This is a genomic window from Georgenia alba, assembly GCF_042665525.1.
In the GTDB taxonomy this organism is placed as follows: domain Bacteria; phylum Actinomycetota; class Actinomycetes; order Actinomycetales; family Actinomycetaceae; genus Allobogoriella; species Allobogoriella alba.
On sequence record NZ_JBHTCQ010000001.1, the window covers coordinates 730,555 to 785,726 of the forward strand.

Annotated in this window: 56 protein-coding genes (2 of these 56 only partly in view); 38 read left to right on the forward strand and 18 right to left on the reverse strand. The window is 71.4% G+C overall.

Going from position 1 to position 55,172, the window contains the following annotated elements:
- Positions 1-744 carry the final stretch of a S49 family peptidase gene (locus tag ACFQQL_RS03425; RefSeq protein ID WP_382391270.1) on the forward strand. The gene continues 849 nt to the left of window position 1, outside the view, so the window shows 744 of its 1,593 coding nt (coding positions 850-1,593); its start codon lies off the left edge, out of view; it ends in the stop codon at positions 742-744.
- A gap of 48 nt (positions 745-792) precedes the next feature.
- Here the strand turns inward: ACFQQL_RS03425 and ACFQQL_RS03430 are convergent, their stop codons facing one another.
- The 5 genes from ACFQQL_RS03430 to ACFQQL_RS03450 all read right to left on the reverse strand — a co-directional run bounded on the left by ACFQQL_RS03430 (position 793) and on the right by ACFQQL_RS03450 (position 4,304).
- On the reverse strand, positions 793-1,467 hold the full coding sequence (locus tag ACFQQL_RS03430; RefSeq protein WP_382393772.1) for a VIT1/CCC1 transporter family protein: 675 nt from the start codon (positions 1,465-1,467) through the stop codon (positions 793-795).
- 191 nt (positions 1,468-1,658) lie between these two features.
- A complete protein-coding gene (locus tag ACFQQL_RS03435) occupies positions 1,659-2,762 on the reverse strand; it encodes an App1 family protein (RefSeq protein WP_382391272.1) in 1,104 nt (367 codons plus the stop codon).
- 128 nt (positions 2,763-2,890) lie between these two features.
- The gene (locus ACFQQL_RS03440; protein WP_382391274.1) at positions 2,891-3,115 is read right to left on the reverse strand and encodes a DUF6458 family protein; all 225 of its coding nucleotides are present in this window, start codon (positions 3,113-3,115) and stop codon (positions 2,891-2,893) included.
- A 133-nt stretch (positions 3,116-3,248) separates the two neighbouring features.
- Entirely contained in the window at positions 3,249-3,470 is a 222-nt protein-coding gene (locus ACFQQL_RS03445; RefSeq protein ID WP_382391276.1) for a DUF6458 family protein, read from the reverse strand.
- A 108-nt stretch (positions 3,471-3,578) separates the two neighbouring features.
- Positions 3,579-4,304: a TetR/AcrR family transcriptional regulator gene (locus tag ACFQQL_RS03450; RefSeq protein WP_382391278.1), complete on the reverse strand. Its 726-nt coding sequence runs from the start codon at positions 4,302-4,304 to the stop codon at positions 3,579-3,581.
- Positions 4,305-4,435: 131 nt separating this feature from the next.
- On the opposite strand from ACFQQL_RS03450, the gene ACFQQL_RS03455 reads away from it, so the two are divergent.
- Positions 4,436-5,383: an NAD-dependent epimerase/dehydratase family protein gene (locus ACFQQL_RS03455; RefSeq protein WP_382391280.1), complete on the forward strand. Its 948-nt coding sequence runs from the start codon at positions 4,436-4,438 to the stop codon at positions 5,381-5,383.
- A gap of 15 nt (positions 5,384-5,398) precedes the next feature.
- Here the strand turns inward: ACFQQL_RS03455 and ACFQQL_RS03460 are convergent, their stop codons facing one another.
- The 3 genes from ACFQQL_RS03460 to ACFQQL_RS03470 are packed head-to-tail and all read right to left on the reverse strand — an operon-like array spanning position 5,399 to position 7,754.
- Positions 5,399-6,166: an amino acid ABC transporter ATP-binding protein gene (locus tag ACFQQL_RS03460; RefSeq protein ID WP_382391282.1), complete on the reverse strand. Its 768-nt coding sequence runs from the start codon at positions 6,164-6,166 to the stop codon at positions 5,399-5,401.
- The gene (locus tag ACFQQL_RS03465; protein WP_382391284.1) at positions 6,163-6,948 is read right to left on the reverse strand and encodes an amino acid ABC transporter permease; all 786 of its coding nucleotides are present in this window, start codon (positions 6,946-6,948) and stop codon (positions 6,163-6,165) included. The genes ACFQQL_RS03460 and ACFQQL_RS03465 overlap by 4 nt, the downstream gene beginning before the upstream one ends.
- Positions 6,949-6,959: 11 nt before the next feature.
- Positions 6,960-7,754 (reverse strand): transporter substrate-binding domain-containing protein, encoded by a 795-nt coding sequence (locus ACFQQL_RS03470; RefSeq protein ID WP_382391286.1) that lies wholly within the window; start codon positions 7,752-7,754, stop codon positions 6,960-6,962.
- A gap of 94 nt (positions 7,755-7,848) precedes the next feature.
- Here ACFQQL_RS03470 and ACFQQL_RS03475 point away from each other — a divergent pair, with 94 nt between their 5' ends.
- Together ACFQQL_RS03475 and ACFQQL_RS03480 are read left to right on the forward strand one after the other, a co-directional pair.
- On the forward strand, positions 7,849-8,571 hold the full coding sequence (locus tag ACFQQL_RS03475; protein ID WP_382391288.1) for a GntR family transcriptional regulator: 723 nt from the start codon (positions 7,849-7,851) through the stop codon (positions 8,569-8,571).
- A 98-nt stretch (positions 8,572-8,669) separates the two neighbouring features.
- Positions 8,670-9,440, forward strand: a complete 771-nt coding sequence (locus tag ACFQQL_RS03480; RefSeq protein WP_382391290.1) for an SDR family NAD(P)-dependent oxidoreductase — start codon at positions 8,670-8,672, stop codon at positions 9,438-9,440.
- 27 nt (positions 9,441-9,467) lie between these two features.
- Here ACFQQL_RS03480 and ACFQQL_RS03485 read toward each other — a convergent pair whose 3' ends face one another.
- Genes ACFQQL_RS03485 through ACFQQL_RS03505 form a run of 5 tightly spaced genes read right to left on the reverse strand, consistent with a single transcriptional unit; the run spans position 9,468 to position 15,164 of the window.
- Positions 9,468-10,907 (reverse strand): HNH endonuclease signature motif containing protein, encoded by a 1,440-nt coding sequence (locus ACFQQL_RS03485; protein WP_382391292.1) that lies wholly within the window; start codon positions 10,905-10,907, stop codon positions 9,468-9,470.
- A gap of 43 nt (positions 10,908-10,950) precedes the next feature.
- Complete coding sequence (locus ACFQQL_RS03490) at positions 10,951-12,216, reverse strand: MFS transporter (protein WP_382391294.1); 1,266 nt, start codon at positions 12,214-12,216, stop codon at positions 10,951-10,953.
- Complete coding sequence (locus tag ACFQQL_RS03495) at positions 12,213-12,977, reverse strand: triose-phosphate isomerase (RefSeq protein ID WP_382391296.1); 765 nt, start codon at positions 12,975-12,977, stop codon at positions 12,213-12,215. The genes ACFQQL_RS03490 and ACFQQL_RS03495 overlap by 4 nt, the downstream gene beginning before the upstream one ends.
- 1 nt (position 12,978) lies before the next feature.
- Positions 12,979-13,437 carry a ribose-5-phosphate isomerase gene (locus ACFQQL_RS03500; RefSeq protein ID WP_382391298.1) on the reverse strand — a complete coding sequence of 153 codons (459 nt, stop codon included), beginning with the start codon at positions 13,435-13,437 and terminating at the stop codon, positions 12,979-12,981.
- Positions 13,438-13,454: 17 nt separating this feature from the next.
- The gene (locus ACFQQL_RS03505) at positions 13,455-15,164 is read right to left on the reverse strand and encodes a dihydroxyacetone kinase family protein (RefSeq protein ID WP_382391300.1); all 1,710 of its coding nucleotides are present in this window, start codon (positions 15,162-15,164) and stop codon (positions 13,455-13,457) included.
- Between the two features lie 194 nt (positions 15,165-15,358).
- On the opposite strand from ACFQQL_RS03505, the gene ACFQQL_RS03510 reads away from it, so the two are divergent.
- The 4 genes from ACFQQL_RS03510 (at position 15,359) to ACFQQL_RS03525 (ending at position 19,610) form a co-directional block, all read left to right on the forward strand.
- The gene (locus ACFQQL_RS03510; protein ID WP_382391302.1) at positions 15,359-16,279 is read left to right on the forward strand and encodes a sugar phosphate isomerase/epimerase family protein; all 921 of its coding nucleotides are present in this window, start codon (positions 15,359-15,361) and stop codon (positions 16,277-16,279) included.
- A gap of 76 nt (positions 16,280-16,355) precedes the next feature.
- A complete protein-coding gene (locus tag ACFQQL_RS03515; protein ID WP_382391304.1) occupies positions 16,356-17,330 on the forward strand; it encodes a 3-hydroxyacyl-CoA dehydrogenase family protein in 975 nt (324 codons plus the stop codon).
- Positions 17,331-17,397: 67 nt separating this feature from the next.
- Positions 17,398-18,816, forward strand: a complete 1,419-nt coding sequence (locus ACFQQL_RS03520; RefSeq protein WP_382393774.1) for a GntP family permease — start codon at positions 17,398-17,400, stop codon at positions 18,814-18,816.
- Positions 18,817-18,827: 11 nt separating this feature from the next.
- Positions 18,828-19,610 carry an SDR family NAD(P)-dependent oxidoreductase gene (locus tag ACFQQL_RS03525; protein ID WP_382391306.1) on the forward strand — a complete coding sequence of 261 codons (783 nt, stop codon included), beginning with the start codon at positions 18,828-18,830 and terminating at the stop codon, positions 19,608-19,610.
- Between the two features lie 83 nt (positions 19,611-19,693).
- Here ACFQQL_RS03525 and ACFQQL_RS03530 read toward each other — a convergent pair whose 3' ends face one another.
- Positions 19,694-20,392, reverse strand: a complete 699-nt coding sequence (locus tag ACFQQL_RS03530) for a GntR family transcriptional regulator (RefSeq protein WP_382391308.1) — start codon at positions 20,390-20,392, stop codon at positions 19,694-19,696.
- Positions 20,393-20,539: 147 nt separating this feature from the next.
- On the opposite strand from ACFQQL_RS03530, the gene ACFQQL_RS03535 reads away from it, so the two are divergent.
- From ACFQQL_RS03535 to ACFQQL_RS03550, 4 genes are all read left to right on the forward strand, one after another.
- A complete protein-coding gene (locus ACFQQL_RS03535) occupies positions 20,540-22,264 on the forward strand; it encodes a GH39 family glycosyl hydrolase (protein ID WP_382391310.1) in 1,725 nt (574 codons plus the stop codon).
- Positions 22,265-22,332: 68 nt separating this feature from the next.
- Positions 22,333-23,310: a carbohydrate ABC transporter permease gene (locus ACFQQL_RS03540; protein ID WP_382391312.1), complete on the forward strand. Its 978-nt coding sequence runs from the start codon at positions 22,333-22,335 to the stop codon at positions 23,308-23,310.
- Positions 23,307-24,167 carry a carbohydrate ABC transporter permease gene (locus tag ACFQQL_RS03545; RefSeq protein ID WP_382391314.1) on the forward strand — a complete coding sequence of 287 codons (861 nt, stop codon included), beginning with the start codon at positions 23,307-23,309 and terminating at the stop codon, positions 24,165-24,167. Before ACFQQL_RS03540 ends, ACFQQL_RS03545 begins: the two co-directional genes overlap by 4 nt.
- Before the next feature lie 79 nt (positions 24,168-24,246).
- Positions 24,247-25,656 carry an ABC transporter substrate-binding protein gene (locus ACFQQL_RS03550; RefSeq protein ID WP_382391316.1) on the forward strand — a complete coding sequence of 470 codons (1,410 nt, stop codon included), beginning with the start codon at positions 24,247-24,249 and terminating at the stop codon, positions 25,654-25,656.
- Between the two features lie 84 nt (positions 25,657-25,740).
- Here ACFQQL_RS03550 and ACFQQL_RS03555 read toward each other — a convergent pair whose 3' ends face one another.
- Positions 25,741-26,724, reverse strand: a complete 984-nt coding sequence (locus ACFQQL_RS03555; protein ID WP_382391318.1) for a 2-hydroxyacid dehydrogenase — start codon at positions 26,722-26,724, stop codon at positions 25,741-25,743.
- A gap of 162 nt (positions 26,725-26,886) precedes the next feature.
- Between ACFQQL_RS03555 and ACFQQL_RS03560 the strand changes: the two genes are divergently transcribed.
- The 13 genes from ACFQQL_RS03560 to ACFQQL_RS03620 all read left to right on the forward strand — a co-directional run bounded on the left by ACFQQL_RS03560 (position 26,887) and on the right by ACFQQL_RS03620 (position 39,854).
- Complete coding sequence (locus ACFQQL_RS03560) at positions 26,887-27,927, forward strand: tripartite tricarboxylate transporter substrate binding protein (RefSeq protein ID WP_382391320.1); 1,041 nt, start codon at positions 26,887-26,889, stop codon at positions 27,925-27,927.
- On the forward strand, positions 27,924-28,490 hold the full coding sequence (locus ACFQQL_RS03565) for a tripartite tricarboxylate transporter TctB family protein (protein WP_382391322.1): 567 nt from the start codon (positions 27,924-27,926) through the stop codon (positions 28,488-28,490). Before ACFQQL_RS03560 ends, ACFQQL_RS03565 begins: the two co-directional genes overlap by 4 nt.
- A gap of 2 nt (positions 28,491-28,492) precedes the next feature.
- Complete coding sequence (locus ACFQQL_RS03570) at positions 28,493-30,007, forward strand: tripartite tricarboxylate transporter permease (protein WP_382391324.1); 1,515 nt, start codon at positions 28,493-28,495, stop codon at positions 30,005-30,007.
- A 63-nt stretch (positions 30,008-30,070) separates the two neighbouring features.
- Positions 30,071-30,496: a hypothetical protein gene (locus ACFQQL_RS03575; protein WP_382391326.1), complete on the forward strand. Its 426-nt coding sequence runs from the start codon at positions 30,071-30,073 to the stop codon at positions 30,494-30,496.
- Positions 30,497-30,619: 123 nt separating this feature from the next.
- The gene (locus tag ACFQQL_RS03580; protein ID WP_382391328.1) at positions 30,620-31,240 is read left to right on the forward strand and encodes a GntR family transcriptional regulator; all 621 of its coding nucleotides are present in this window, start codon (positions 30,620-30,622) and stop codon (positions 31,238-31,240) included.
- A gap of 170 nt (positions 31,241-31,410) precedes the next feature.
- Positions 31,411-32,691 (forward strand): iron-containing alcohol dehydrogenase, encoded by a 1,281-nt coding sequence (locus ACFQQL_RS03585; protein WP_382391330.1) that lies wholly within the window; start codon positions 31,411-31,413, stop codon positions 32,689-32,691.
- Positions 32,688-34,148 carry an NAD-dependent succinate-semialdehyde dehydrogenase gene (locus tag ACFQQL_RS03590; RefSeq protein ID WP_382391332.1) on the forward strand — a complete coding sequence of 487 codons (1,461 nt, stop codon included), beginning with the start codon at positions 32,688-32,690 and terminating at the stop codon, positions 34,146-34,148. Before ACFQQL_RS03585 ends, ACFQQL_RS03590 begins: the two co-directional genes overlap by 4 nt.
- 63 nt (positions 34,149-34,211) lie before the next feature.
- Positions 34,212-34,985 (forward strand): enoyl-CoA hydratase-related protein, encoded by a 774-nt coding sequence (locus ACFQQL_RS03595; RefSeq protein ID WP_382391334.1) that lies wholly within the window; start codon positions 34,212-34,214, stop codon positions 34,983-34,985.
- Between the two features lie 366 nt (positions 34,986-35,351).
- Complete coding sequence (locus ACFQQL_RS03600; protein WP_382391336.1) at positions 35,352-36,464, forward strand: 2-keto-3-deoxygluconate permease; 1,113 nt, start codon at positions 35,352-35,354, stop codon at positions 36,462-36,464.
- Between the two features lie 125 nt (positions 36,465-36,589).
- Entirely contained in the window at positions 36,590-37,291 is a 702-nt protein-coding gene (locus ACFQQL_RS03605) for an SDR family NAD(P)-dependent oxidoreductase (protein ID WP_382391338.1), read from the forward strand.
- On the forward strand, positions 37,291-37,995 hold the full coding sequence (locus ACFQQL_RS03610; protein ID WP_382391340.1) for an SDR family NAD(P)-dependent oxidoreductase: 705 nt from the start codon (positions 37,291-37,293) through the stop codon (positions 37,993-37,995). Before ACFQQL_RS03605 ends, ACFQQL_RS03610 begins: the two co-directional genes overlap by 1 nt.
- Positions 37,996-38,035: 40 nt before the next feature.
- On the forward strand, positions 38,036-39,007 hold the full coding sequence (locus ACFQQL_RS03615; RefSeq protein WP_382391341.1) for an amidohydrolase family protein: 972 nt from the start codon (positions 38,036-38,038) through the stop codon (positions 39,005-39,007).
- A gap of 7 nt (positions 39,008-39,014) precedes the next feature.
- Positions 39,015-39,854 (forward strand): amidohydrolase family protein, encoded by an 840-nt coding sequence (locus tag ACFQQL_RS03620; RefSeq protein WP_382391342.1) that lies wholly within the window; start codon positions 39,015-39,017, stop codon positions 39,852-39,854.
- A 10-nt stretch (positions 39,855-39,864) separates the two neighbouring features.
- On the opposite strand, the gene ACFQQL_RS03625 is transcribed toward ACFQQL_RS03620, so the two are convergent.
- Positions 39,865-40,539, reverse strand: a complete 675-nt coding sequence (locus ACFQQL_RS03625; protein WP_382391343.1) for a GntR family transcriptional regulator — start codon at positions 40,537-40,539, stop codon at positions 39,865-39,867.
- A 148-nt stretch (positions 40,540-40,687) separates the two neighbouring features.
- Between ACFQQL_RS03625 and ACFQQL_RS03630 the strand changes: the two genes are divergently transcribed.
- Genes ACFQQL_RS03630 through ACFQQL_RS03680 form a run of 11 tightly spaced genes read left to right on the forward strand, consistent with a single transcriptional unit; the run spans position 40,688 to position 51,494 of the window.
- The gene (locus ACFQQL_RS03630) at positions 40,688-41,653 is read left to right on the forward strand and encodes a tripartite tricarboxylate transporter substrate binding protein (RefSeq protein WP_382391345.1); all 966 of its coding nucleotides are present in this window, start codon (positions 40,688-40,690) and stop codon (positions 41,651-41,653) included.
- Positions 41,646-42,278 carry a tripartite tricarboxylate transporter TctB family protein gene (locus ACFQQL_RS03635; RefSeq protein WP_382391347.1) on the forward strand — a complete coding sequence of 211 codons (633 nt, stop codon included), beginning with the start codon at positions 41,646-41,648 and terminating at the stop codon, positions 42,276-42,278. The genes ACFQQL_RS03630 and ACFQQL_RS03635 overlap by 8 nt, the downstream gene beginning before the upstream one ends.
- Positions 42,278-43,810 (forward strand): tripartite tricarboxylate transporter permease, encoded by a 1,533-nt coding sequence (locus tag ACFQQL_RS03640; protein WP_382391349.1) that lies wholly within the window; start codon positions 42,278-42,280, stop codon positions 43,808-43,810. The genes ACFQQL_RS03635 and ACFQQL_RS03640 overlap by 1 nt, the downstream gene beginning before the upstream one ends.
- On the forward strand, positions 43,803-45,263 hold the full coding sequence (locus tag ACFQQL_RS03645) for a CaiB/BaiF CoA transferase family protein (protein WP_382391351.1): 1,461 nt from the start codon (positions 43,803-43,805) through the stop codon (positions 45,261-45,263). Before ACFQQL_RS03640 ends, ACFQQL_RS03645 begins: the two co-directional genes overlap by 8 nt.
- Positions 45,260-46,048, forward strand: a complete 789-nt coding sequence (locus ACFQQL_RS03650) for an enoyl-CoA hydratase (RefSeq protein ID WP_382391353.1) — start codon at positions 45,260-45,262, stop codon at positions 46,046-46,048. The genes ACFQQL_RS03645 and ACFQQL_RS03650 overlap by 4 nt, the downstream gene beginning before the upstream one ends.
- A 1-nt stretch (position 46,049) precedes the next feature.
- Entirely contained in the window at positions 46,050-46,559 is a 510-nt protein-coding gene (locus ACFQQL_RS03655; RefSeq protein WP_382391355.1) for a gamma carbonic anhydrase family protein, read from the forward strand.
- Positions 46,560-46,587: 28 nt separating this feature from the next.
- Positions 46,588-47,568, forward strand: coding sequence for a Bug family tripartite tricarboxylate transporter substrate binding protein (locus tag ACFQQL_RS03660; protein WP_382391357.1), 981 nt, complete (start codon positions 46,588-46,590; stop codon positions 47,566-47,568).
- Positions 47,565-48,077 (forward strand): tripartite tricarboxylate transporter TctB family protein, encoded by a 513-nt coding sequence (locus ACFQQL_RS03665; protein ID WP_382391359.1) that lies wholly within the window; start codon positions 47,565-47,567, stop codon positions 48,075-48,077. The genes ACFQQL_RS03660 and ACFQQL_RS03665 overlap by 4 nt, the downstream gene beginning before the upstream one ends.
- Complete coding sequence (locus ACFQQL_RS03670) at positions 48,074-49,651, forward strand: tripartite tricarboxylate transporter permease (RefSeq protein WP_382391361.1); 1,578 nt, start codon at positions 48,074-48,076, stop codon at positions 49,649-49,651. Before ACFQQL_RS03665 ends, ACFQQL_RS03670 begins: the two co-directional genes overlap by 4 nt.
- Positions 49,648-50,526 carry an NAD(P)-dependent oxidoreductase gene (locus ACFQQL_RS03675; protein WP_382391363.1) on the forward strand — a complete coding sequence of 293 codons (879 nt, stop codon included), beginning with the start codon at positions 49,648-49,650 and terminating at the stop codon, positions 50,524-50,526. Before ACFQQL_RS03670 ends, ACFQQL_RS03675 begins: the two co-directional genes overlap by 4 nt.
- A gap of 50 nt (positions 50,527-50,576) precedes the next feature.
- Positions 50,577-51,494, forward strand: a complete 918-nt coding sequence (locus tag ACFQQL_RS03680; RefSeq protein WP_382391365.1) for a 4-hydroxythreonine-4-phosphate dehydrogenase PdxA — start codon at positions 50,577-50,579, stop codon at positions 51,492-51,494.
- Positions 51,495-51,519: 25 nt separating this feature from the next.
- On the opposite strand, the gene ACFQQL_RS03685 is transcribed toward ACFQQL_RS03680, so the two are convergent.
- Both ACFQQL_RS03685 and eda read right to left on the reverse strand, forming a co-directional pair.
- Positions 51,520-52,467, reverse strand: a complete 948-nt coding sequence (locus ACFQQL_RS03685) for a sugar kinase (RefSeq protein WP_382391367.1) — start codon at positions 52,465-52,467, stop codon at positions 51,520-51,522.
- On the reverse strand, positions 52,464-53,135 hold the full coding sequence (gene eda / locus ACFQQL_RS03690; RefSeq protein WP_382391369.1) for a bifunctional 4-hydroxy-2-oxoglutarate aldolase/2-dehydro-3-deoxy-phosphogluconate aldolase: 672 nt from the start codon (positions 53,133-53,135) through the stop codon (positions 52,464-52,466). The genes ACFQQL_RS03685 and eda overlap by 4 nt, the downstream gene beginning before the upstream one ends.
- Before the next feature lie 218 nt (positions 53,136-53,353).
- On the opposite strand from eda, the gene ACFQQL_RS03695 reads away from it, so the two are divergent.
- Both ACFQQL_RS03695 and ACFQQL_RS03700 read left to right on the forward strand, forming a co-directional pair.
- A complete protein-coding gene (locus tag ACFQQL_RS03695) occupies positions 53,354-54,400 on the forward strand; it encodes an Ldh family oxidoreductase (RefSeq protein ID WP_382391371.1) in 1,047 nt (348 codons plus the stop codon).
- Between the two features lie 22 nt (positions 54,401-54,422).
- Positions 54,423-55,172: the 5' portion of an enolase C-terminal domain-like protein gene (locus tag ACFQQL_RS03700; protein ID WP_382391373.1), read on the forward strand. 585 nt of this gene lie beyond the right edge of the window; 750 of the gene's 1,335 nt are visible here — the first part of the coding sequence; it begins with the start codon at positions 54,423-54,425; its stop codon lies off the right edge, out of view.

Below are 55,172 nucleotides of genomic sequence, written 5' to 3' on the forward strand. Positions count from 1 at the left end.
GGGCCGACCGCCGGGTCGGACACGGTCGTGGCCGCACTGCGGAAGGCGGACCGCGACGAGCACGTCCGCGCGATCGTCCTGTACGTCGACTCCGGCGGCGGGTCCGCGCTCGCCTCGGACCTCATCGGGCGGGCCGTCGCCCGCTGCTCGACGCCGGTGGTCGCCGTCATGGGCGAGGTCGCCGGGTCGGGCGGCTACTACGTGCTCGCCCAGGCCGACCACGTGGTGGCCGACCCGTACACGATCACCGGCAGCATCGGGGTGGTCGTGGGCAAGCCGGTGCTGGCCGAGCTGGACGAGCGGCACGGGCTCAGGCCGGAGTCCGTGGGCCGCGAGCAGGCGCTCTTCGGCAGCCCGCACCGGCCGTTCTCCGAGGCGGACCGGACCTGGGCGGAACGGATGATGGAGGAGGTCTACGCGCGGTTCGTGGACCGGGTCGCCACCGGCCGGGGCCTGTCCGCCGAGCGCGTGGACGAGATCGGCCGCGGCCGGATCTGGAGCGGCGCCGCGGCGCACGAGATCGGCCTCGTCGACGAGCTGGGGGACCTGGAGGCCGGGCTGGTGGCCGCCCGCCGGCTGGGTGGCCTCGCCGAGGATGCGCCCGTCTCGGCCGTCTCCACCGGCTTCCAGCTTCCCGGCACCCCGACGTTCGGCAAGGACGCGGCCGGCACGCTCGGCGGCTACTGGCCCTTCGGCACCGAGACCGTCCTCACCTGGCTTGACCACCACCTCACCATCCGCTGACCCCACCCCGCGACCACTCAGTACAGAAGTGACGAGTCGCGGCAAGGGTCAGACGACGCCGGAGGTGCCGAGCAGGAAGCCGACCAGGTAGGTCACGGCCAGCGCCAGGGCACCTCCGGCCACGACCCGCAGGGCGGCGTGCCGGCGGCTGCCGCCTCCGATGCCCGCCGCGACCGCCCCGGTCAGGGCGAGCGCCAGCAGCGTGGCGGCGAAGGTGACGGGGACCCGCGCCTCCGGCGGGGGCAGCAGGATCGCGAGCAGCGGCAGCACGGCACCGACCACGAACGAGCCGAACGAGGCGAACGCGGCGTGCCACGGGCTCACGACGTCCTCGAGGTCGATGTTGTGCCGGGCCCGCACCACCGCGGCGAGCGGGTCGACCGCCGTCGCCTCGACGGCCACGGCGCGCGCGGTCCGCGGGGTGAGCCCCCGCGTCTCGTACAGCCGGGCGAGCGAGTCGACCTGCCCCTGCGGATCGGCCGCGAGGGCACGACGCTCCCGGGTCACCAGGTGCCGCTCGCTGTCCCGCTGGCTGCTGACCGAGACGTACTCGCCGAGGGCCATCGACACCGCACCGCCCAGCGCGGCGGCCAGGCCCGCCGTCGCGATCGGGCCCGTCTGGGTCGTCGCCCCGGCGACGCCGACGACGACCGCCGCCACCGACACGATTCCGTCGTTGGCGCCGAGGACACCCGCGCGCAGGGCGTTGAGCCGCTGCTCCAGGCCGACCGGTCCGCGGTCGCGTCGGCCCCTCCGCGGAGCCTCGCCAGAGGTCTCCGCGCGGCCGGACGCGAGGATGCCCACGTCGTCGAATGTAGGCCGCCCGGGGCCGTCCCACAACGAAGGAAAGGCATGCCTTTCCCGCGGAATCACGCGGTTCGTGGCTGCCTCGACCGCCGTGCGGCAGGGCTGTGTCAGCGCGAGACCATCCGTTCGCGGCGCTCCGCGATGACCTCCGGAAGCAGCGTCGCGAGCGCATGGCCGTCGCGGCCCTGGACGGTCGGGACGCCGTGCTCCGCGGTCGCGTTGCGCCTCGCGGGCGGCTGCTCGATGGCTTCCGGGGTGCCGTGCGCGAGCACCTGCTCCGCCGGCGAGAGCTGGCGGATCGCGATCGCGGAGATGTGCCGGGGGTGCTCGCGGGCGAGCTCGTCGTAGACCATCGGGTCGTGCTGGCCGTCGTCACCGACGAGGACCCAGCGGATCTCCGGGAAGGTGATGAGCAGGTTCCGCAGCTGCGTCCGCTTGTGCTCGACGCCGGAACGGAACAGTCCCGTCGGCGTCGGCCCCCAGTCGGTCATGAGCATCGGACCCTCCGGGTAGCCGTGGGTCCGCATGAAGCGCCGGAGAGTGGGCACGGTGTTCCACGCGCCGGTCGAGAGGTAGAAGACCGGGGCGTCCCCCTGCCCGTCGAGGAGCGTGCGGTACAGCTGTGCCATGCCGGGCACGGCCTTGCGCGCCGAGGTGTGCCGCACGAACGTGTTCCACGCCGCGATGAGCATGCGAGGCAGCATCGTCACCATGATCGTGTCGTCGATGTCCGAGACGATCCCGGTGCGCACGGTCGGGTCCACGACGAGGACCTTCGCGGTCACCGGCCGGGCCGCGACCGCCTCGATCTCGACCTCGTGCCATCCCGGCTCCAGCCCGTGGTCGCGAACCATGACGTCGATGTACCCGCCGCGGTCGGTGGTGGTCCGCAGGGTCTGGTCACCGGCCCGGACCGTGACCGGCAGGAAGCCGACCTGCGCGGTGAAGAACGACCGCCAGCCACGCTGGGCCTCGGCGGCGACGTCCAAGGGACTGATGGGTGGCTCCGGTGCGTCCTCGCCCACCTCGTGATCCTCGGTGTCGGCCTCCGGGTCGGCCATGATCACCCGCCCGAGGACGTGCAGGCTGCGGACCGAGCCGTAGCCGGTCAGCCCGATGATCCGGGGCCGCCAGCCACGGCGGCGCAGGTACACGACGCTCCGGCGGTTGATGGCGTCCTCGGCTGCGCTGACCGCGCGGGAGAGTCCCATGGGTCCACGCTATCGACACCACGCGGTCGCACGTCGTCGCAGTGCCGGGGCGTCACCGTCCGACGGCGACCCCGGCGGGTCACCGGACCCGCGCCGGCGTCCACCCGGCGGCGTCGACGGACCGTGGCTCAGTACCGGGTGTCGTGCCGCGGGTCGTCGCGCCGCTCCACGTACGTGTGCTTCGTGTTCGACCGCTGCTTGTTCACGATGAGCGCGATCACCAGCGCGACGGCCCCGGCGACCATGCAGATGTAGCCGATCGTCGTCAGATCGACGTACGGGACCTCCGCGGTGACGGCGAACGCGAGTATCGCGCCCACCACGATCAGGAAGATGCCGCCGCCGATCCCCATGCCGTTCACCCTCTTCCGCCCCCGCGACCGTCGCGGGCTGTCCCAGAGCCTGCCCACTCCGAGGGCGGCGCGGCAAGTCCGGCCCACCCGCGGGTGGCCCTGGACGCGGGGGCGTGGCGGTCCCGCCGTTGTCTCAGACGGCGTCACCAGGGTGGTCGCGACGTTCGACACGCTCGGTGTGCCGGGTGCGCGAACGCATCGCGTTGAGGATCAGCCCGATGATGAGCGCCAGCACCCCGGCGCCCATGCAGATGTAGCCGATCATGACCAGGTCGACACCCTCGACGCTGTCCGCCACGGCGAAGGCGAGGATCGCGCCGACCACGATGAGGAAGATCCCTGCGCCGATACCCATGTGTCCGGCTCCTCTCGTCGGAACGCCGGCCGGGAGCATGCCGGCCCGCGGGTCCCCGCCAGTGTGAACCCGCTCGGGCCTGTCCGCATGTCGAGGACGGCGCCGTGCTCAGGCCCCCGGGATGCCGACCGAGCGGGCGGTGGTCCGCGCGAGGTGCTCGATATGCGCCTCGCGCGCCTCGATGACCCGGTGGTAGTGCCCGAAGAGCTCGAAGCTGACGGCGCCGAACAGGGCGGTCCAGGCGTCGATGACGGCCAGCACCGTCTCCGGACGCAGCCTGCGCAGTGACGCGGTCTGCTCCGGGGCCATCGTCCGGACCACGTCGGCGATCCGGGCGTCGACGTCCGCCTGGAGATCCGGCGGGACCGGCACGGACCCGTGCTCGGTGAGGCCGGGACCCGCAGCGGCGTCGGTGGCGATCCCGGCCAGCAGGAGCGTCACCCCTGACGCCGGCACCACCGTGTCGTCGGGGGCGACGTAGCCCGGCACGGGCGTGCCGTAGATGAGGGCGTACTCGTGCCGATGCGCCAGCGCCCACGCGCGAACGGCGCGGAAGACGGCGCGCCAGCGGCCCAGATGGTCGTCGTGGCCCATCCCCGACTCGGCCTCGCGCGCGGCGGCACCGAGGCCCTCGTACGCCGAGATGATCAGCGCGGTCAGCAGCGCGTCCCGGTTCGGGAAGTAGCGGTAGACCGCGGACGGCGCCATACCGAGCTCGCGGGTCACGGCGCGCACGGACAGCCCGCCCGCGCCGTGGTCGGCCAGGTGCCGGCGGGCCACCTCGACGATCTCGGCGACGAGCTCGGCACGGACGCGTTCACGGATCCCAGGCATGCGGCCGAGTGTGCCACAGGACGGATCACTGATACGGAACGTGAACAGTGCTCTTGACGCAGGTCGACTCCAGATGGAACGCTGATCACGAAAAAGAACAGTGTTCACACATCTCGCATCCGGAGGTCGCCATGTCGCTGCACGTCATCGTCGGAGCCGGTCCCGTGGGGAGCACGCTCGCCCTGCAGCTCGCCGACGCCGGGCACGACGTCCGCATCCTGACCCGCTCCGGGCGCGGTCCCGACCATCCCCGCATCACGCGGGTACGTGTGGATGCTGCCGACCCGGCGAGCCTGACGGCGCAGACCCGCGGCGCGACCGTCCTCTACAACTGTGCGAACCCGCCCTCCTACACCAGCTGGGAGGAGCACTGGCCGCCGCTGGCAGCATCGATCCTCGAGGCCGCGGAAGCCACTGGCGCCGTCCTGGCGATCACCGGGAACCTGTACGGCTACGGCCCGGTGCCCGGGCCGATGACCCGTGATCTGCCGCTCGCCGCCACCGACCACAAGGGCCGGCTCCGCGCGCGCATGTGGGCGGACGCGGTCGCCCGCCACCGGGCCGGCGCCGTCCGGGTCGCCGAGGTCCGGGCGGCCGACTACGTCGGTGCGATCGAGCCGATGAACAGCATGGCGGTGCTGTATGCCACCCAGGCCGTGCGGGGCAGGCCGGTACTCACCTTCGGGCCGCCGGACGTGCCACACACCTTCACCTACGTCCCCGACGTCGCCCGCACCCTCGCCGCCGTGGCACTCGACGAGCGTTCCTGGGGTCAGGCCTGGCACGTGCCCTCCCCGCCGACCCGCACCGTGCGGGAGGTGATCGGCGACATCGCCGCGGCGGCCGGTGCCCGCCGGCCGTGGATGATCCGGATCCCGCGACCACTGCTCCGGCTGAGCTACCCGGTCGTGCCGCTGATGCGCGAGATCGGCGACCTGCTGTACCAGTGGGACCGGCCGTACGTCCTCGACGCGGCGGAGACGACCCGGACTTTCGGCGTCGAGGCGACACCGTGGGACGAGGTCGTGGCCGAGACGGCCGCGGCACTGACCGGGCGGTCGGCGGTCGTCACCGGTTGACCGGCGGGTGTCAGCTCACAGGACCTTGGAGAGGAACGCCTGCGTCCGCTCCTGCCGCGGGTTCGCCAGCACCTCGGCCGGCACGCCCTCCTCGACGATGACCCCGCCGTCCATGAAGATCAGCCGGTCGCCGACCTCGCGGGCGAAGCCCATCTCGTGCGTGACGACCATCATCGTCATGCCCTCACGGGCCAGGTCCTGCATGACCTGGAGGACCTCGCCCACCAGCTCCGGGTCGAGCGCGGACGTCGGCTCGTCGAAGAGCATCATGTCCGGGTTCATGCACAGGGACCGGGCGATGGCGACCCGCTGCTGCTGCCCGCCGGACAGGTGCGCCGGGTAGGCCGTCCCGCGGTCGCCGAGGCCGACGCGGTCGAGCATCTGCTGCGCGACCTGCTTCGCCTCCGCGCCCTTGCGTCTCAGGACCTTCTCCTGCGCGATCGTGAGGTTACGCAGCACGCTCATGTGGGGAAAGAGGTTGAACTGCTGGAACACCATGCCGATGCGGGCGCGGACCCGGTCGATGTCGACGTCCGGGTCGAGGACGTCGACACCCTCGATGAGGATCCGGCCGTCGGTGGGCTCCTCGAGCACGTTGACCGACCGCAGCAGCGTCGACTTGCCCGAGCCGGACGGCCCGACCACGCAGACCACCTCGCCCGGCCGGATGGTCAGGTCGATGCCGCGCAGCACCTCGTTGTCACCGAAGCTCTTACGGAGCTGGTGGATCTCGATGGCCGGCACGTCCGCCGTCGTCGCGGCCTGGGGGGTGGCGTCACTCATCGTGCCCTCGCCATCTTCCGCTCCAGCACCGCCACCAGTCGCGTGAGCGGGACCGTGACCAGCAGGTACAGCATCGCCGCCATGACCAGCGTGGTGCCGTTGGCGTTCGTCGTCGCGCTGTCCCGGGCGAACGTGGTCAACTCCTTGGTGAAGATCGTGGATCCGGCGATGTACACCAGGGAGGTGTCCTTCAGCAGCAGGACGAACTCATTGGTCATGGGCGGGATGGTGATCCGGAAGCCCTGCGGCAGCACCACCCAGAGCATCGTCTTGAACGGGGACATCCCGAGCGTGCGTGCCGCCTCGGTCTGGCCCTTCGGCACGGCCTCGATGCCGGCGCGGATCACCTCCGCCATGTACGCCGATGCGACCGCGATGAGGCCCAGCAGACCGGCGCCGACCGCGCCTCCGGGCAGTCGGACACCGAAGGCGATCGGCAGGATGAAGGCGAACGCGAAGATCGTCAGCAGCGCCGGCAAGCCGCGGAAGAGCTCGATGTACGCCGTCGCGAACCAGCGGTACGGGCCGATGGAGGACAGCTTCATCAGCGCCATGAGCACGCCGAGCACGAGGCCGCCGGCGAAGGCGATCACGGTGAACAGCAGGGTGTTCTTCAGCGCGACGGTGATGATGTCCGGGAACTGCTCCGCGGCGAGAGCGAGGTCGAAGAACTGCTGCTGCAGGCGCGCCCAGTCCGCCGAGACGGCGACGAGGACGACGGCGATCACGAAGATCGCGTACATCACCCAGCGGACGAGCCGTTTCCTGGTGGACCTGCGCATGAGAGGGCCGATCAGCCGTTCTCGGGGAAGTAGGAGTTGTAGATCTCGTCGTAGGTGCCGTTCTCGCGCAGCGCGGCGAGCTCGGCGTTGATCGCCTCGCGCAGCTGGGGGTTGAGGTCCTTGGCGAGCGCGAAGCCGTACTGCTCGTCGGTCTCGTACTGCTCGACGATCTCGTAGCCGTCGTCGTCCTGCTGATGCTGGTCGTTGACCGGCAGGTCCTGCAGGATCGCGTCGATCTGGCCGGCCTGCAGCGCGGGCCACAGCTCGCCGTCGGACGGCAGCGCGAGGAACTCGGTGCCCTCGGGGGCGTTCTCCTCGGCGTACGTCTGGCCGGTGGTGCCCTGCTGGACGCCCACCGTGTGGCCGGCGAGGTCGTCGATGCTCTCGATGTCGGAGTCGGCCGGCACCAGCAGTGACTGCAGCGAGTTGTAGTACGGGTCGGTGAAGTCGAGGTTCTGCTGCCGCTCCGGGGTGATGGTGATGGCCGACGCGCCGATGTCGCACTGGCCGGCGGCGAGCGCCGTCCCGGACTGGAGGGCGTCGAAGCCAGTGTCCTGGACCACGAGCTCGAGCTCGAGGTTCTCGGCGATCGCCTGGAGCAGGTCGATGTCGAAGCCGCTGTAGCCGCTCGGCGCCTCGGAGTCCTCGACCTCGAACGGCGGGTAGGGCACGTCGGAGCAGGCCGTCAGGGTGCCCGGCGCCACGAGCTCGTACTCCGAGCCACCACCTTCGGACTCGCCGCCGCAGGCGGCGAGCAGGGTTGCGGCACCGGCCAGGGCGACGGCGGTGCGGATCGGGCGGATCATCGTGTGCCTCCGGGCGAGCGGATCGGGCTGCGGGCCCCCATAGCATCACGCAACTGTTGCCCGGGTGTGAAACCCAGGGACGTAGGCTTGTCCTATGTCACAGAGCGCGGCCCTTCCTCGGACGATCCGGCCCGAGCGGAGGGTCCTGCGTGACGAGGTGTACGACGCGCTGCTCGAGATGCTCGTCGACGGCCACTTCGGGCCGGGGGAGACGCTCGGCATCGACCCGGTCTCGGCGCAGCTCGGCGTCTCGCCCACGCCGGTGCGCGAGGCCCTGGTGCAGCTGGAGTCCACCGGGCTCGTCACGCGAACGGCACTGCGCGGCTACCGGGTGGCACCGCCGATGTCCCGTGAGGTCATGGAGCAGCTCTTCGACGCGCGGCTGCTGCTGGAGGTGGGCGCGGCCCGCCACGCGGTCCCGAACCGGGAGCGTCTGGCGCCCGAGCTGCGGCGGGTGCTGGAGGTCCAGCGGGGCCACGCCGAGGCGCTCGCGCGCGTCACGGACCTGGACCAGGACGCCCCGGTACGGGACCTGAGCGCGTACCTCGCGGCCGACCGCGCCTTCCACGACGCCATCTTCCGGGCCACGGACAACACCTTCTTCGTCGAGATGGCCCGGCACATCTCCATCCACGGCCAGCGCCTGCGGCAGTTCGTCGAGCATCAGCACATCGACGCCGAGGTCGCGATCGCGGAGCACGCCCGGGTCCTCGAGGCCATGGAGTCCGGCGACACCGAGGCGGTCGCGTCCGCCATGCACGCCCACATCCTCGGCGTGCGGGAGCGGACCCTGAGCGACGCCCCCGCGACGACCTGAGGCGCCAATACCCGGACGGCTGCCGAACGGGGCCGGATCCTATAGGATCGATGCCCGCGGACGGCTCACGCCACCGCCCACCGACCCGAGGAGCACCGTTGACCTCCACCCGCCTGCCCGATGCCCGGACCGCCGTCGTCACCGGCGCGGGAGGGCGGCGCGGCATCGGCCGCGCCGTGGCCCGCGCGCTCGCCACCGACGGGTGGTCGCTCGCCCTCGTGGACCGCGACGAGGACGGTCTGCGTGAGGTCTGCGGGGAGCTCGTCGACCAGGGCACCAGGGCCGTCGCCGTGCCGGCCGACGTCGCCTCGCCGGAGTCGGTGCGTGACGTCTTCCGGGCCGTCGACGAGCAGCTGCCGCCCGTCGTCGGCCTGGTCAACCTGGCCGGGATCCCCTCGCCGGTACCGCTGCTGGACCTCAGCCCGGAGGACTGGGACCGGGTCATGGCGGTCAACGCGACCGGTTCGTTCCTCATGCTGCAGGCGGCGGCCACCCGGATGCGCGAGGTGGGCGTCGGTCGGATCGTCAACACCTCCTCGATCACCGCGTTCGACGGCGGAGGGACGTTCTCCAAGGGCGCCTACGCCGCCGCCAAGGCGGCGGTGCTGGGCCTGACCCGGGGCGCCGCCCGCGAGCTCGGGCCGTACGGCATCACGGTCAACGCCGTCGCTCCCGGGCCGATCGACACGGACATCATGGGCGGCACCCTGACCGAGGAGCGCAAGGCCGACATGGCAGCCGGCATTCCCGTCGCCCGGGTCGGCCAGCCGGAGGAGGTCGCCGCGCTGGTGGCCTTCCTGCTCTCCGAGCGCGCCGGGTTCATCTCGGGTGCCACCCACCAGATCGACGGCGGCAAGTACATGCACTGACCCCGGGTCCTGGCCGGAGCCTCCCGGCTAGCGGGCTGGCCCGGTGTCGTCGGCGTCGGCCCGAGGTTCCGGTCCGCCGCCGGTGCGTCCGCGCGGCGCTCCCTTCCTGCGTCGGGTCCCCAGCGGCGGGTCGGGACGCCGGGTATAGCGGTGCGCGGTCGGGGCGATCCAGGTCCTCCCCGGGTCTTCGCGGCGGACCGTCCATATGCCCCGGGTCTTGAGGTTGTGATGCCTTCGGCACAGCGGATGGAGGTTGACCTCGGTGGTCTGCACGCGCGCGTCGGCGTCGGTGGCGTCGTAGGCGTCGAGATGGTCCAGGTCGCAGAACACCGCCGGCTGACGGCAGCCGGGGAACGTGCACCGCACGTCCCGGGCGCGCACGGTACGGGAGAGGACCACGCCCGGACGGTAGGCCTTCGTGCCCAGCGCGACGAATTCGCCGTTCGCATCGGTGAACAGGCCACGCCAGGTCGCGTCCTGAGCGATCCGGCGCGCCAGATCGGCCGGGATCGGCCCGTACCCGTCCATCTCCGCGGGTTCGTCGTCCAGCCCGAGCAGCGTGTCGGCACCGATCGTCACGTGCACCTGGGCCCGTGCGGACCGACCGGCTCCACCGCTCGCGGCGGTCCGTCCGGCGTCGGTGCCGGCCTCGTGGGCGCCGGAGAACAACCCGACGAACACGTCGGCACGCCGCTGGTCGACCGTGCGCGTGTCCGTGTCGGTACGGGCCGCGTCCGCGAGCCGGTCGAGGCACGACTTCACGGTCCGCGCGTCGTCGGCGCGGAGGTATGCGGTGACCCGGGCCATGGCGTCCGCCAGTGGTTCGACCTCGACGTGCCGGGCGGCGTACTCGGCCTCTCGCCGCAGGGCCCCGGCCTCCGGACTGACCGTGAGCGCGTGACGGCGCACGTCGGCCTTCAGCTGCGGTGCCGTGCGCTCCTCGGCGTCGCCGTCGAGCAGGTCCCGAGTCAGCTCCCGATGCTCGGTCTCGCTCACCCCGGGTTGTCTCTCGGTCAGCACGGTTGCCCGGCGCACGTCGATCGGTCCGACGGCGAGGGCGTCGGCCACCTCCGGGTAGGACTCGCAGGCGGCCGCCAGGCCGACCTTGGTCTCGGCGGCCCGGCCGGTGATCGACAACCGCGCGCGCAGCTCGTCGACCACGGCGTCGAACGCGCGGCTGGAGGAGCCGCGACGCGCCAGGAGCTCGGAGAGGGCATGGTTCTGCCTCGCGACGGCGGCCGAGGCGACCCGTTCGAATCCGGCGATGACCTCGATGAGGGCCTGGTCCGAGACGTCGGCCACGTCGAGCGCGAAGAGCTCCCGAGCGAGCTCGATGCCTCCGGGTAGGGCCTCGAGCCGGCGAGCGGTGGCGTCCAGAAGCCCGTGATCGTCGGGCAGCTGGGCAGCACGGTGAGCCGCCTCGTCGCCGGCCTCGTCGCCGGGCCCGCCACACTCCGTCTCGAACATGCGTATGACACTAGGCGAGAGGTCCGACATCGGCTGCCCGCGCTCAGGCGGCTGTGGACGGCGTGGCAGCTCGCCGCCGCCCCGCCCGCAGCGCGACGGCGAGCCCCACCAGGCCCAGCGCCAGCAGGAAGCCCTGGGCGGCGAATGCCATCCGCAGGTCGGCGAGCCCGAAGTCGCCGGACGGCGCCAGGACGTCCAGCACCAGTCCCATGAGCAGCACCGCCAGCAGCGAACCGGAGTAGCCGCCGACGTTCACCATGCCCGTCGCCGTGCCGAGGTCCTGCGGCGGCAGCGCTGTGCGAGGGAAGTCGAAGCCGATGGAGCAGGTCGCCACGCCGGCGCCGACGGCGAGCATGAGCAGCGCCAGCTGCCACAGGGGCCGCGGCCCGGACGGGAGCAGCACGCTGCACCACGCCAGCGTCGAGCACGTGACGGTGGCCAGCACGATCACCACCCGGCGGTGCGGGAACCGGCCCGTCAGCACGCCCACGGTCGGCCCGACGACGAAGCCGACCACCACCGTGGCGCTGATCAGCGCGCCGGCCACGGTTGCCGGCAGGCCCTGTCCGACGGTCAGGAACGGCATGCCCCACAGGAAGAGGAAGGAGTTCGCGGGGAACAGGGTCAGCAGGTGGGCGAAGAAGCCCTGCCAGGACTCGGGCCGCCGCAGCACCGAGACCACCCCGCCGCGGCTGCCTGGCACCTCGGGCGTGCGGCCGCGCTCGGCCGGTCGGTCGCGCACGGCGGCGATCACCAGCACGGCCACCAGCACGCCCGAGCCGCCCAGCGTCGCGAAGGCCGGCGCCCAGCCCTCGGTACGCAGCAGCACGGCGAACGGCAGCGCGGACACGACCTGGCCGAGCTGGCCCAGCATCGCAGTCAGCTGCGTGAGCAGCGGCACCCGGCGCGAGGGGAACCAGGCGACGACGAGGCGGAGCACCGAGATGAGCGTCATCGCGTCGCCCAGGCCGATGAGCAGGCGGGCGCAGAGGGCGACCGGCACCGTCTCCGCGGCCGCGAGCAGCAGCTGCCCGACGGCGAGGACCAGCGCCCCGGACGCGATGAGCGTGCGGCTACCCAGCCGGTCCAGCAGCATGCCGGCCGGGATCTGCGCGGCCGCGTAGACGCCGAGCTGGACCACCGAGAACGTCGCCAGCACCGAGGCGCTGATCCCGAACCGGTCGACCGCCTCGAGCCCGGCGACGCCGAGGGAGGTGCGGCCGGTGACTGCCACGACGTAGGCGGCCAGCCCGACCGCCCACACCGCGAGCGCCCGCCACGTCTCGGTCGCGGCCCTCGGTGCCGTCACGCGGCGGCGATCTGCAGGAGCCGGACCAGGCCCTGGAACTCCCACGCGGCGCGGCCGACGAACAGGCCGTCCACCCCCGGGACCGCGAGGAGCTCGGCCGCGTTGTCGGTGTTGACCGAGCCGCCGTACAGCACGGCGCGCACGCGGCCGCCGTACTCCTCCTGCAGGGCGGCGAACGGGCCGGCGAGCTCTTCGGGGCTCGCGGGCCGGCCGTGCTCGCCGATGGCCCAGATCGGCTCGTACGCGAGCAGGACCTCACCCAGCGCGGCGTCGTCCAGGCCGTCCAGCGCCCCGCGCGCCTGGTCGAGGATGAACGTGGTCGAGCCGCCCGCCGCGCGCACCTCCTCCGGCTCCCCGACGCACAGCAGCGCCAGCAGCCCGTGACGCAGGGCGGCGCGGACCTTCAGCCCCGTGGACTGCACCGTCTCGGCGAAGTGCTCCCGGCGCTCGGAGTGGCCGATCTCGACCAGGCGCGCCCCGGCGTCGGCGACCTGCGGCACCGAGATCTCACCGGTCCACGCGCCGGCGTCCTCCCAGTGCGCGTTCTGCGCCCCGAGCACGACGGCGGAGCCGCCCGGAGTCTGGGCGAGGGTGTCCCGCACGGTCGTCAGCGCCGTGTGCGGCGGGATGACGAAAGGCTGGACGTCGCGAGTCAGCTCGGGACGCTCGGCGAGCGCCTCGGCGAGTCCCGCCGCGTAGTCCCGGGCCTCGGCGAGGGTCTTGGTCATCTTCCAGCTGGTGCCGACCCAGCGGGTGGTCACCTCACGCGTCCTCGTAGGCGCAGATCGCGTCCACCTTGGGCCCCGAGCTCGAGGTGGGGTCGAACTCGAGGGAGAGCCACTCCTTGGCGAGGACCCGGGCGAGCTCGAGACCGACGACCCGCTCGCCCATGCACAGCACCTGCGCGTTGTTGGACAGCACCGAGCGCTGCACGGAGTAGATGTCGTGCGCGGTGACGGCCCGGACGCCCTTGACCTTGTTGGCCGAGATGGCCACTCCGAGGCCGGTGCCGCAGATCAGCAGCGCCCGGTCGGCCTCGCCGGCGGCGACCTTCTCGGCCGCGGCGATGGCGACGTTCGGGTAGTAGGTGCCGTCCTCGGTGCCGGTGACCCCGACGTCCAGCACCTCATCGACCCGCTCGTCCGCCTCGAGGTCCTTCTTGAGCGCTTCCTTGTAGTTGTAGCCGGCGTTGTCCCCGCCGACGACGATGCGCAGTCCCATGTCTTCCTTCCTCTCGGTCAGCGGCTGCCGAGGTGGCCCCCGAGGGCCTCCATCAGCAGCGAGAACGACAGCGCCCCCGGGTCCGGCGTGCCGACGCTCTTGGCACCCAGCACGCGCGAGCGACCCAGGCGGGCCGTCAGGTCGGCCGTCTTGTCGGCGGCCTCGCGGGCGGCGCGCGCCGCGGCGGACGTCGCGGCGGCCAGGTCGCCCGTGCGGTCGTACTCGGCCCGGAGGGTCTCCACGAAGGGCACCGCCGCATCGACCATCGTCTTGTCGCCCACCTGGGCGCCGCCCAGCCGGCGGACGGCGTCGACACCCGCGACCAGCGCGGCGACGGTCCGGGCGTCGTCGGAGCCGGACTCGTCGTCGAACGCGCCCCCGGCGGCGGTCAGCGCCGCACCCCACAGGGCCCCGGAGGTCCCGCCCGCCGACTCCGACCACGCGGTCCCGGCGTGCACGAGGACGGTGCGCGCCCCGGCGCCGCGCTCCAGCGCCCGGTGCGCGGCCGCGGTGCCACCGCGGGAGCCGGCGCACATGCCCTGCCCGTGGTCGCCGTCGCCCGCGACCGCGTCGAGGCGGCCGAGCTCCTGCTCGTTGTCGGTGCAGGTCCGCTCGAAGAGGTCCAGGACCTCCACGAGTCGGCCGGCCAGCTCGCGCGAGGCGTCCGAGGCCGGCGGGACGGCCTCCTCGCCGGGCTCGTAGACGTCGGTGCGTGGCGCGCGCTCGCCGGGCACCTCGCCACGGCGGAACGCGGGCGTGTCCGCGGGGGCGAGCCAGTGCCGCTCGAGCTCCTCGTCGAGGAAGACGACGGTGAGCGACAGGCCCGCCATGTCGAGGCTGGTGACGAACTCGCCGACCTCGGGCCGCACGGGGGTCAGGCCGGCCTCGCGGAGCCGGTCCGCGACGCGGGCGTAGACCACGAACAGCTCCTCGTACTTGACCGTGCCGAGCCCGTTGAGCAGCACCGCGACGCGTCCGGAGCGTTCGGCCGGCGCCTCCTTCATGATCCCGTCGAAGAGCAGGTCGGCGACCTCGTCGGCGCGGCCCATGGGGACGTCCTGGACGCCCGGCTCGCCGTGGATCCCGAGCCCGATCGCCATCTGGCCCTCCTCGACGTGGAAGAGCGGCTCGTCGGCGCCCGGCAGGGTGCACCCGTCGAAGGCGAGCCCGAACGAGCGGGTCGCGTCGTTCGCCTTCCACGCCACCCGCTCGGCCTCGTCGATGTCCGCCCCGGCCTCGATGGCCGCGCCGGCGATCTTGAACACCGGCAGGTCACCGGCGATGCCGCGCCGGTCGCGATGCTTGTCCGGCGTGTTGGAGGCGATGTCGTCGCTGACCATCACGATGCGCACGTCCACGCCCTCGGCGCGCAGCTTCTCCGCCGCGGCGCCGAAGTGCAGCACGTCGCCGGCGTAGTTGCCGAAGCCGAGGATCACTCCGCCGCCGTTCTCGGCGTTGCGGGCCACCGAGTACACCTGGGAGCCCGACGGTGAGGAGAAGATGTTCCCGCACGGGGCGCCGTGCCCGATGCCCGGGCCGACCCACCCGGCGAACGCCGGGTAGTGGCCGGAGCCTCCGCCGATGACGAGCGCCGGCTGCCCGGGCGGGGTCTCGGTGGAGCGCACCACGCCGCCGTGCACCGCGGTCACGTACTGCGGGTGTGCGGCGGCGAACCCGCGCAGGGCGTCGGCGGCGAACTCGGCGGGATTGTTGATCAGGTAGGTCATCGTCGTTCCTCGGTCTCCTCGGCCGGCAGTCCGCCCGGCGCGGTGGGCCAGTGTCGCGTCGATGACGACGGTAGTCCCCGACGAGTCCGTCTCGCCCCGCACCGACGGCGTCCGTGCGGACCGGGGCCGCTTTGACGTACCGTCACCATCGTCCAATATCGTATAGGCACTTCCGAGGCACCTGGAGGACGCGGATGTTCACCGCTGACAGCTGGCCGATCGCCTGCAACATGCTCTCGTTCGGCAACACCGCGCCCGACGGGACGCCCATCGAGGACGCGCCGGCCTCGGTGTGGGCCGGCCAGATGCGGCAGGTCCGCGAGCTCGGCTTCGACCACATCGACCCGACCGACGCGTGGGTGCCGCTCGGCAAGCTCTCCGACGCCCGGGTCAAGGAGTTCCAGCAGGTCCTCGCCGACGAGGGCCTGGCGGTCTCCTCCATCTCGATGACCCGTAGCAGCGTCGTCGACCTGAAGGAGGGCGAGGAGAACCTCCGCATCGCGCACCGCCTCATGGACCTCGCCCCGGAGTTCGGGGCCACCGTAGTCAACACCGGCTTCATGCAGGCGCTCACCCCGGCGCAGCAGAAGGCCCTGTGGTTCTGGCTCGCCGACGGCCACGTCGACGACCCCGAGCTGCGGCCGCTCGCCATCGAGCGGGTCCGCGAGCTGGGCGACCACGCCGAGCGCAACGGCCTGCAGCTGAGCCTCGAGATGTACGAGGACACCTACGTCGGGACGCCCGAGGACGCGGTCGCCTTCGTCACCGACGTCGACCACCCCGCCGTCGGCCTCAACCCCGACCTCGGGAACCTCGTGCGGCTGCACCGGCCGATGCCGCCCTACACCGAGATGTTCGAGAAGGTCCTGCCGTACTCGAACTTCTGGCACATCAAGAACTACATGCGCGACGAGGACCCACAGACCGGCTCGTACGCCTCCGCGCCGATGCCGCTGAAGTACGGCGTCATCAACTACCGCAACGTCATCCGCCGCGCCCTCGAGCTCGGCTACTCCGGCCCGTTCTGCTGCGAGCACTACGGCAGCGACTCCATCGGCGTGTGCGCCGAGAACAGGGACTACATCCGCCAGGTGCTCACCTCCGCGCTGCGCTGAGCACATCCCCCGGCCGCGCCGGCCGATGCCCGCCGCACCGTGCCCGGTGCGGCCAGGACCACGAGGAGATCCGCACATGAGCAGGACCATTTCCACCGTCACCATCGTCGGTGCCGGCTACATGGGCGGCGGCATCGCCCAGTCGCTGGCGCTCGCCGGCCGGAAGGTCGAGATCGTCGACGTCGACGTCCAGGCGTCGCTGACCGGCCTCGAGCGGCTGCTGGCCGAGGCGCAGGACTTCGAGGACCAGGGCCTGTACGAGCCCGGCTCGACCGAGAAGATCCGCGGCAACCTCGCTGCCGGCCGGACGCTCGCCGAGGCCGTCGCGGACGTCGACTTCATCGAGGAGGCCGTCTTCGAGCGCCCGGACGTCAAGCGTGACGTCCTCGCGCAGATCTGCGCGCACGCCCGCCCCGACGCGATCATCGGCACCAACACCTCGACCATCCCGGTGCACGTGCTCGCGCCGGCCGTGACGAACCCGGAGCGGTTCCTCACCGTCCACTTCTCCAACCCGGCGCCGTTCATCCCGGGCGTGGAGCTGGTCGCCGGCGAGGCCACCACCCAGGACGTCATCGACGCCGTGAAGGACCTGCTGGCCAGCGCGGGCCGCGAGGGTGCCCAGGTCGCCGACACCCCGGGCATGGTCCTCAACCGCCTCCAGTACGCGCTGCTGAAGGAGGCCACCTCCGTCGTCGAGGAGGGTGTGGCCACCGTGGAGGACGTCGACACGATCGTGCGCACGACGTTCGGCTTCCGCCTGGGCTTCTTCGGCCCGTTCGCCATCGCCGACCAGGCCGGCCTGGACGTGTACGAGAACTGCTTCCGGACCTTCGAGGAGGCCTTCGGCGAGCGGCTCGCCACCCCGGCGATGATCTCCGAGGCCGTCGCCGCAGACCGCAAGGGCGTCAAGAACGGCAAGGGCCTGACCGGTGACTTCGACGAGGCCACCAAGGACGCGCTGATCGCCTACCGGAACAAGGCGTACTCCCGGATGGGCGAGCTGCTGCGCGAGCTCGGTCCCGCTCCCAAGGCCGACCCGCAGGGCTGACCCACCACCCACGAGGCCGGGCCGCCCGGGCCGGCCTCCCGACGATCAAGGGCGATTCATGAACGGCATGAACGGCATGCTCCTGTCCGCCGAGGGCGAGATCACCCTGGCCGAGCGTCCGGACGGACTCCTCGTCGCGATCGCGGTCGTGGCGATCGCGGTCCTCCTGTTCCTCATCATCAAGGTGCGTCTGCACGCCTTCTTCTCCCTCATCGTGGTCAGCCTGCTGACGGCGCTGGCTGCGGGGATCGGCGTCGCGGACGTGGTGACGGTCGTCGTCGACGGATTCTCCTCGACAGTCGGAGAGGTCGCGCTGCTGGTCGGGTTCGGCGCCGTCCTCGGACGCCTGGTCGAGGTGTCCGGCGGTGCGCAGGTGCTGGCGGACAAGATGCTCGCCACCTTCGGCGAGAAGAAGGCGCCGCTTGCGCTCGCCGTCGCGTCGCTGTTCTACGCGTTCCCGATCTTCCTCGACGCCGGGTTCATCGTCATGCTGCCCATCATCTACACGGTGGCCCGGCGGCTCGGCGGCTCGTTCATGCTCTACGTGCTGCCCTCCATCGGCGCGTTCCTCATGATGCACGCGCTGACGCCGCCGCACCCTGGACCGACCGCGGCGGCCTCGGTCATGGGCGCGGACATCGGTCTCGTGGTGCTGGTGGCGCTGCTGGTCGGCCTGCCGACCTGGTACCTCGCCGGCTACCGGCTCAGCCTCGTCATCGCCCGGCGGTACCCGAACCTGCCGGTGCCGAACCTGCTCGGTGAGCCGGAGGTGACCGACGAGAGCGAGCGGCCCGCCTTCGGCACGGTCGTCCTGTGCCTGCTGCTGCCGCTGGTGCTCATCTTCTTCAACACCCTGCTCGACACGCTGGTCCAGACCGGCTCGCTCGCCGAGGGCAACGCGTTCTTCCGGCTCTCCGAGCTCGTCGGCGCCACCCCGATCGCGCTGCTCGTCTCCGCCCTGGTGGCCATGTGGTTGCTCTACGTGCGGCCCCGAGGCGGCCGCTCGCTCTCCGGCGTGCTCGAGGACCTCGTCGACAAGGCGCTCGCGCCCGTCTGCTCGATCATCCTCATCACCGGTGCGGGCGGCGCGTTCGGTGAGGTGCTCACCGCCACCGGGATCGGCTCGATGATCGCCGAGGGCCTCGACGCGATGGGGCTGCCGGTCATCCTCGCCGGCTTCCTCGTGGCCATCGCCTTCCGCGTGGCCCAGGGCTCGGCGACCGTCGCCGCCACCACGTCCGGCTCGATCATGGCCCCCGCCGTCGCCGAGCTCGGACTCTCCGGCGTCGGTCTGGCAGCGATCGTGGTCGCCATCGTGGCGGGCTCCATCACCTTCTCCCACGTCAACGACTCCGGCTTCTGGCTCATCGGCCGGTTCTGCGGGTTCGACACCGTCACCACGCTGAAGACGTGGACGGTGGTGGGCACCGCGATCGGCTTCATGGCGTTCGCGCTGAGCTGGGTCGTGTACGCGATCGCCGCCTGAGACGAGGACACATGACCGACGACGACGTCCCACCCTTCCCGGCCGAACGGACCGCCGTGGTCACCGGTGGCGCCTCGGACCGCGGCATCGGACGTGCCCTGGTGCGCCGGCTGGCCGCCGGGGGCTGGGCGGTCGCGGTGCTCGACCTGGACGGCGACCGCGCCGGCTCGCTCGCCTCCGCCGTCGCCGGGGAGCACGGTGTCGCGGCGCTCGGCCTCGCGGTCGACGTCGCCGACGAGCGGGCCGTCGACGAGGCGATCGGCCGGGTCGAGCGAGAGCTGCCACCCGTCGTCGGGCTCGCGAACGCCGCCGGCATCAGCGACCCGACACCCTTCCTCGACCTCACCCTCAGCCGGTGGGAGGAGGTGCTGCGCACCAACGCGACCGGCACGTTCGTCGTGACCCGCCGGGTCGCGCCCGGGATGGTCGAGCGCGGTCTCGGCCGGATCGTGACGTTCTCCTCGACCGCGGCGCAGAACGGCGGCGGCAACTACAGCAAGTCCTCCTACGCCGCCTCCAAGGGCGCGATCGAGGGTATGAGCCGCGCGGCCGCGCTCGAGCTCGCGCCGCACGGGGTGACCGTGAACGTCATCGCGCCGGCCACCATCGACACCGACATCATGGGCGGGCCCATCACGCACGAGCGGCTCCCGGGCTTCGTCCGGTCCCTGCCCGTCGGGCGCGTCGGGCGTACCGAGGAGGTCGCCGCCCTCGTGGAGCACCTGCTGGGCCCGGAGGCCGGATACATCACCGGCGCGACCTACAACATCAACGGCGGCCTGCGGATCGGGTGACGGCCCGCCGGTCCGGGTGGCGGTACCTGGCGGCATGTCTTCTGCGCGAACGACGGGTCACGCGGTGGGGCGGGAGCGTTCGCTCACGCGTGTGGGGCACGAACGGCCGCCCGCGTGGGCAGCTCGAGCTGCCGGAGCCGGGTGTAGGCCCCGCTCATGTGCTTCTCGACGGCGGCACGTGCGGCGGCCGGGTCGTGCTCGGCCAGGACCGTGCGCAGCTCGTGGTGCTCAGGGAACCCCACCATGGGGAAGTCCGGGAAGTTGACGTTCCGGGTGATGAGGAAGAACGAGACCTGGCTGCGGATCGACGTCCAGACGCGACGCAGCCGCACGTGGTCCGCCGCGTCGTAGATGACGTCGTGGAACGCGAGGTCCAGGCGCACCGCTTCCTGCGGCTCTACTGCGGCGGACGTGTTCTTCATGGCCTTGAGGACCCGATCCAGCTCCGCCAGGTGCGCCTCGGTGAGTCGCGTGGCCGCGCGCTCGCCGGCAAGGGCCTCGATCGCCGCGCGGAGCGTGTGGACCTCTTCGACGTCCTCCTTGGTCAGGACGCTGACGAACGCTCCGCGGTGTCGGCGGATCTCGACCTGACCCTCCGCCTCCAGCAGGGCGAGCGCCTCACGGACCGGCCCGCGGCTGACGTCGAGCGATTCGGCCAGCTCCGCCTCGCGCAGGTGTTGGCCAGGCCTCAGCTCGCCGTGGGCGATCTTCTCGCGGAGGATTCGAACAACGTGCTCGCTCAGAGTGACCCTGGGGGGCATTCCGCCGAAGACCGTCGTCACTGCGCTCCTCCCTCAGGCGTTCTCTGCGCATGCCTCGCCGCATGATGTCAGCCGTTCGAAGCCTATATGGTTGACGATCTGCAATCACCCTCGTACGTTGGCGCCGACCGGTCATCGAGGACGAGTCACGAAGAGGCGCACGACGACGTGAACACCACACAGGTCAATCCCGGTATCGGCGCGGACACGGCGGCATTCCCGCGATCGGCACCGAGCAACCCCGACGCACCGCACGTACGACGGGCCGAGATCCGCGTGAACGCTGGCAAGGACCGCGGTCCGCTTGCCCGGATCTGGGAGAGCATCGGCTACGACGAGTTCAACTGGACCTACACGAGGACCGGCCGCGACCTGCTCGGCACCTTCGGTGAGCTGACCACGCACGGGTTTCATGTCAGGCCGCACTACGTGTTCTGCTCGGGCACAGGTTTCGCCATCCCGCACTGGGGTAACGGGAACGTCTACCACGAAGATGCGTCCGGCCGTGCCGCGTACGACTTCACCCTGGTGGACCGTGCCTATGACGCGATCGTCGAGGCGGGCCACCACGTCCTGGTCGAGTTGGCGTTCACTCCGCGCGACCTGCTCCCTGACCAGGCTGCGGAGCTCGAGGTCGTGCCGAGCCCGACCGTCTACAGCGGCTACGAGGCCGGCGCGTGGGCCTACCCGCCTCGGGACTACGGCCGTTGGGGCGATCTGGTCGCCGCGCACGCCCTGCACTGCCTCGAGCGGTACGGGGCCGAGGAAGTGCGAACCTGGCTCTGGGAGCTGTGGAATGAGCCCGACATCTTCTACTGGCGCGGCACCCCCGAGGAGTTCTACGAGCTGTACTCGGTGACGGCCCGCGCCGTCCGGGGCGTCATCCCCGACGCGAAGGTCGGCGGTCCCGCGGTGACGGGCGCCGGGGTCGAGTTCCTGCGCGGCTTCCTCCGGCACACCCGGGAGCGAGAAGACCCGATCGACTTCGTCTCATTCCACACGAAGGGATCGGCGTTCACGCCGTGGCGGGTGTACGGCCCGACCGGAGGTCCGGCGCCGGAGAAGCAGAACCCGTCGGCGACCAAGATGTTGTTCGAGGTTCGCCGCATGCTCCGCGTCATCGCGGAGTTCGAGGAGTACCGGGACCTGCCCGCCATCGTGGACGAGTGCGACGCCGGTGTCCCGGCGCACTACAGCGTTTACGACAACGCGAACTTCCAGTTCCAGAACACCGAGTACTTCCCGGTCTTCCAGGTCAAGCTGATGAAGAAGCTGCTCGACCTCAACGACAGGGAGGACGTCCAGGTCGAGCACGCGACCTCGTGGAGCTTCTACTTCGAGGGCGAGCGGTACTTCGAGGGCACGCGTGCCTTCCTCACCGCCGGTGGGATCGAGAAGCCCCTGCTGAACGCCTACCGGGCACTCGCGCGGCTCGGAGAGAGACGTCTCGACGCCGCGTCCGACGTCGCCTACGACGTCGCCGATCTCGACGACGCCCGCGGGCGGAGCATGCCCGAGGAGATCGACGTGCTGGCAGGCGGGACGCCGTCGGGCCAGGTGGGCGTGCTCGTCTGGCGCCACACCGACGACCAGTACCAGCGCGACGACGTCGAGGCCGAGGCCGTCGTGCACGTCGTCGGACTGACCGGCGGGGAGTACCGGCTCAGCCACTGGCGCATCGACGCCGCACACAGCAACGCCCACACGGTCTGGACCGATCTCGGGTCGCCGCAGCTGCCGACGGACGAAGACCTGGTGGCGATCCGTGCACGCCAGGGCCTAGAAGAGCTCGAGCCTCCGCGCGCCGTCCACGCCACCGGCGGCGCGCTCGACCTCACCGTGTCTCTGCCGCTGCCGGCCGTTTCCTTGCTGGTTCTCGAGCCCGTGACCTGAGACCGGCTCGCGGGTCACTCGAGCAGCCCCTTCATCCTCAGCCAGATTCGCTGACAGGAGAGTCCTCGATGACGAGCGACGCGCTCACGGCCGCAGTCCGGCCCGGCGTACCGCAGCGCTCCAGCCCGGAGCTACGCCCGGCGTACCGCGCCCGGCTGCGGCGGCGGAACCTGTGGATCTACGCGTTCCTGCTCCCGACGATCGTCCTCTACGGCCTGTACACGCTCTACCCGATCGCGGCGAGCTACTGGTACTCCCTCGTCGAGTGGAACGGGTTCAGCGACGAGCAGACCTTCGTCGGCATCAGCAACTACCGGGAGGTGGTCGCTGACCCGATGTTTTGGTCCGCCGTGCGGATCACGATCGTCTTCATGCTCATTGTGACGCCTCTGCGGGTGTTCGGGGCGTTCCTCCTCGCGATGCTGCTGAACTCCCCGCGGTTGCCGTTCTCGGCCTTCTTCCGCACGGCTTACTTCCTGCCTGTCGTGACGACGACGGCGATCGTGGGAGTTGTCATGCGCTTCATCCTGGATCCTGCGAGCGGGCCCACTGCGGCGGTCGCCGAGGTGCTCGGGCTGGGGCCGATCGACCTCCTCGGGTCCTCCTCGACCGCCCTCCTGACGGCCGCGCTGGTCTATGTCTGGAAGTTCTTCGGCATCACGATGATCTACTGGCTGGCGGCTCTGCAGACCATCCCTCAGGACCTGTACGAGGCGGCGCGGATCGACGGCGCACGTGCGCACCAGATCTTCCAGCACATCACGCTCCCGATGCTGCTGCCCTTCCTGCTCATCATCACCGTGCTCACCGTCGAGGACTGCTTCCACGCCTTCGACCTCATGCAGTCGATGACAGCCGGAGGCCCGTACTACAGCACGGAGATCATCGAGATCTACATCTATCGCTGGGCGTTCGCCGCCACGATCCCGCAGCTCGGATTCGCGTCCGCGGCGGCTGTCTTGTTCGGCCTGCTCGTGCTCGTTGTCGTTGCCTTCCAGGCGTGGGCGACGGCAGCATCGCGCCGGATGCGGAGGGGAACGGTATGAGCATCTCCGCGAGTCGTTGGAAGAACCGGCCCCAACGACGGACGGTCTGGTGGGTCGTCGCCGCCGTCCTGTTGGCCGCGGGGTTCCTGTGGGTCTTTCCCTTCATCTGGATGGTCTCGGCGTCGCTCAAGTCGTCGGGCGAGATCTTTGCCGGCGGGCTCGACCTCGTACCCGAGACGTTGCGATGGGAGAACTACGCACGCGCGTGGGTGGACGGAAGCTTCGACCAGTACCTGCTCAACACCGTGATCGTCACCGTGGCGACGACCGTCATCGTCGTGGTGCGGTGCGCCCTGGCCGGCTACGTCCTGGGACGCTATCGCTTTCCCGGGTCGCGCCTCGTCATCGGCATCCTTATCGCGACCGTCTTCGTGCCGACCGGCTACACGATCATCCCGGTGGTCAAGCTCTCGCTCGAGCTGGGTCTGATGGAGAACCTCGGCGGGATGATCCTCGCGCTCGCCGGCGCGTCGAACGTGGCGTCGATCCTCATCTACGCCGGCTACTTCCGTGGCCTGCCCAAGGAGCTCGAGGAGGCCTCGATCGTCGACGGCGCCAGCTTCTGGCGGACGTTCGTCCAGATCATGCTGCCGCTGTCGATGCCCGTGACGGCCACGGTCTCGATCCTCACGTTCCTCTTCACTTGGAACGCGTTCTTCCTCCCGCTCGTGTTCTCACTGTCGAACCCCGCACTCCGCACCGTGAGCGTCGGCATGCAGGCGTTCGTCGGCGAGAACTCCACAGACTGGTCAGGCATGGCCGCGGCGGGCGTGATCTCGATCGTGCCGATCGTGGTGCTCTTCGTCTTCATGCAGCGGTACTTCGTCGAGGGCATCGCCGGGGCGGTCAAGTCATGACAGCAGCGACAGTCGACAGTGCCCGTCCCGTCGACCCGGTCGGGCCGGTGGAGGTGCGAGTCGCGAGGAGGTGTGCCGGATGAGTGCCGTGTCACGACGGCGGTTCCTGGGTGGGCTCGGGGCTGCCACCGTCGCAGGGCTCGTCGCCTCGTGCTTCGACCCCGATGCCTCGACCGGCGGCAGAGGTCTGCAGTGGTGGGACCATTTCGGCGGTCTTCAGGACCTGCACACCGAGTGGGCGGCCACCTACAGCGACCGGATCGGGGTGCGAGTCACGTACAGCTACAACGATCCCGCCCGGGCCACCGAGGCGCTCCAGCTCGCCAACCAGAGCAACCAGCTCCCAGACATCTACTCGAACATCCTGGGGCTGCCGCTGTCCGCCCTCGCGGAAGCAGGATGGCTGACGCCCATCGACCTTTCCGACGAGGCGCGCTCCCGGCTGCCCGAGGGTTCCTTCGTCGACGGCGTCACCGTGCTCGACGGCAATGTCTACGGCCTGCCCGTACTGTCCGACCGGCAGTACTGGGCCTGCACCTGGTACAACTCCGAGATCGCCGAGGAAGTCGGCTTCGAAGGGCCACAGAGCTATGACGAGTTTCGGTCCGCTCTGCGGGCGATCGCGGACCACGGCACGTACGCCCCGATGACCCTCGCCCTCGGCGACAGCGACCGCATGCGTGATCAGATCGACGATCTGGCCCAGGCTGGCGGCTTCCCCGGCTACGAGGGCCTGCGGTTCGACACGGGCGAGTTCGACTTCACGCACGACGCCTATGTCAACGCGATCGAGCTGTTCAAGGAGATCTCGGACTCCGGGTGGCTGCTACCGGGGACCAGCTCGCTGCAGGTTCCCGATGCGCGCGGCCGGTGGGCAGCAGGAGAGATCGGATTCTTCATCGACGGCCCGTGGGCGCCGGGTGGCGTGCGCGCGCTCAACGAGTCGTTCCTGCCCAAGATGGCGGTGTCGGGAGAGCTGACCCCGGAAGGCGAGGAGCTCGTCATCACCCGCGGCGCGCCGGCAGCGACCTGGTTCGTCGCCGGGAGCACGTCCCATCCGGAGGCCGCGGGCCGGCTGGTCGAGACGTTCACCCAGGACGACTACCAGCGTGCCCTGGCCGAAGCCATGGACCAGCCGCCAATGAACCTCGACCTCGTCGCCCAGGCCGAAGTGATCGAGCCGTACGCGTGGCTGGCCCAGGACTTCAAGAACCGCGTCTTCCGGGCACCTGAACCGGAGGTGCGCAACGTCGCCGTCACAGAGGCACTCGCCAACTCCATGCCCGTGGCACCGCACCTCGGGGACATCGTCCAGGGCTACCTCGGGGGCGACGTCGACGACCTGCACACCGAGCTCGTCCGGCTCAACGACATCTTCGACCGCGACCTCGATGCCGCCATCGCGAAGGCCAATGGTGCGGGGGCCGACGTCTCGCGTGCCGACTGGGAGTTCCCGGACTGGGTACGGGGCGAGGACTACACGTACTGAGACCGGCCCGGCAATGCTGCGGCCCACGCGCGTGGGGTCGGGAGTCGCCCACGCGCTGGGGTGAGAGCCTTCGCGGGCGTGGGTTCAGTCCCGGTTGAGCAGCTCGGCGACCTCGGCGACCGGTGTCAGCACCTCGTGCCGCTCGAGCCAGGCACGGATGTTGCTCGCGGCGAGCTCGGCCATGGCGCGTCGCGTGGGGACCGTGGCGGAGCCGACGTGCGGCAGCAGCACCGCGTTGTCCAGTGCGAGCAGCTCCGGCGGGACGTTCGGCTCGTCCTCGAAGACGTCCAGCCCGGCGGCCCCGAGGGTGCCGGAGCGCAGTGCGCTCACGAGCGCCGGCTCGTCGACCACCGACCCGCGGGCCACGTTCACCAGGACGCCGTCCGGCCCGAGCGCCTGGAGGACGGCGGCGTCCACCAGATGACGGGTGGCCGCGCCACCGGGGATCGCGACGACCAGCACGTCCACCGCCGCGGCCAGCTCGGCCGGGCCGGGCAGGTACCGGTACGGCACGTCCCTGCGGGTACGGGTGTGGTATGCGACGGGCATCCCGAAGGCCTCGGCGCGCCGGGCCACCGCCCGTCCGATCTTGCCCATGCCGAGCACGCCCAGGGTGCGTCCCCGCAGGCTCATGGCGGTCAGCGGGTACGGCCCGTCGGTGGCCCAGCGGCCGCTGCGCAGGTGCGCCTCGGCGCGGGCGAGCTGCCGGACGGTCATGAGCAGCAGGCCGAACGCGGTGTCGGCGACCTCCTCGTCGTTGGAGCCGGCGACGTTGGTGACCAGCACGCCGCGGCGCACGGCCGCCTCGACGTCGACGGAGTCGTAGCCCACGCCGACCTGCGCGATGAGCCCGAGGTTCGGCAGGCGGTCCATCAGGTCCGCCGTCACCGGGTGCTCGCCGGGGTTGGCCAGCGCCCGGATTCCGGCGCCGTACCGCGCCAGCGCCTCCTCGGGGTCTGGCTCCTCCCAGAGCCGCAGCACGCGGAGGTCGGCGCAAGCCGGCACCAGGAAGCCGTCGCCGGGAGCGGGCAGGAGGACGTCGGGGGTGGTCTGCTCGGTACGGGGCATCCTCGGCCTTCGGCGCTCGCGGACAATCTGCGTGACAGGATATAGGCTCCTGCTCGAGCTACGGCCGGACCACGTTGACCCGCCTCGTGCGGGCCAGCAGGATGACCAGCGATCCGGACGGGGCGGACGGGTGACGACGCACACGACGATGTGAGGAGCGGCATGAAGCACACCGGCACGAGGACACGGAGGCTCACGGCGGTGGCGGCGGCTTCGGCGGCGTCCCTCGTCCTCGCCGCATGCTCGGGCTCCGGCGGGGGAGACGATGCCGCGGGCGGCGGTGAGGGTCCCTGCGACGTCGCGCCCGAGTACCCCAGCGGCCCCATCGAGCTCATCGTGCCCTGGGCCGCCGGCGGCGGCACCGACGGGGTCGCCCGGCTCGTCGGCGAGCAGCTCGGCGAGGCGCTGGGCACGCAGGTCAACGTCGTCAACCGCACCGGCGGCAGCGGCGTGGTGGGGCACCAGGCCATGGCCGACGCCCCGGCCGACGGGCAGACCCTCGGACTGGTGACGGTCGAGATCGGGATGATGCACTGGCAGGGCCTCACCGACCTCACCCACGAGGACCTCACGGCGATCTCCCAGGTCAACGCGGACCCGGCGGGACTGACCGTGGCGGCCGACAGCGAGTGGCAGAACGCCCAGGACCTCCTGGACCACATCGAGGCGAACCCGGGCGACGTGGTCAGCTCCGGCACGGGTCAGGGCGGCATCTGGCACCTCGCCCTCATCGGCATGCTGCTCGAGGCGGGCCTCGAGCCGGACGCCGTGAACTTCGTGCCCTCCGACGGCGCCGCCCCGGCGCTGCAGGAGCTCGTGGCCGGCGGCATCGACCTCACCACCTCCTCCCTCGGTGAGAACAAGTCGATGATCGAGTCCGGGCAGGCGCGGGCGCTGGCCGTCATGGGCAACGAGCCCGACCCCAACTTCCCGGACGTCCCCACGCTCGCGGAGGAGACCGGCGTCGAGTACGAGATGGGCGTCTGGCGCGGCATCGCGGGCCCGGCCGGGATGGAGGAGAACGCCGTCGCCGAGCTCGAGTGCCACCTGGAGGAGATCACCGCCTCGCAGGAGTTCACCGACTTCATGGCGGACAGCGGCCTCGGTGTGCGGTACGCCGGCGCCGAGGAGTTCGCGCGCCTGATGGCCGAGGACGACGCCGCCAAGGGCGAGGTCATGGAAGCGGCGGGCCTGGCGAATTGAGCCCTGAGCACGGCGCGGACGGCCGCCGGCCGATCGCCCGGTCCGACCTGTACGTCGGGGCCGCGGCGGTCGTCGGTGGTCTCGCCGTGATCCCGTACGCACTGTCCATGCCCGAGTACGAGGGCCTGCCCGGCCCGGGTCTCTTCCCGGCCATCATCGGGGGCTTCGCCGTCCTGTTCGGCCTCGCCCTGGTCCTCAAGGCGGTGCTCGAGGCACGCCGGGGACGGGCGGCCGCGGCACCGCAGCAGGAGGTGCCGGCGGAGGAGGACGCGACGGCGCCGGAGCAGACCGAGGGTGCGGTCCGGACCACCCTGGCCACCAGCGAGCGCGCTCGGTGGCTCAACGCCGGTGTGGTGCTCGGCTCGATCGTCTTCTACCTCCTGGTGGCGGAGACGCTCGGGTTCCTCCTGACGATGTTCGTCATCCTCGCCGCGATCATGCTCGTGCTGCGCAGCCGAGTCGTCGTCGCCCTCGTCACCGCGGCGTGCGCCACCGCGCTGCTGTACGCGGTCTTCGAGCTCGGGCTGCTCGTCCAGCTCCCCGACGGCCTGGTGGGGTGGTGAGTGTGGCCGCGAACCTGGCCGCCGGCCTGACCGAGGTCGCCGATCCCTTCACCCTCCTCGTCGTCGTCCTGTCCGGGCTGTTCGGCCTCGTCATCGGGGCGCTGCCCGGGATGACGGCCACCCTCGCGGCGGCCCTCCTCATCCCGTTCACGTTCTTCCTGGACCCGGTCCCCGCCGTCGCGGCCATCATCACGATGTCCGCGATGGCGATCTTCGCCGGCGACGTGCCGGGCGCGCTGCTGCGCATCCCCGGGACGCCCTCGTCGGCGGCCTACACCGAGGACGCCTACGGCCTGACCCGGCAGGGGAAGGGCGCTGTCGCGCTCGGCGTCTCGCTCGTGGCCTCCGTCATCGGCGGCCTCGTCGGCGCCCTCGTGCTCATCTTCGTGGCCCCGGTGCTCGGCGCCTTCGCGTTGCGCTTCACCTCCTACGAGTACTTCTGGGTCGCCGTGCTCGGTCTCACGGCCGCCGTGATCATCTCGCGCGGTTCGCAGCTCAAGGGCGCGATCGCCCTGATGATCGGGCTGCTGCTGTCCACCGTCGGGCTCGACATCACGCTCGGGCACCCGCGGTTCACCTTCGGCGAGGAGGAGCTGTACCGCGGGATCGACTTCATCCCCGCGATGATCGGGCTCTTCGGCATCTCGGAGGTGCTTCGCACGGTGACCGCCCGGCCGTCCGAGCAGCTGGTCATCCCGACCGTCCAGAGTGGCGGCGCGATCCGGGAGACCTTCGCCTCGATCTGGCGGCACAAGGGGCGGGTCGGCTCCGGCAGCGCGATCGGCGGCGTCGTCGGCGCACTGCCCGGCGCGGGCGCCGACATCGCGGCGTGGGTGGCCTACGCCGTCACGAAGAACACCTCGAAGAACGCACGGTCCTTCGGCAAGGGCCACGTGGAGCCGATCATCGGGGCCTCCAGCGCCAACAACGCCGCCCTCGGCTCGGCGTTCGTCCCGACGCTCGCGTTCGGCATCCCGGGTGACACGATCACCGCGATCCTCATCGGCGTGCTCCTGGTCAAGGGCATCACCCCCGGCCCCGACCTCTTCACCATCCAGACGGACACGCTCTACGCGATCTACATCATCTTCATCGTCGCCAACCTGCTGCTCCTGCCGCTGGGCTTCGTCCTCATCCGGGCGAGCTCGTACGTGCTGCGGATCCCGCTGCCCATGCTCATGGCGGTCATCGTCGGCATCTCGCTCGTCGGCGCCTACGCCATCAACAACGGCTACCTCGAGATCATCATCATGCTCGTCATGGGCATCCTCGGCTTCTTCCTCGAACGGGCCAAGGTGCCCCTCGCGCCGGTGGTGCTGGGCCTGGTCCTGGGCCCGATCGTCGAGCAGAACTTCATGCAGAGCGTGGTCAAGACGAACTGGGACCTCGGCCAGTTCTTCTCGCGGCCCATCAGCGCGGCCCTCATCGTCATCACCGCGCTGTTCCTGCTCTACCCGGCCCTCAGCGGGGCGGCCCGGTCGATGCTTCGCCGCCGGCGGGACCGTGAGGCGGCCTGAGCCGGGGGTCCGGGACCGTGCGGCCAGAACACCGAGTACCACCCCGTCTTCCAGATCAAGCTCATGGAGAAGCTGCTCGACCTGAACGAGCAGGCGACCGTCGAGGTCGAGCAGGCGACGTCGTGGAACTTCTACTTCGAGGGCGAGCGGTACTTCGACGGGACGCGGGCCTTCCTCACTGCGGGGGTGTCGAGAAGCCCCTGCTCAACGCCTACCGTGCGCTCGCCAGGCCCAGGGAGGACCGCATCCACGCCGTCTCCGACGCCGCGCAGCGCATCGACGCGGACCACAGCAACGCGCACACCGTCTGGCGAGACCCTGGGGTCGCCGCAGGTGCCGACCGACGCGCAGCTCGCCGCCATCACGGCGCGCCAAGGCCTGGAGGAGCTCGGTCTCGCTCCCGCTGCCGGCCGTCTGCCTGCTCGTGCTCGAGCCTCTCCGACCGTGTGGCGCGCAGGCGGCTCGCTGAGCCTGGACGAGCGGGGATAATCGAGTATCCGGTCGTACTCAATACGATTCGATCTGATCCATCGACGAGAAGGAGGGTTCGTGAGCGGGCGGACGGGCACATCCGACGCACGGAGGGGGCGACGAAGTCCTGTCAGTGAGTCCGTGTACGAAGAGCTTCTGTCCCGCATCATCTCCTCGGACCTGGAGCCGGAGGACAGGATCACGATCGACGCGGTGAGCCGGGAGATCGGAGTCTCCCAGACGCCGGTGCGCGAAGCGTTGCACAAGCTGGCCGCGGAGGGCGTCGTCGTTCATCACCATCTGTCCGGCTACCGGGTCGCCCCCAAGCTCTCGAAGGAGCAGTTCGAGCACCTCGTGGAGTTCCGACTGGCCCTGGAGCCCGTCGCCGCCCGGAATGCTGCGGAGAGGATGTCGAAGGAGATGTTCGGGGAGCTCGAGCATCTCAACAGCGAGATGGCCACGGTTCTCACGACCGCCGAATCGGATCACGGCTACGCCGCGTTCTCCCGGTTCGACGCCCAGTTCCACGACGCGATCGCCCGGGGAGGCGGGAACCCCTACATCCGGGAGTCCCTGCTCAGGCTGCACCTTCACACCCATCTCTTCCGCCTGGCCAACTACCAGCAGATCACCACGCGTGCGGTGGACGAGCACGCGGAGGTCCTCGCCGCGTTGCGAGCCCGCGATCCCGGGGAAGCGGCGCTGTCGATGCGTCAGCACATCCACCTCTCGGCCGGACGGTTCCGCACCAGCTTCGAGTGAGTCCGCGGCCCTGCCCGAGGGTCGCCGCGGGCGGGTGCCGGGAGCACTTGCGGGACGCCCGTCCCCGGAGACGGGCGTCTGTTTGACGTCCCGTCGCCACCCTCCTATGGTGTGGCTCACAGATGCGATCCGATACGATCGGATCGCCGATTCACGAGAGAGTTCTCGACTTGGTCCCAGAGCAGCCCGTGCACACCGTTGCCTCGGAGCAGCACCGCAACTTTGCGGGTCTGCGCAGTCCCGGGGAGATCATCTTCGGCTCCGGCCAGCGGCATGCCCTGGCGCAGGTCGTCCAGCGACTGGGGTCGAGGGCGTTCCTCTGCGTCGACCCGCACATCGCCGGGAGCCCGGAGCTCGATGCGTTGACCGACGGGCTCCGCGGCGCCGGGATCACGAGCGGGGTGTACGCCGACGTCGTCCCCGAGCTTCCGACGGCCAACGTGATGGCGGCTGTGACGGAGGCCCGGGCTCACGACGCCGACGTCGTGGTGGCCGTGGGGGGCGGCAGCAGCATCGACCTGGCCAAGGTCGTCTCCTGCCTCCTGGCGCACGGCGGGGAACCTGCCGACTACTACGGAGAGTTCGGGGTCCCCGGTCCCGTGCTCCCCCTGGTGGCCGTGCCGACCACGGCCGGGACCGGGTCCGAGGTCACCCCGGTCGCCGTGCTGACGGACTCCGAGCGACGGCTCAAGGTCGGGATATCCAGTCCGTATCTCATCCCGACGGTCGCGATCTGCGATCCGGAGCTCACCATCACCTGCCCGCCCGCCGTCACCGCGGCCTCGGGCGTGGACGCTCTGTCGCACTGCATCGAGGCGCTCACCGCGGTACGCCGGGAACCGACGGCGACGCTCATGGGGGAGCGAGTCTTCATCGGACGCGGCCGGCTGACGGACCAGCTGGCCCTGGCCGGGGCGAGCTCCATCATCTCCGGGCTGCACCGCGCCCATGCCGTCCCCGAGGACATCCGCGCCCGGGAAGAGGTGATGTACGGGTCGATGCTCGGCGGTCTCGCCTTCGGGACTGCGGGGACGGCCGCGGCGCACGCCTTGCAGTACCCGATCGGCGCCGCCACGAAGACCCCGCACGGCGTCGGTATCGGGCTGCTGCTGCCCTACGTGATGGAGTACAACCGCGGCGCGTGCATCCCGGAGTTCGCGCAGCTTGCGCAGATCCTCGGCGCCGAGGACGCCGAGGAGGAGACGCGTGCTCGGCGCGCGCCCGGCCTGGTGCAGTCCTACGTGCGCAAGCTCGGCATCCCGGTCTCGCTGAAGGAGATCGGCTTCGACGACGAACGCATCGACTGGGCCGCTGAACAAGGCCTGAAGTCGGTACGGCTGGCCGAGAACAACCCCGTCCCCCTCACCGTCGACGGAGCACGCCGGATCCTGCAGGCGGCCGCGCACGGTGATGCACAGGCAGATAAGACATCGAAGGAGATCGCAGTATGACGGTCGCAGGCACGACGGTCGCACCGGCGTGGATCGAGGGGCACGTCCAGGCGGCAGGGTGCGCACCGCGCGCCGGCGAGGACACGTTCGACGTCCTCAACCCGGCCACCGGCCTCCCGCTGGCCACGTTGCGTGATGCGGACGTCCAGGACGGGCGCCGCGCGCTGGAGGCCGCCAGAGGAGCGGCCTCGGCGTGGGCGGAGACCTCCCCCCGCCATCGCAGTGGGGTCCTGATGCGCACCTTCGAGCTCATGACGGAGCGCCAGGAGCAGCTGGCCGAGCTGATCAGTCTGGAGAACGGCAAGAGCATCGCCGATGCCAGGGCGGAGGTCACGTACGCCGCCGAGTACTTCCGCTGGTACGCGGAGGAGGTCGTGCGCGTCCGGGGCGAGGCCTTCGAGAGCCCGGGTGGCACCAACCACGTGCTGGTGAGCTACGAGCCCATCGGGGTGAGCCTGCTCATCACGCCCTGGAACTTCCCCGCCGCCATGGCCACCCGCAAGGTCGGGCCCGCGCTCGGCGCCGGCTGCACCGCGATCCTGAAACCGGCCGCGGAGACGCCGCTGACGGCCATCGTCATCGCCGGGATCCTGCGTGAGGCCGGGCTCCCGGAGGGCGTGCTGAACCTCCTCGTGACCACCCGCGCCCGCGAGGTGACCGCACCGCTGATCGAGAGCGGCGAGGTCCCGATGCTGTCCTTCACGGGTTCCACCGAGGTGGGGCGGGTTCTGCAGCGCCAGGCGGCCGACCACATCGCCAACACCGCGATGGAGCTGGGCGGGAACGCCCCGTTCCTCGTGCTGGACGACGCCGAGCTCGACGACGCTCTCGACGGCGCCATGCTGGCGAAGATGCGCAACGGCGGCCAGGCCTGCACCGCCGCCAACCGGTTCTACGTCCAGGACGGCATCTACGGCGCGTTCGTCGGCGGCCTGGTGGAGCGGATGGCCGCGGTCACGATCGGCGACCCCCTCGACGGGAGCACCGGCTGCGGCCCGCTCATCAACCCGGCCGCCGTCGAGAAGGTCCAGGAGCTCGTGGACGACGCCGTCCGGCGCGGTGCCCGGATCGCCCTCGGCGGGAGCGTCCCCGACGGCGACGGGAGCTACTACCCGCCGACCGTGCTCACCGACGTGCCGGCGGACGCCCGCATCCTGCACGAGGAGGTCTTCGGTCCCGTGGCTCCGGTGATCCGCTTCGCTGACGTCGACCAGGCGGTCGAGGCCGCCAACGACACCGTTCACGGCCTGGTCTCCTACCTCTACACGCGGGACATGAGACGCGGGCTCCAGCTCACGCGGCGCCTGGAGGCGGGCATGGTGGCCCTCAACCGAGGGCTGGTCTCGGATCCCGCGGCGCCGTTCGGCGGCGTCAAGCAGAGCGGGATCGGGCGCGAGGGGTCCCACGAAGGCCTGTACGAGTACCTGGAGACCAAGTATGTCGCCACGCAGTGGTGAGACGCGGCGTCGTCCCTCGGTGAGGACGCGGCGCACGGAAGCAGCTCGAGGAAGGTCGGTCCGATGACCGGGGACGTGTTCACCCAGCAGGAGGACGGGGTTCTCACGCTGACCCTCTCCAACCCCGCGAAGCGGAACTCGCTCAGCATGGAAATGTACGACGTGCTGGAGAGCGAGCTGGAACGTGCCGCCGCCGACCCCGGACTGCGCGCCGTCGTGCTGCAGGGTGCCGGCGGAGCGTTCGCGGGCGGGACCGACATCCGCCATCTGGCCGAGATCCACACCGGGGCCGACGGCGTCGCCTACGAGGCTCACATGGCCAGGGTCCAGTCGAAGCTCCTCGACCTGCGGGTCCCGGTCATCGCGCTGGTGCAGGGGCCCTGCGTCGGGGGCGGCCTGGTACTGGCCGCGTTGAGCGACCTGGTCTACTGCACGCCCGAGGCACGGTTCGGCTCACCGATCGCGCGCACGCTGGGCAACGCGCTGTCCGCAACCTCGATCGCCCGGCTCTACGAGTGCTTCGGCCGGAGGGCGACGGCGGAGATGCTGCTGACCGGTCGGCTCCTCAGCGCCGACGAGGCCGAACGGGCCGGGTTCGTCACGGCGGTGGTGGAGGAGAAGGACCTGGCCGGCAGGCTGCAGGAGACCCTGGACGCCATCGCGCGGTGCGCCCCCAAGACCCTCCGGTCCTTCAAGGAGATCGAACGGCGCCTGGACGCACGCCTGGAGAAGGTCGACGTCGACGACCTCTTCGAGGAGATCTACGGCAGCGCGGACTTCGCCGAGGGCGTGGCCGCCTTCCTCGACAAGCGGACCCCGAGGTTTTCCGGGCAGTGAACGCACGCGTGCCGTGCGCCGCCACCACCACAGATGAGGAGAAGACGATGGAACATCGCCGTTCCGCGCCCCGTGCCGCCGTCTAGGCCGGCCCGACGCCGCAGGCCGTGACGTGCGGCCGCGTGCCGCCCGGGGCTGGGCGGGCTGCGCGGCCCTGGCACCGGCCCGTCCCGGGCGAGCGAAGACCTCACGAGCGAAGAACGGCAGTGCTCCGGCGAGCTCCCCACCGAGACGCTGCTTGCTTCGCACCCTCCACAACTTCACGTCGTGTCCTCCTCCCCGGGGCCGCACCAGGTGCGACCTTCGGTGGCATTGCGGCCGGCCGGCCGGGGCAGGGCACGGCGAATCACGAAAGGTTTCGTCAGCATGGCTAGCACGGGACGCAGGTCCGCCAACCCACTCCAGGTCCTCGGACGCATCGTCGGCAAGCTGCCGGGAGCGATCATGATCGTCCCGCTTCTGCTCGGGGCGATCGTCAACACGTTCGTCCCAGGTGTCCTGGACATCGGGAGCTTCACCACGGCGCTCTTCAAGGAGGGCGTCAACGCGCTCATCGGCATGTTCTTCTTCTGCCTCGGCGCGCAGATCGACTTCCGCCGAGCGCCGGCGACGATCGAGAAGGGGTTCGCCCTCCTCTTCGCCAAGGTGGGCATCGGTGTGGCCGTGGGCCTGACCGTGGCGTTCGTCGTGCCGGGCGGCACGCTGTGGAGTCTGACCCCGCTGGCGATCATCGCGGCGATGACCAACTCCAACTCCGCGCTCTACGTCTCGCTGACCAAGCAGTTCGGGAACACCAGCGACCGTGGTGCGGTATCGGTGCTGACCATCAACGACGGCCCGTTCATCACGATGGTCGCTCTCGGCGCGGCCGGGCTGGCGACCTTCCCCGTCGAGGCGCTCATCGCGAGCATCCTGCCCCTGCTCATCGGGTTCGTCGTCGGAAACCTCAGCCCCAAGGCCCGGCAGTTCATGGCGCCCGGAGAGATGCTCCTCATCCCCTTCATGGGTTTCGCGCTGGGAACCGGCATCGACTTCTCCACCTTCCTCGAGGCGGGCGTCCCCGGCGCCATGCTCGGCCTGATGACCGTCATCCTCAGCGGTGCCGCGGGCATGGGAGTCATGTGGCTGGTCCACGTCCTGCGACGTCGTCCGAAGTCGGCTCGCAACATCGTCGGAGGCGCGGCGGAGGCGACCACCGCGGGCAACGCCATCGCCACCCCGGCCGCGGTGGCCCTCGCCGACCCGTCCTACGCCGGCATCGAAGCCGTGGCGACGGCGCAGATCGCCGCCGGCGTCGTCACGGCGGCGCTGATCGCGCCCTTCCTCGTCGCGTGGGCGTCGCGCTGGCAGAAGAAGCGCGGGGTCTCGCCCGAGAACGAGGACGCATGGACGACGAGGACGCAGGAGACCTCGAGCGAGGACGGCGTGACCGGGCGGCAGGTGACCGACGACGAGTCGCTCGCGCGAGAGTCCCGGTGACACGTGCGCGCGCCGCGTCGGATGCCACCACCGGCACGCGACATGTCATGTCGAGGGCCGTCATGACCTCCCTCCCACAGTAAGGCGGACACAGAATGACTCACGATGCTCAGAGAATCGTCGTTGTGACCGGATCCGCGAGCGGGATCGGTGCGGCGACAGCTGCCAGCTTCCTCGAGAAGGGGGACGTGGTCGTCGGGCTCGACCGCGCCGCCCAGGCCGAGCCGCCCGGCACCCGTGCCGGCACATGGGCTCCCCAGACGCTGGACGTCTCGGACGCTCACGCGGTCGATTCGACGTTCGACCGCATCCTGGCCGACCACGGTCGCATCGACGTCCTGGTGACGAGCGCGGCGGTCGGCTTCCCCGAGCCGTTCGGATCGATGTCCACCGAGTCGTGGGACCGGGTGTTCCGGATCAACGTCACCGGGACGATGCTGTGCATCAAGAAGGCGCTGCCCGGCATGGTGTCCCGGCGGTCCGGGTCGGTGGCGGTGGTCTCCTCGGTCGCCGGGCGCACCAAGAGCGTGACGAACGGTGCGCACTACACGACGTCCAAGTACGGGCTGGTCGGCCTCACCCGGCATCTCGCTGCGGAGCTGGCCGGCACGGGCGTCCGCATCAACTGCGTGGCCCCGGGGCCGACGAACTCGCCCATCCTGACGGCCCACACGCCACCGGAGGCCGTCGAGAAGATCAAGCAGGGCACTCCGCTCGGCCGCATCGCCGAACCTCAGGACGTGGCGAACGTCATCGCGTTCGTCACGAGCCCGGCGGCGAAGCAGATCCACGGAGCCGTTCTCGATGTCAACGGAGGTCTCTACTGATGTCTCGAAGCGTCCTCGTGACGGGTGCCGCCAACGGCATCGGCAGCGCGACCGCCCAGCTGTTCCTCGACCAGGGCGACCGGGTGAGCGGGCTCGACACGGCCGAGCAGGAGATCGCCGCGTCGGAGTCGTACCTCCCCATCGACTTCGACCCCCTCTCGGAGGAGTCCCAGCGGGCCGCCGTCGAGCGAGCGGTCCAGCACGGCGGCGGCCTCGACGTCGTCGTCACGCACAAGTTCGAGGGCTCGTCCACGCCGTTCGCGGACCTGGGGCTGGACGAGTGGGAGCACCTGATCCAGGTCAACCTCCGGGGCGCGATGCTGACGATCAAGGCGGCCCTGCCGCACCTGGGCGACGGTTCCGCGATCGTCATCACCTCCTCGATCGCCGGCCGCAGGTACAGCAGCGTGATGGGGCCGCACTACACCGTGGCGCGGTACGGACTCATCGGTCTGTGCCGCCACCTCGCGGCCGAGCTCGCCGGGACCGGGATCCGCGTCAACGTGATCTGTCCCGGCCCACCCGACACCCCGCAGATGTGGGAGGTGACGTCCGAGGAGCAGCGCCAGGCCATCGCGTCCGCCGTACCCACGCGGCGTCTGGTGTCCGGCAGGGACGTCGCGGAGGCGGCGGTATTCCTCGCGGGGTCGGACGCACGCCACATGCACGGCGCGGTGCTCGACGTCAACGGTGGCCTGTACTGACGTGCCGCGTCCCGGAGCGAGCAGCGTGGAGGCGGAGCGGATGACGCGCGCAGGGGTGATGCCGATCGACGAGGCCAGACGGACGCTCCGCATCATCGACGCCCACCACCACTTCTGGGACCTCGAGGGGGACGGGCACTACCCGTGGCTGCACGACCGGTACGACGAAGGCTTCTTCCTCGGCGACTACCGGGCGATACGAAGGACGTTCCTCCCCGCGCAGTATCGCGAGGCCACCGCCGGATGGAACATCCTGGGCACGGTGCACTGCGAGGCCGAGCGAAGCCGTGCCGAGCAGGTCGCGGAGGACGAGTTCCTCCAGCAGCTGCACGACGAGGACCCTCGGTTCCCGCTGGCGATCGTCGCCCACGTGGACTTCCTGCAGGAGAACCTGGCTGAGGTCCTCGCCGCGCACAGCCGGCGACCACTGGTGCGTGGCATCCGCAGCAAGCCGCGTCTCGCGGGGCGCGGTCGTGACGTCGCGCCGGGCGAGCGCGGCACGCTGGGGGACCGGGCCTGGCAGGACGGGCTGCGACGTCTCGTCGACCTGGGCTTCTCCTGGGACCTGCGCGTGCCGTACGACCACCTCGCCGAGGCCGCCGACGTCATCGCGGGAATCGACGGGCTGCGCGTCGTCGTCAACCATTGCGGGCTGCCGCTTGATCGCGAACCGGAGTCCCTCGAGCTGTGGCGCGCCGGCATGCGAGCGCTTGCGGACCTGCCCGGCACCTCGGTCAAGGTCTCCGAGCTCGGGCTCCATCCCAACCGCTGGGACGCCGAGTCGAACGCCGCGGTGGTCCGCGACGTGCTCGGGATCTTCGGGTACGAGCGCGCGATGTTCGCCTCTAACCTCCCGGTGGCGTCCCTCTCCGCACCCACCTTCGACGCCGTCATGGAGGCGGTGCTCCGGGGGGCCGCCGGCGCCTCCGCCGACGAGCTTGCCCAGCTCTTCGCGGGAACCGCCGGGCGCGTGTACCGATTGGACGTGACAGGGCAGGAGGACGAAACGTGATGCTCCGATGATCGATGCGCACCACCACTACTGGCAGGTCGCTCTACAGAACCACGACTGGCGCGGCGACGAGCACGCCGCTCTCGAGCGCGACTTCACGCCCGAGGACCTGGCTCCCCTGCTGGTCGACGCAGGGGTGCGTCGGACCATCCTGGTCGAGTCGGCCGACCTGCCCGGCGAGAACGACAGGCTTGCCCGCTACGCCGCCGAGACCGAGACGGTCGCGGGCGTCGTCGGATGGTTGCCACTCCGGGACCCGACGGCGGCAGGCGGGGAGCTGGACCGGTCGCTGTCCGCCGACTGGCTCGGTGTCCGGTGCCTCGTCGGTCGCAGTCCCATGGCGTGGCTGCACAGCCCCGCCGCCGTCGCCCTGATGCGACGCGTCGCGGCGGAGGGTCTCGCCTGGGACGTCGTTCCCGTGACCGAGGAGCAGGTCGAGGACGTGCTGGAGCTCGCCGCCCGCGTGCCGGACCTGCGGATCGTCGTCGACCACCTGGCCCGGCCGCCACTCGGCGACCCGGAGGGCAGGGGAGTGGAGGCGTGGCGTGACCGGGTGACCCGGATGGCGTCGTTGCCGAACGTCGCGATGAAGGTCTCGGTGGGCATCGACGCCCTCACGGCATGGGAGTGGAAGGCTGCCGAGCTCGGCCCGATCCTCGGCCACGCCGTCGAGGCCTTCGGAGTCGAGCGGCTCATGCTGGCGAGCAACTGGCCGGTGGTGACGTTGCGTGCCGGCTACGGGCAGGCGATCGGCGACATGGTCGACGCGTTGCGCGGCCTGGGGTGCTCGGCTGCCGAGATCGAGGCCGTGACGTCGACGACGGCGGAATGCTGGTACCGGGTGTGACCCCGGCACCTCACGACGTGGACTCTTCCGGCGGTCGCTCGAAGGAACGCTCCCCGTGGACCGCGAGCTCGCCCAGCACGGCGTCCGGGTCGCCACCCTCGATCACCTCCAGGAGGCGGCGGTGTCGCGCGACGTGCTCCGTGAGGGTCTCGTAGTAGCGCTCCCGCGTGGCGAGGTTGAGCGACATGCACAGGATGATCTGCTGCTGCACGGACCGGTACATCTCGCTGAGGCGGCGGATCCCCGCGATGTCCACGATGGCGGCGTGGAATGCGTACGCCTCCTGGACCAGGGAGCCGCGGTCCTCCTCACGAGCGTGTCGCTCCATCTGCTCGAGCGCGGCGCGCACCGGCTCCAGCAGCGAGCCGTCGCGCACCGGCACGCCGTGCTCGACCGCGATCCGCTCCAGCCCCGAGCGCAGCGCCATGACCTCGAAGACGTCCTGCGGTGTCATGGTCGTCACGACGGCGCCGCGGCGCGGCCGGTTCTTCACCAGGCCCTCGTTCTCCAGCAGCCGCAGTGCCTCGCGCAACGGCGGCCTGCTCACCCCGAGTTCCTCCGTCAGGCGTTCCTCGACCAGACGCGTGCCCGGTGGCAGTCGACCGCCGAGGATGTCGCGACGGATCGCGTCCCGAGCCAGGGTGACCAGGCTCTGCTGGGAGATCCGTCGGCTCGGAGTCGTCATTCACCGTTTCCTTCCTTGCGCCGGACCCAACCGTGCCACACCCACGGCGGTCGGCAACTGACCGCTGCCGGACGTGGACCGGAGGTCCGCGCCGGAGTGTATTGTGTAGACAATAGGCGAAGCAGCATCTCAATGAGGAGAAGTGACCATGACGAGCTTGACGTCACGCCGGCTTGCCGCCGTGAGCGCCGTTGCCCTCGGACTCGCCGCGCTGGGTGCCTGCGGCTCGAGCGGAGGCGGCGGCGCCGCCGAGGCGCCGGGCGACCAGATCACGATGATCGTCCCGTTCGCGGCCGGCGGGGGTTCTGATCTCGCGGGCCGTGCCATCGCGGGCGGCTTGGAGGAGGTCACGGGAGCCACCGTGTCTGTCGAGAACATCACGGGAGGCTCGGGCGCGGTGGGCTACGGCGAGTTCCTCGCCCGGCAGGGCGACGGCACCGTGCTGCTGTCGTCGGAGACGTCGCTCACGACGTTGCCGATCCTGCAGGACGTGCCGTTCACCGCCGAGTCGTTCACGCCCATCATGAAGGTCGGCGAGGACTACTCGGTCGTCGTCGTCGACGCCGACTCCGAGTACCAGACCTGCAACGACGTCGTCGACGCGGCGGGCGAGATCTCCGTGGGCACCTCGGGCACCTCGGGTCCCGAGACGATCGCGTGGCGGATCGTCCAGGACTCCCAGGACGTCACGTTCGACTTCGTGAACTACGAGTCGGGCGGCGAGGTCGTCGCCGGGCTCATGGGCGGTCACATCCAGGTCGCCGCGCTGAACCCCGGTGAGGTCATGGGACAGCTGGAGTCCGGCGACCTTCGCGGGCTGTGCGCCTTCGCGCCCGAGAGGTACGAGTACCCGATCCTGGAGGACATCCCCACGGGTGTCGAGCAGGGCCTGGACGTGACCATCGCGCAGTGGCGAGGCTTCATCGCCGCCGGCGAGATCTCCGAGGAGCACCGCCAGTACTGGATCGAGCAGGGGCGGGCCTTCGCCGAGACCGACGCGTACGACGCCTATGTCGAGGAGAACCTGCTCCAGCCGGCCGTCGCGTACGGGGACGAGTTCGCGTCCTACCTCCAGGAGTACGACGAGCAGGCGCGGGAGGCGCTCGGTGAGTGACCCGGCCGACGCGGACGTCGGAGCCCGCGGACGGCGGGCGAAGGTCTCCGACGTCGTCGGCACGGCCGTCCTGGGGGTGGTCGGGCTGGGCGCCGCGATCGCCGGGCTGGGGTACGGGATGCTCGGCGACGACGGGCGGATCGGGCCTGGCTTCCTCCCGGTGGCGGCGGGCGGCTTCCTCGTGGTTGCCGCGGCCGCGGAGATCGCGCGCCTCTACCTCGCGGCACCGGGCCACGGTCGGCTGGAGGTGATCGCCGCGGCGGCGAGCGCCGTGAGGGCCGAACGCGACCCGGCGGACCCGGCGGGCCACTCTGACGCCGACGACCCTGTCGAGAGAGCAGACGGCATGCGCGACACGGGTGACCAGTTCGGGCGGACGGCCCGCCAGCGCGAGCGCGCCGTCCTGGCCATCTTCGCCCTGATGCTCGTCGCGGTTCTCCTGGTCCCCGTGGTCGGGCTGCTGATCGCGGTCGGGCTGATGGTCCTGGCGCTCGTGGCCTGGATGGAGCGGCGCGGTCTGCTCGCCGGGCTCGCCGTGAGCGTGGTCGCCGTCGGTCTGTCCTACCTGGTGTTCGTCGTGGTTCTCGGCGTGCCGCTGCCGACCGGCCTGCTCGGGTGGATCTGATGATCGAGAACCTCCAGCTGGGCCTCGAGACCGCGCTCTCGGCACAGAACCTCCTGTGGTGCTTCGTCGGCGTGCTGGCCGGCACAGTCATCGGGATGCTCCCGGGCCTCGGCTCCGCCACCGGCGTCGCGATCCTGCTGCCCGTGACGCTCTCGATGGAGCCGGTCACGGCCCTCATCATGCTCGCCGGGATCTACTACGGCTCGCAGTACGGCGCCTCCACGTCCTCCATCCTGCTCGCCACCCCGGGCGACTCCTCGTCCGTCGTCCTCACCCTCGACGGCTATCGGATGGCACGGCGCGGACGTGCCGGGGCGGCGCTCGCGATCGCGGCCATCGCCTCTTTCGTCGCCTCGATCCTCACGCTCGTCGCGCTCCTCGTCGTCGCGCAGCCGATCGCCGACATCGCCCTGCGCTTCGGCCCACCCGAGATGCTCGCCATCATCATCCTCGGCCTCTCCACGATCGTGACCTTCGCCGGCCAGAACGTGCTCCGCGGCATCATGATGGCCGCCGTCGGGCTGCTCGCCTCGATGGTCGGGATCGCCGCCGGCTTCCCGGTCGCACGCTTCACCTTCGGCAGCGTGAACCTCCTCGGTGGACTGGAGTTCGTCGCCGTGATGATCGGGCTGTTCGCGGTCGCCGAGGTGGTCCACCAGATCCATCGCGGCGGCGAGAAGCCGATCCGCGCCGGCTTCCGTGACCTCGTCCTCAACCGGACGGAGCTCGGCCGGACGTTCGCGCCCGCGCTGCGTGGCAGCGGGTTGGGCTTTGGGCTCGGCGTGCTGCCGGGCGCCGGTGCGACGCTCGCGAGCTTCATGTCCTACGGGCTGGAGGGGCAGGTCGGCCGGCACCGCAAGGAGCTCGGGTCCGGCGCGGTCGAGGGAGTTGCAGGCCCGGAGGCCGCGAACAACGCTGCCGCCAACGCCAGCTTCATCCCGACGCTGACGCTCGGAGTCCCCGGCTCGGGCACGACGGCGATCCTGCTCGGTGCGTTCGTCATCTTCGGCCTCCAGCCCGGTCCGCTGCTCTTCGAGCAGCACCCGGACCTGGTGTGGGGCCTGCTGGTGTCGTTCTTCGTCGGCAACCTGATCCTGCTCGTGCTGAACCTGCCGCTCGCGCCGGTGTTCGCGCAGGTGCTGCGGGTGCCGTACAGCTACCTGTACCCGCTGATCCTCCTGCTCGGCTTCGTCGGCGCGTACGCGATCGGCAACAACACCTTCGCGCTGTGGGTCGTGCTCGTCGCCGGCGTGGTCGGCTACTTCATGAAGCGGTTCGACTTCCCGGCCGCGCCGTTCGTCCTCGGGCTGGTGCTCGGTCCCCTGATGGAGCGGGCGCTCGACCAGACGTCGTCGATGGGCCGCGGTGACCTCACGATCCTCGTCGACCGGCCGCTGTCCGCGACGATCCTCGGCGCGGCCGTGCTGGCGTTCGTGCTGCCGCCGGTGCTGCGTGAGATCCGTAGTCGTCGCCGTCGCACCGCCGCTCGTGCTGAGGAGGCGGTCGACGCGGACGGGGGAGCGCATGTCTGAGCAGATGCAGGCCGCGGGTGCGGTGCTGGAGCGGATCGGAGGCGTGGGTCCGTGGCTCGCCTCGCGCCCGATCGTGATCCCCGACGTCGTGCTCGACCCGCCGCGTGACGGCGAGCTGCTCGTGCGCATGGAGGCCGCCGGGTCGTGCCACTCCGCCCCGTCCGTCGTGGAGGGCAACCGCGACCGGCCGCTGCCGTGCCTCATGGACAACGAGGCGGCCGGCGGGCAGCGCGGCCGAAGACTTGTAGACAATAGACTTGAATCGGAGGAGAACGCGATGAGTGATACCACAGCCCCACGAGCACTCGAGGGCATGACGGTCCTCGACCTCTCACAGGTCATGGCCGGCCCCTACTGCACCATGATCCTCGGTGACTACGGTGCTGAGGTCATCAAGATCGAGAACCCCGAGGCGGGGGACCAGACCAGGAGGTCGTGGGGGAGGCTCTACGCCGGGCAGGACTCGCACGCGTTCCTCGCGATGAACCGGAACAAGCGGTCCGTCGCCCTCGACCTGAAGGACGCCGAGGACCTGGAGAAGTTCTACGGCCTGGTCCGCGACGCCGACGTGGTCGTCGAGAACTTCCGGCCCGGCGTCGCGCAGCGGCTCGGTATCGACTACGACACGCTCAAGGACATCAACCCGGGCCTCATCTACGCCTCGATCTCGGGGTTCGGGCTCTCCGGCCCGTACTCCACGCGGCCGGGCTACGACCTCATCGCGCAGGCCATGTCGGGCGTCATGAGCATCACGGGTGAGCCGGGTGGCCGGCCCGTGAAGTGCGGGCTCCCGGTCTCCGACCTCGGTGCAGCGCTGTTCACGGCGGTCGGCATCGTGACGGCCTGGGCCCACAAGCAGCGCACCGGTGAGGGACAGAAGGTCGAGACGTCGCTCTTCGAGTCGGCGCTGGCGCTGTCCGTGTGGGAGTCGGTCGAGTACTGGACCACAGGGCGGACACCCCAGCCGATGGGATCCGGTCACCGCATCAACGAGCCCTACCGCGCGCTGCGCACCGCGGACGGGTACGTCACCGTCGGGGCGAACAACCAGAAGCTCTGGCGCCTGCTTTGCCGCGCCATGGACGACGAGGCCCTGGCCGACGACCCACGGTTCGCCACCAACATGGACCGGATGGACCACCTCCCGGAGCTGGTCGAGGAGCTCGAGCGCCGCCTCGCCGCCCGGACCTCGACCGAATGGGTGGACATCTTCCTCGCCGCCGGCGTGCCCGCCGGCCCCATACAGGACTACCGGCAGGTCCTCGAGGAGGACGAGCACGTCAAGGCGCGCGGCATGGTCACCACGGTCGACCACCCGCTCGAGGGCGAGGTGAAGCTCCTGGCCTCCCCGATCAGGATGAGCGGGACGCCGTTCACCGTCCGGCGCCACCCGCCGCTCCTCGGCGAGCACACGGACGAGGTCGTCGCGAACCTCGCCCGGACCGAGGCATGAACACCGTGGTCGACGACGCGCCGCGGGTGACGGTGGAGAAGGCGGGCGCGGTGTGGCGGGTAGAGATCTCCAACCCCGCCCGGCGCAACGCCCTGACCTGGGGCATGTACCAGCAGCTCCAGGACATCTCCCGCGCGGCGAACGCCAGCGACGACGTGCGCGTGCTCGTCCTGCGCGGTGCCGGCGGGACGTTCGCGGCCGGGACGGACATCGCCCAGTTCACCGACTTCGACGGGGACGCCGGGGTCGCGTACGAGCACCGCGTCGGCGAGATCCTCGGCGACCTCCTGAGCGTCCGAGTACCGGTCGTCGGAGTCTGCGAGGGTCCCGTGGTCGGCGCCGGCCTTGTCATCGCGGCCTGCTGCGACCTCCTGGTGGCCACCGAAGACGCCCAGTTCGGCATCCCGGTCGCACGCACGCTGGGAAACGTCATCGCGCCGACCTCGATGCAGCGCCTGCGGGACCGGCTCGGTCCCGGGCGGACCATGGCGATGCTGCTGACCGCGCGGCCGCTGAGCGCCGCCGAGGCCCAGAGCGCGGGGTTCGTGCACCGCGTGACGTCCACCGACCAGATCGATGCGCTCGTCGAGGAGGTCGTCGAAGGGCTCCTCGCCTCCGCGCCACTCACCCTCGCGGCGGTCAAGGATCTCGAGCGGCGGCTCGCGCGTCGCGACGCCGCCGACCCGGCCGACGACGTCGTGCGCCGGGTCTACGGCAGCGCCGACTTTCACGAGGGTGTCACCGCGTTCGTCGAGAAGCGCCGCCCGCAGTGGAGAGGGGAGTGACATGCCGCTCATCGATCTCGAGGGTCTCCGGCCCGTCGTCGACGAGGACGCCTGGGTCGCGCCGACCGCCACGGTCATCGGGGACGTGACCCTCGCCGCCGAGGCGAGCGTCTTCTACGGCTGCGTGCTGCGCGCCGACCTGGATCGCATCCACGTGGGCGAGGGCAGCAACATCCAGGACGGCACGGTGATCCACGCCGACCCGGGCCACCCCGCCCATGTCGGAGCCGGCGTCTCGGTCGGTCACCGCGCCGTCATCCACGGCTGCACGATCGAGGACGATTGCCTCATCGGCATGGGGGCCGTCGTGATGAACGGTGCCACGATCGGCGCGGGCAGCCTGGTGGCCGCCGGCGCAGTCGTCCTCCAGGGCGTCCAGGTGCCGCCCGGGTCCCTCGTCGCGGGCGTGCCCGGGAAGGTCGTACGCACCCTCGACGACGTCGGCCCGATCCGTGAGAACGCCCGCGTCTACCGCGAGCTCGCCCGCCGCCACCGTGCGGCGACCGCCTGAATCCACCCATCAGCGAAGGAGCTGACCCATGCATCACCGATCGACCCGCGCCGCCCGCCTCACGGTGGCCGGACTCTCCGTCGTGTCCCTCACCGCCGTGGCGGCCTGCGGCGTGAGCGCGTCCGAGGAGGAGTTCCCGTCCGAGCAGATCGAGATCATCGTCCCCTGGGACGCCGGCGGCGGCACGGACCTCGGCACCCGCCAGCTCGCGGCGGCCGCCGAGGAGACGTGTGGCGTCGGCATGGTCGTCTCGAACCAGACCGGAGGCGCCGGCGCCACCGGCCACCAGGCCATGGCGGACGCCGAGCCCGACGGCTACACGGTCGGCACCGCCACGATCGAGGTGACCATCCTCGAGCACCTCGGTTCGGCGGACGTCACGCCGGAGGACTTGCAGGGCGTCCTGCAGTTCCAGTCCGCCACCTCGGTCGTCGCCGTCCCCGCCGACTCTCCGTACCAGACCTTCGCGGACCTGCTGGAGGCCGCGCGATCGGGCGAGGAGCTCCGGGTGGCGACCAACGGCACGGGCGGCATCTGGGACATCGCTGCCGCCCAGCTCGCCGAGGCCGCCGGGTTCGAGTGGGCCGAGCGTGTGCCGATGGACGGCGGCCCCGGCATGGTCCAGGCCACCCTCTCCGGCGACACCCAGGTGCTCACGCCGTCGGGTGCGGAGATCCTCGCCCAGGTCGAGTCCGGCGAGCTGCGGGTGCTCGCGGTCATGGGCGACGAGCGCATGGACGTCTATCCGGACGCGCCCACCCTCGCCGAGGAGGGCATCGACCTCGAGGCGGCCAACTGGTTCGGCATCGTCGCGCCGGACGGCGTCCCCCAGGACCGCGTCCAGGCCCTCAGCGACTGCTTCCACGAGGCGGCGCAGACGCCCGAGTTCGAGGAGTTCATGGACAACCAGGGGTTCCGGATCGTGCTGCAGCAGGCGGACGACTTCGAGGCGTTCATGGACGAGCAGTACGAGCGCCACGGCGACCTGACCGAGGAAATCTACGGATGACCGGCGCCGTCGATGCCGCCCCGGCCCGCGGCGAGCACCAGGCCGCGAGCCGGGCCGGCGGACGAACGGGGAACCTCGCTGTCGCCGTGGTGCTGCTGATCGTCGCCGCGACGGTGGTCGTGCAGTCGCTTGCGATCGGCGAGCCCGGCCGACCCAGCGACCCCGGCGCGGGCGGGTACCCGATCATCCTCGCGGCGGTCCTCGCAGGGCTGAGCCTGGTGCTGGCTTTCCAGCGCGGCGGCGGTGAGCGACTCCCCGCCGGCCGGGCGGTGGGCCGCGTGGCCGGGATCGTCGTCGCCGTCGTCGCGTACGCCAACGCGATGCTGCTGACCGGGTACGTGCTCGCGACCGCGGCCTTCGTCGCCGCCACCGCGTTCCTGATGGGCAGCCGGCGCCCGCTCCCGGTTGCGGTCCTGGCCGTCGCGGTGGCGGTCGGCATGTACTACCTCTTCTACGTCGCCTTCGACGTCTCGCTGCCGCGGGGCAACGTCGAGAGGTTGATCTCGTGACCGAGTGGGCCGCCGGGCTTGAGACGGCGTTCCAGTGGCAGTCCCTGCTGTACCTCCTGCTCGGACTGGTCGGGGGCGTCGGCGTCGGCGCCGTACCCGGACTGAGCGCGACGATGGGCATCGCCGTGCTGCTGCCCTTCACGTTCGTGATGGACCCCTTGCACGGCATGATGCTGCTGCTCGGCATCTACACGGGCGCCGTCTACGCCGGTTCGATCCCGGCGATCCTCATCCGGCTGCCGGGCACGCCGGCGTCGGCGGCCACCGTGCTCGACGGCTACGCCATGACGCAGCAGGGAAAGGGCGGGCAGGCCCTGACCATCTCGCTCGTCACCAGCTGCGTCGGAGCGCTGATCGGCGGCGTACTGCTGGCGCTGTTCGCGCCCCTGCTCGCCGACGTCGCCCTGCTCTTCGGGCCGGCCGAGTACACGATGCTGGCGCTGTTCGCGCTCGCGGTCATCGGCTCGATGTCGGAGGGCAACCTGGTCAAAGGCATCGTGGCCGGCATCGTGGGTCTGCTCGTCGCGACGATCGGCATCGACCCGATCGACGGGTACGCCCGCTTCACCTTCGGCCTCGACGGTCTGACGGGCGGCATCGGCTTCATCCCCGTGCTCATCGGACTCTTCGGCGTCGCCGAGGGGTTGGTCCGGGCGGAGCGGCACCTCCTGTCCGGCGCAGCCGGGGGTCAGGCGATCCGGTCGTTCGCACCGGAGCGGGGGACGTGGCGCCGGCTCACGCCCGGGACGCTCTACAGCTCGCTGATCGGCTTCGTCGTCGGCGTGCTACCCGGCACGGGCGGGGACATCGGCTCGTTCGTCGGGCACAACGAGGTGCGCCGCATCTCGAAGAACACCGAGATGTTCGGGCGCGGGGACCCGCGCGGCCTGGCGGCGGCCGAGTCGGCGAACAACTCGTCCGTGCCCGGGACGGTGGCCCCCACCCTGGTGCTCGGCATCCCGGGGAACTCCGCGGCCGCCGTCCTCATCGGCGCCATCACCGTGCACGGGCTCCGGCCGGGACCTCAGCTCTTCACCGGCGAGCCGGACCTCGTCTACGGCATCTTCGTCGCACTGATCATCGCGCCGCTGCTCATGCTGCTCGTCGGCGGACTCGGGATCCGGCTCTGGAGCCGCATCACCTGGGTGCCGCAGCAGTACCTGTGGCCCGCCGTGCTGACCCTGTGCGTGATCGGGGCCTACGCCATCCGCACCAGCCTGCTCGACGTGATGGCGATGACGGCGGCCGGGGTCCTGGGGTACCTCATGATCAAGGGCGGCTTCCCGCTCGCGCCGGTGGTCATCGGCCTGATCGTCGGGCCTATCCTCGAGGCGAACTTCCGCCGGGCGACGATCGTCGCCGGCGGTTCCTTCGACTGGGTGCTCGCGCCGTTGCCGCTGGTGCTGCTGCTGGTCACCGTGCTGACGCTCGGCCTGACGCTGTGGCGGGCGTGGCGCTCGCGGCGCGAGACCGCTCCGGGGGATGCTGCGGACACCGACCCCACGCACGGCGCGTTCGGCGGCGAGGACCCGGCAGAGATCCACGACACCGACGACGAAGGAGCACGACGATGACGACCGGCCACGACGCAACGGGCCGCACCGGCGCGGTGGGGCTCGCCGGGCTCGGCAACCTGGGCGCGCCGGTGGCGCGCCGGATCGCCGCCACCGGATGGGACCTCACCGTGTTCGACCGGGTGCCCGAGCGTGCCGGCGACGTCCCCGGTGCGGCGGCCGCCACATCGCTCGACGACGTCCTCGACCGCGACGTGCTCGTCCTCGTGGTCCCGGACGACCGCGCCGTCGAGTCGTTGCTGCTCGGCCCCGACGGATACCTGGCCCGCGCGGCCGGCGCCGCGCGGCCGCGCACCGTCGTCGTCCACTCGACGATCCTCCCGGCGACCGCCCAGCAGCTCGCGCGGCACGCGGCCGAGGCCGGTGTCGGGTTCCTCGATGCCCCGGTCTCGGGCGGCTCCGAACGGGCCGAGAACGGATCGCTGACGGTCTTCCTGGGCGCCGAGCCGGATCACGTCGAGCCGGTCCGCACGCTCTTGGGGGACGTCGCGGCGAGCGTCGAGCACGTGGGCGCCCCCGGCGCGGGTGCGGCCGTCAAGCTCGCGAACCAGCTCATGCTCTTCGCCGCGCTCGGCGGTGTGCACGAGGGCCTGGCGCTCGCCGCGCGCTTCGGCGTCGAGGAGGCAGACCTGCTGCGGTGCGTCGGCACGAGCACCGGCGCGTCGTGGAGCACCGACAACTGGGGCTTCTTCGACGAGACGGCCCGCTCCTACAACCGCAACGGCACGCCGGTGCGGGACCGGCCCTGGGGCAAGGACCTGCTCGAGGTGCTGGAGGCGGCGCGGTCGGTCGACCTCGCGATGCCCGTCGCCGCGACCGCCTCCCAGACGGTCGCGCGCTACGTCGAGGACCACGCCCGCCTGGGGGAGCGGTGAGCGCGGCGGTGGCGAGGTCGAGACCCCGGATCCTCCTCACCCTCGGCGACGTGACCGGTATCGGGCCCGAGGTCGTCGCGAAGCTCCTGGCGGCGCCGGACGTCACCCGGGACGCCGACCTCGTCGTGATGGCCACCGAGGAGGAGCTCGCTGCCGCGGCCGCGACCGCGCGCGTGAGCCTGCCCGAGGTCGAGACCACGCCACCGGCCCCGGTCGGCGCGTACGAGCTGGGGACCGTCTCGCAGGCGGCGGGGAGGCGTGCGCTGGAGGATCTGCGGCGGGCGCTCGACCTGCACGCCGCGGGCGAGATCGACGGGATCCTCTTCGCCCCGCTGAACAAGTCCGCGCTCACGCTCGCCGGCATGACCGAGCACGACGAGCTGCGCTGGTTCGCCAACCGGCTCGGCCACGACGGCCCGACGTCGGAGCTCAACGTGCTGCCGGACCTCACCACCGCGCGGGTCACCTCGCACGTGGCGATCCGCGAGGTCGCCGACGCCATCACGGTGGGCGGCGTCGTCGACGCCTGCCGGCTGCTCGAGGACGCCCTGCGCGGGCAAGGGGTCGCCGAGCCGCGGCTCGCGGTCTGCGCGCTGAACCCGCACGGCGGCGAGAACGGCAAGTTCGGGACCGAGGAGATCGACACCATTCGCCCCGGCGTCGAGAAGGCGCGCGCCGACGGGATGGACGTCGTCGGGCCCTTTCCGGCGGACACGCTGTTCATCCGTGCCTTTGCCGGCGAGCTGGACGGCGTCGTCACGATGTACCACGACCAGGGCCAGATCGCGCTCAAGCTCAAGGGCTTCGACGACGGCGTCACGGTCCAGGGCGGCCTGCCGGTGCCGATCGCGACGCCCGCGCACGGCACCGCGCACGCGATCGTCGGTCAGGGCGTGGCGACGGTGCGGCCCACCGTGCGGGCGCTCGAGGTCGTCATCGGACTCGCACGTCACGCGCGTCCGGCCTAGCGGTGTCCTGGCTGGCAGGCCCCTCTCAGGCCCGCACGCGCGGTCCGTGGCCGGGCCGGTTGTCGTGCGGGGACCCCAGCACCCAGGCGGCGAGGGAGTGGCCCATCGCCAGCCGGTCCGTCGCGCCGTCGCCGCGCAGCAGGGCGATGAGGTAGCCCGCGCCGAAGGCGTCACCCGCGCCGACCGGCTCGACGACGTCGACCGTTCGCGCGGGCACGCGCGTCACGACCTCGTCCCCGCCACCCGTGCGGTCGATCTCGACGGCCTCGACGTCGCCGTCCTTGACGACCACGCGACCCGCGTCGGGGAAGAGCGCAGCGACGTCCTCGGCCGTGCGGGTGCCCCAGAGGGCCTCGGCCTCGTCCCGGCCGACCAGCACCACGTCCGCAGTGTTCGCGAGGGGCTGCAGCGTCGCCGCCGCCTCGGTGGCCGTCCACAGCGCGGGGCGATAGTTGACGTCGAAGGACACCCCGGCACCCGCACCGCGGGCGGCGTCGACGACGGCGGGGAGCAGCTCGCGGCACGTCTCCGACAGCGCCGGCGTGATGCCCGAGACGTGCACCCATCGGGCGCCGTCGAACGGCCAGGCGGCCACGTCCTCCGGGCCCAGGCGGGAGGCCGCCGAGCCGCGCCGGTAGTAGTAGACGCCCGAGCCCGGGTCCTTGACGTACAGACCGGTGTTGGCGCCCGGCTCGCGCCGCACCCACCGGGTGTCGATCCCCGTGGCCGCGAGGGCGGCACGGATGCGCTCGCCCAGCGGGTCGGCGCCGAGGGCGGAGATCCAGGCCGTGGCCAGTCCCATCTCGGCGAGGTACTGGGCGAGGTTCGACTCCGCGCCACCCGCGGTGATGGTGAAGGTCTCGGCGGTGGCGACCGGTGCGGCGTCGGCGGTGGTGACCATCGCCATCGTCTCGCCGATGCACAGCACCTCCGGTCGCGGGCCGTCCCCCTCGGCCGCGCGCTGGTCGGTCACGGGCGAGCCTCACGGGCCGCTGCGACGGCGGAGGCGGTCAGCCGCTCGATCGTCGCGCCGTCGCCCGCCGCGACGACGTCGGCCGGCACCATCCAGGAACCGCCCGCCGCCAGGACCGACGGCACGGCCAGGTACTCGCCCAGGTTGGCCTCGCTCACCCCGCCGGTCGGCACGAAGCGCATCTGCGGGAACGATGCGGAGAGCGCCTTGAGGGCGGCCGGTCCGCCGGCGACCCCGGCGGGGAAGAACTTCACGGCGCGCAGCCCCAGCGCGAGCGCCGCCTGGATCTCCGATGCGGTCGCGGTGCCCGGCAGCACGAGGACGCCCTGCTCCTGGCAGCGCTCCACGACGGCCGCGCTCAGGCCGGGGGAGACCACGAAGGAGGCGCCCGCCGAGACCGCCTGGTCCACCTGCTCCGGGCTGACCACCGTGCCGGCCCCGATGAGCATCGGGGTGCCGTCCGGTGCGGTCAGGCCGGCCTCGGCCATGGCGCGGATGGAGTCCGCCGCGGCGGCCGTCCGGAAGGTCACCTCGGCGACCGGCAGCCCGCCGGCGACCAGGGCCCGCGCCAGGGGGACGGCCTGGTCGGCGTCCTGCAGCACCACCACGGGCAGCAGGCGCAGGTCGTGCAGCCGGTCGAGCAGGGCGTCGTGCGTGGGCGCGGTCATCGGTCTCCTTGTCGCTCGACCGCGGCAACGATCGCCCACCGCTACAGGCATGCCTGCAGCGGTCGGCGACGGGTGCAGCGGTCGTGGCCGGGCGGATACGCGGTCAGTCGGATGTCACCGTATCGCCCACCGGGACCCGACGTTCACACCACCCGCACCTCCGTATATGCTGCGAGAAGTTCCTATAGGAAGTTCCGAGAAGCCCCAGCGAGGTGGTCATGGATCGCAGCTACCCGGTCGACGCACTCGTCGCCCTCGGGGCCCGTGCCCTCGAAGCCGCCGGCGTCCCGAGCGCCGACGCGGAGCTCACCGCCGCGGCCCTGGTGGATGCGGACCGGCGCGGCATCGCCTCCCACGGGCTGCTGCGCCTCCCGCTGTACGTCTCGTCGGTGCAGGCCCGCGGCGTCAACGCCCGGCCGAACCCCACCTGGGTCCGGGAGCACGGCGCCGTGGCCGTGCTGGACGCGGACGCGGCACTCGGCCAGGTCGCCATGGCGGCCGCCACCGAGCGCGCGGCGCAGCTCGCCGGGCAGTTCGGCGTCGCCGTCGTCGCGGTCCAGAACAGCACCCACTACGGTGCCGGCGCCTACTGGACCGAGCGGCTCACCGCCCGCGGACTCCTCGGGATACTCACCTCGACCACGGGCGTGACCGTCACGCCGTTCGGCGGCGTCGAGAAGGTCCTCGGCACCAACCCCCTCACCCTCGCCGCGCCCAGCGCCGGGCCCGCGTCGCTGACCGCCGACATGGCCACCTCCGCCGGCGCCTACGGCAAGGTGGTCGCCGCGCAGAACGAGGGCAAGCCCATCCCCGAGGGCTGGGCCGTGGACGCCGACGGCCGGCCGACCACCGACCCGACGGCCGCCCTCGCCGGCGCGCTGCTGCCGTTCGGAGGCCCCAAGGGCTCCGCCGTCGCGGTGCTGCTCGAGGCGCTCGCGGCGTCGCTGACCACGGCCAGCTACGCGTACCAGACCGAGGACATCTGGGCGAACCGCTCGGCCCGGATGAACACCGGACACCTCCTCCTGGCGATCGACACCGCCGCCTTCACCTCCCGCGAGCACACCGAGCGCAGGGTCGCCGATCTCCAGGAGAAGGTGCGCGCCTCCGCCGCCGCGGGGGAGACGACCTTCGCCCCCGGTGACATCGAGCACGCTCATGCGCAGTCTCACGCCGAGACCGTCCCCCTCGCGGGCTCCACCGTCGCGCAGCTCGTCGAGCTGCTCACCTCCCTCGGGCTGGAGACCACCCCTCTGGAGCCCTGACCCCGTCGAAGGAGTGCCACCCATGCCGCGCATCGATTCCGTCCGCGTCCGGGACGTCCGGTTCCCCACGTCCCTGGAGCTGGACGGGTCCGACGCCGTGAACGTCGACCCCGACTACTCCGCGGCGTACGTCACGATCACCACCTCCGACGGCGAGCAGGGCCACGGCCTCGTCTTCACCTGCGGCCGCGGCAACGAGATCGTCGCCGCCGCGATGGAGAGCTACGGCGCCCTGCTGCTCGAGCAGGACGCCGATGCGCTGCTCGACGATCTCGGCGCCGCCTCGCGCCTGCTCATCCACGACTCCCAGCTGCGCTGGCTCGGCCCCGAGAAGGGCGTCCAGCAGATGGCCTGCGGTGGCCTGCTGAACGCGCTGTGGGACCTCAAGGCCCGCCGCGCCGGCAAACCGCTGTGGCTGCTGCTCGCGGAGATGAGCCCCGAGGAGCTCGTCGCCGTCGTGGACTTCACCCACCTGCGCAACGCCCTCACCGAGGAGGAGGCGCTTCAGATCCTGCGCCGCGCCCAGGACGGCAAGGCGGAGCGGATCGCCGAGCTCCAGCGGGATGGGTACCCCGCCTACACGACCACACCCGGCTGGCTCGGCTACAGCGACGAGAAGCTCGTCCGGCTCAGTCAGGAGGCCGTCGACGACGGCTTCGGCATGATCAAGCTCAAGGTCGCCGGGAGCCTCGAGGAGGACCGGAAGCGGATGCGGCTCGCCCGCGAGACGGTGGGCCCGGACATCCGCATCGGCATCGACGCCAACCAGCGG

What these genes read in the sequence shown, in the direction of transcription:
- ACFQQL_RS03485 (WP_382391292.1), bottom strand. Translation starts at nt 10,907, where the DNA reads ATGTTCGAGACGGAGTGTGGCGGGCCCGGCGACGAGGCCGGCGACGAG.
- ACFQQL_RS03625 (WP_382391343.1), bottom strand. Translation starts at nt 40,539, where the DNA reads ATGACGACTCCGAGCCGACGGATCTCCCAGCAGAGCCTGGTCACCCTG.
- ACFQQL_RS03450 (WP_382391278.1), bottom strand. Translation starts at nt 4,304, where the DNA reads ATGCCTGGGATCCGTGAACGCGTCCGTGCCGAGCTCGTCGCCGAGATC.
- ACFQQL_RS03630 (WP_382391345.1), top strand. Translation starts at nt 40,688, where the DNA reads ATGACGAGCTTGACGTCACGCCGGCTTGCCGCCGTGAGCGCCGTTGCC.
- ACFQQL_RS03600 (WP_382391336.1), top strand. Translation starts at nt 35,352, where the DNA reads ATGGCTAGCACGGGACGCAGGTCCGCCAACCCACTCCAGGTCCTCGGA.
- ACFQQL_RS03500 (WP_382391298.1), bottom strand. Translation starts at nt 13,437, where the DNA reads ATGGGACTGCGCATCGTCGTCGGCGGGGACAACGCCGGCTACAACTAC.
- ACFQQL_RS03550 (WP_382391316.1), top strand. Translation starts at nt 24,247, where the DNA reads ATGAGTGCCGTGTCACGACGGCGGTTCCTGGGTGGGCTCGGGGCTGCC.
- ACFQQL_RS03520 (WP_382393774.1), top strand. Translation starts at nt 17,398, where the DNA reads ATGAACGGCATGCTCCTGTCCGCCGAGGGCGAGATCACCCTGGCCGAG.
- ACFQQL_RS03575 (WP_382391326.1), top strand. Translation starts at nt 30,071, where the DNA reads ATGGAGAAGCTGCTCGACCTGAACGAGCAGGCGACCGTCGAGGTCGAG.
- ACFQQL_RS03510 (WP_382391302.1), top strand. Translation starts at nt 15,359, where the DNA reads ATGTTCACCGCTGACAGCTGGCCGATCGCCTGCAACATGCTCTCGTTC.
- ACFQQL_RS03620 (WP_382391342.1), top strand. Translation starts at nt 39,015, where the DNA reads ATGATCGATGCGCACCACCACTACTGGCAGGTCGCTCTACAGAACCAC.
- ACFQQL_RS03695 (WP_382391371.1), top strand. Translation starts at nt 53,354, where the DNA reads ATGGATCGCAGCTACCCGGTCGACGCACTCGTCGCCCTCGGGGCCCGT.
- ACFQQL_RS03645 (WP_382391351.1), top strand. Translation starts at nt 43,803, where the DNA reads ATGTCTGAGCAGATGCAGGCCGCGGGTGCGGTGCTGGAGCGGATCGGA.
- ACFQQL_RS03590 (WP_382391332.1), top strand. Translation starts at nt 32,688, where the DNA reads ATGACGGTCGCAGGCACGACGGTCGCACCGGCGTGGATCGAGGGGCAC.
- eda (WP_382391369.1), bottom strand. Translation starts at nt 53,135, where the DNA reads ATGACCGCGCCCACGCACGACGCCCTGCTCGACCGGCTGCACGACCTG.
- ACFQQL_RS03505 (WP_382391300.1), bottom strand. Translation starts at nt 15,164, where the DNA reads ATGACCTACCTGATCAACAATCCCGCCGAGTTCGCCGCCGACGCCCTG.
- ACFQQL_RS03470 (WP_382391286.1), bottom strand. Translation starts at nt 7,754, where the DNA reads ATGATCCGCCCGATCCGCACCGCCGTCGCCCTGGCCGGTGCCGCAACC.
- ACFQQL_RS03460 (WP_382391282.1), bottom strand. Translation starts at nt 6,166, where the DNA reads ATGAGTGACGCCACCCCCCAGGCCGCGACGACGGCGGACGTGCCGGCC.
- ACFQQL_RS03665 (WP_382391359.1), top strand. Translation starts at nt 47,565, where the DNA reads ATGACCGGCGCCGTCGATGCCGCCCCGGCCCGCGGCGAGCACCAGGCC.
- ACFQQL_RS03465 (WP_382391284.1), bottom strand. Translation starts at nt 6,948, where the DNA reads ATGCGCAGGTCCACCAGGAAACGGCTCGTCCGCTGGGTGATGTACGCG.
- ACFQQL_RS03445 (WP_382391276.1), bottom strand. Translation starts at nt 3,470, where the DNA reads ATGGGTATCGGCGCAGGGATCTTCCTCATCGTGGTCGGCGCGATCCTC.
- ACFQQL_RS03615 (WP_382391341.1), top strand. Translation starts at nt 38,036, where the DNA reads ATGACGCGCGCAGGGGTGATGCCGATCGACGAGGCCAGACGGACGCTC.
- ACFQQL_RS03640 (WP_382391349.1), top strand. Translation starts at nt 42,278, where the DNA reads ATGATCGAGAACCTCCAGCTGGGCCTCGAGACCGCGCTCTCGGCACAG.
- ACFQQL_RS03560 (WP_382391320.1), top strand. Translation starts at nt 26,887, where the DNA reads ATGAAGCACACCGGCACGAGGACACGGAGGCTCACGGCGGTGGCGGCG.
- ACFQQL_RS03515 (WP_382391304.1), top strand. Translation starts at nt 16,356, where the DNA reads ATGAGCAGGACCATTTCCACCGTCACCATCGTCGGTGCCGGCTACATG.
- ACFQQL_RS03595 (WP_382391334.1), top strand. Translation starts at nt 34,212, where the DNA reads ATGACCGGGGACGTGTTCACCCAGCAGGAGGACGGGGTTCTCACGCTG.
- ACFQQL_RS03675 (WP_382391363.1), top strand. Translation starts at nt 49,648, where the DNA reads ATGACGACCGGCCACGACGCAACGGGCCGCACCGGCGCGGTGGGGCTC.
- ACFQQL_RS03555 (WP_382391318.1), bottom strand. Translation starts at nt 26,724, where the DNA reads ATGCCCCGTACCGAGCAGACCACCCCCGACGTCCTCCTGCCCGCTCCC.
- ACFQQL_RS03440 (WP_382391274.1), bottom strand. Translation starts at nt 3,115, where the DNA reads ATGGGGATCGGCGGCGGCATCTTCCTGATCGTGGTGGGCGCGATACTC.
- ACFQQL_RS03540 (WP_382391312.1), top strand. Translation starts at nt 22,333, where the DNA reads ATGACGAGCGACGCGCTCACGGCCGCAGTCCGGCCCGGCGTACCGCAG.
- ACFQQL_RS03525 (WP_382391306.1), top strand. Translation starts at nt 18,828, where the DNA reads ATGACCGACGACGACGTCCCACCCTTCCCGGCCGAACGGACCGCCGTG.
- ACFQQL_RS03650 (WP_382391353.1), top strand. Translation starts at nt 45,260, where the DNA reads ATGAACACCGTGGTCGACGACGCGCCGCGGGTGACGGTGGAGAAGGCG.
- ACFQQL_RS03655 (WP_382391355.1), top strand. Translation starts at nt 46,050, where the DNA reads ATGCCGCTCATCGATCTCGAGGGTCTCCGGCCCGTCGTCGACGAGGAC.
- ACFQQL_RS03610 (WP_382391340.1), top strand. Translation starts at nt 37,291, where the DNA reads ATGTCTCGAAGCGTCCTCGTGACGGGTGCCGCCAACGGCATCGGCAGC.
- ACFQQL_RS03660 (WP_382391357.1), top strand. Translation starts at nt 46,588, where the DNA reads ATGCATCACCGATCGACCCGCGCCGCCCGCCTCACGGTGGCCGGACTC.
- ACFQQL_RS03435 (WP_382391272.1), bottom strand. Translation starts at nt 2,762, where the DNA reads ATGGGACTCTCCCGCGCGGTCAGCGCAGCCGAGGACGCCATCAACCGC.
- ACFQQL_RS03545 (WP_382391314.1), top strand. Translation starts at nt 23,307, where the DNA reads ATGAGCATCTCCGCGAGTCGTTGGAAGAACCGGCCCCAACGACGGACG.
- ACFQQL_RS03455 (WP_382391280.1), top strand. Translation starts at nt 4,436, where the DNA reads ATGTCGCTGCACGTCATCGTCGGAGCCGGTCCCGTGGGGAGCACGCTC.
- ACFQQL_RS03475 (WP_382391288.1), top strand. Translation starts at nt 7,849, where the DNA reads ATGTCACAGAGCGCGGCCCTTCCTCGGACGATCCGGCCCGAGCGGAGG.